At 60.1% G+C, this 56497-nt stretch carries 58 protein-coding genes and 1 tRNA gene (1 of these 59 cut by a window edge); 45 read left to right on the top strand and 14 right to left on the bottom strand.

All coding sequences use genetic code 11. The annotated features are described in order from the left end of the window. A protein-coding gene (gene adhE, locus BW09_RS01260) for a bifunctional acetaldehyde-CoA/alcohol dehydrogenase (protein ID WP_140462803.1) crosses the window boundary here: on the top strand, window positions 1–2238 show its 3' portion. The gene continues 492 nt to the left of window position 1, outside the view; the window shows 2238 of its 2730 coding nt (coding positions 493–2730); its start codon lies off the left edge, out of view; it ends in the stop codon at window positions 2236–2238. Between the two features lie 234 nt (window positions 2239–2472). Here adhE and BW09_RS01255 read toward each other — a convergent pair whose 3' ends face one another. Continuing rightward, the gene (locus tag BW09_RS01255; RefSeq protein ID WP_308810350.1) at window positions 2473–3444 is read right to left on the bottom strand and encodes a YwiC-like family protein; all 972 of its coding nucleotides are present in this window, start codon (window positions 3442–3444) and stop codon (window positions 2473–2475) included. Window positions 3445–3711: 267 nt separating this feature from the next. Further along, window positions 3712–4488: an acetolactate decarboxylase gene (budA, locus tag BW09_RS01250; protein ID WP_140462802.1), complete on the bottom strand. Its 777-nt coding sequence runs from the start codon at window positions 4486–4488 to the stop codon at window positions 3712–3714. Between the two features lie 364 nt (window positions 4489–4852). Between budA and BW09_RS01245 the strand changes: the two genes are divergently transcribed. The 30 genes from BW09_RS01245 to rplQ all read left to right on the top strand — a co-directional run bounded on the left by BW09_RS01245 (window position 4853) and on the right by rplQ (window position 21848). Then, window positions 4853–5806, top strand: coding sequence for a hypothetical protein (locus BW09_RS01245; RefSeq protein WP_140462801.1), 954 nt, complete (start codon window positions 4853–4855; stop codon window positions 5804–5806). A 963-nt stretch (window positions 5807–6769) separates the two neighbouring features. Continuing rightward, complete coding sequence (rpsJ, locus tag BW09_RS01240) at window positions 6770–7078, top strand: 30S ribosomal protein S10 (RefSeq protein ID WP_003808013.1); 309 nt, start codon at window positions 6770–6772, stop codon at window positions 7076–7078. Between the two features lie 16 nt (window positions 7079–7094). After that, window positions 7095–7736 (top strand): 50S ribosomal protein L3, encoded by a 642-nt coding sequence (gene rplC / locus BW09_RS01235; protein ID WP_044089116.1) that lies wholly within the window; start codon window positions 7095–7097, stop codon window positions 7734–7736. A gap of 6 nt (window positions 7737–7742) precedes the next feature. Next, on the top strand, window positions 7743–8402 hold the full coding sequence (gene rplD, locus BW09_RS01230) for a 50S ribosomal protein L4 (protein ID WP_044089115.1): 660 nt from the start codon (window positions 7743–7745) through the stop codon (window positions 8400–8402). A gap of 5 nt (window positions 8403–8407) precedes the next feature. Beyond that, window positions 8408–8704 (top strand): 50S ribosomal protein L23, encoded by a 297-nt coding sequence (gene rplW, locus BW09_RS01225; RefSeq protein ID WP_044089114.1) that lies wholly within the window; start codon window positions 8408–8410, stop codon window positions 8702–8704. A 36-nt stretch (window positions 8705–8740) separates the two neighbouring features. Continuing rightward, the gene (gene rplB, locus BW09_RS01220; RefSeq protein ID WP_044089113.1) at window positions 8741–9571 is read left to right on the top strand and encodes a 50S ribosomal protein L2; all 831 of its coding nucleotides are present in this window, start codon (window positions 8741–8743) and stop codon (window positions 9569–9571) included. Between the two features lie 15 nt (window positions 9572–9586). Then, entirely contained in the window at window positions 9587–9865 is a 279-nt protein-coding gene (gene rpsS, locus BW09_RS01215) for a 30S ribosomal protein S19 (RefSeq protein ID WP_003814508.1), read from the top strand. Between the two features lie 16 nt (window positions 9866–9881). Then, window positions 9882–10241 carry a 50S ribosomal protein L22 gene (rplV, locus tag BW09_RS01210; RefSeq protein ID WP_044089112.1) on the top strand — a complete coding sequence of 120 codons (360 nt, stop codon included), beginning with the start codon at window positions 9882–9884 and terminating at the stop codon, window positions 10239–10241. A 2-nt stretch (window positions 10242–10243) separates the two neighbouring features. Beyond that, a complete protein-coding gene (gene rpsC / locus BW09_RS01205; protein WP_044089110.1) occupies window positions 10244–11047 on the top strand; it encodes a 30S ribosomal protein S3 in 804 nt (267 codons plus the stop codon). A gap of 6 nt (window positions 11048–11053) precedes the next feature. Continuing rightward, complete coding sequence (gene rplP / locus BW09_RS01200; protein ID WP_044089109.1) at window positions 11054–11473, top strand: 50S ribosomal protein L16; 420 nt, start codon at window positions 11054–11056, stop codon at window positions 11471–11473. Then, window positions 11473–11724: a 50S ribosomal protein L29 gene (rpmC, locus tag BW09_RS01195; protein WP_044089107.1), complete on the top strand. Its 252-nt coding sequence runs from the start codon at window positions 11473–11475 to the stop codon at window positions 11722–11724. The genes rplP and rpmC overlap by 1 nt, the downstream gene beginning before the upstream one ends. Before the next feature lie 2 nt (window positions 11725–11726). Continuing rightward, window positions 11727–11987 carry a 30S ribosomal protein S17 gene (rpsQ, locus tag BW09_RS01190; protein WP_044089106.1) on the top strand — a complete coding sequence of 87 codons (261 nt, stop codon included), beginning with the start codon at window positions 11727–11729 and terminating at the stop codon, window positions 11985–11987. A gap of 93 nt (window positions 11988–12080) precedes the next feature. Beyond that, window positions 12081–12449, top strand: coding sequence for a 50S ribosomal protein L14 (rplN, locus tag BW09_RS01185; RefSeq protein WP_044089104.1), 369 nt, complete (start codon window positions 12081–12083; stop codon window positions 12447–12449). Window position 12450: 1 nt separating this feature from the next. After that, on the top strand, window positions 12451–12786 hold the full coding sequence (gene rplX / locus BW09_RS01180; RefSeq protein WP_044089103.1) for a 50S ribosomal protein L24: 336 nt from the start codon (window positions 12451–12453) through the stop codon (window positions 12784–12786). Continuing rightward, on the top strand, window positions 12783–13355 hold the full coding sequence (gene rplE, locus BW09_RS01175; protein ID WP_044089102.1) for a 50S ribosomal protein L5: 573 nt from the start codon (window positions 12783–12785) through the stop codon (window positions 13353–13355). The genes rplX and rplE overlap by 4 nt, the downstream gene beginning before the upstream one ends. 1 nt (window position 13356) lies before the next feature. Then, window positions 13357–13542 (top strand): type Z 30S ribosomal protein S14, encoded by a 186-nt coding sequence (locus tag BW09_RS01170; protein ID WP_003814530.1) that lies wholly within the window; start codon window positions 13357–13359, stop codon window positions 13540–13542. Window positions 13543–13630: 88 nt separating this feature from the next. Further along, entirely contained in the window at window positions 13631–14029 is a 399-nt protein-coding gene (gene rpsH, locus BW09_RS01160; protein WP_003829896.1) for a 30S ribosomal protein S8, read from the top strand. Window positions 14030–14046: 17 nt separating this feature from the next. After that, window positions 14047–14586, top strand: a complete 540-nt coding sequence (rplF, locus tag BW09_RS01155) for a 50S ribosomal protein L6 (RefSeq protein WP_140462799.1) — start codon at window positions 14047–14049, stop codon at window positions 14584–14586. A 1-nt stretch (window position 14587) separates the two neighbouring features. Continuing rightward, window positions 14588–14959, top strand: coding sequence for a 50S ribosomal protein L18 (gene rplR / locus BW09_RS01150; protein WP_044089097.1), 372 nt, complete (start codon window positions 14588–14590; stop codon window positions 14957–14959). Beyond that, window positions 14956–15684, top strand: a complete 729-nt coding sequence (gene rpsE, locus BW09_RS01145) for a 30S ribosomal protein S5 (protein ID WP_140464582.1) — start codon at window positions 14956–14958, stop codon at window positions 15682–15684. Before rplR ends, rpsE begins: the two co-directional genes overlap by 4 nt. 5 nt (window positions 15685–15689) lie before the next feature. Next, on the top strand, window positions 15690–15875 hold the full coding sequence (gene rpmD / locus BW09_RS01140) for a 50S ribosomal protein L30 (protein WP_044089160.1): 186 nt from the start codon (window positions 15690–15692) through the stop codon (window positions 15873–15875). Between the two features lie 2 nt (window positions 15876–15877). Beyond that, the gene (rplO, locus tag BW09_RS01135) at window positions 15878–16330 is read left to right on the top strand and encodes a 50S ribosomal protein L15 (RefSeq protein ID WP_140462797.1); all 453 of its coding nucleotides are present in this window, start codon (window positions 15878–15880) and stop codon (window positions 16328–16330) included. A 273-nt stretch (window positions 16331–16603) separates the two neighbouring features. Beyond that, entirely contained in the window at window positions 16604–17941 is a 1338-nt protein-coding gene (gene secY, locus BW09_RS01130) for a preprotein translocase subunit SecY (protein ID WP_140462796.1), read from the top strand. 92 nt (window positions 17942–18033) lie between these two features. After that, window positions 18034–18594 carry an adenylate kinase gene (locus BW09_RS01125; protein WP_140462795.1) on the top strand — a complete coding sequence of 187 codons (561 nt, stop codon included), beginning with the start codon at window positions 18034–18036 and terminating at the stop codon, window positions 18592–18594. A gap of 181 nt (window positions 18595–18775) precedes the next feature. Continuing rightward, window positions 18776–18994: a translation initiation factor IF-1 gene (infA, locus tag BW09_RS01120; RefSeq protein WP_003808114.1), complete on the top strand. Its 219-nt coding sequence runs from the start codon at window positions 18776–18778 to the stop codon at window positions 18992–18994. Window positions 18995–19017: 23 nt separating this feature from the next. Beyond that, window positions 19018–19131 (top strand): 50S ribosomal protein L36, encoded by a 114-nt coding sequence (rpmJ, locus tag BW09_RS01115; RefSeq protein WP_003814578.1) that lies wholly within the window; start codon window positions 19018–19020, stop codon window positions 19129–19131. Window positions 19132–19277: 146 nt separating this feature from the next. Next, window positions 19278–19655, top strand: coding sequence for a 30S ribosomal protein S13 (rpsM, locus tag BW09_RS01110; RefSeq protein ID WP_026641530.1), 378 nt, complete (start codon window positions 19278–19280; stop codon window positions 19653–19655). Window positions 19656–19741: 86 nt separating this feature from the next. After that, window positions 19742–20143 (top strand): 30S ribosomal protein S11, encoded by a 402-nt coding sequence (gene rpsK, locus BW09_RS01105; RefSeq protein ID WP_034527262.1) that lies wholly within the window; start codon window positions 19742–19744, stop codon window positions 20141–20143. A gap of 80 nt (window positions 20144–20223) precedes the next feature. Beyond that, window positions 20224–21219, top strand: coding sequence for a DNA-directed RNA polymerase subunit alpha (locus tag BW09_RS01100; RefSeq protein ID WP_140462794.1), 996 nt, complete (start codon window positions 20224–20226; stop codon window positions 21217–21219). Window positions 21220–21311: 92 nt separating this feature from the next. Then, the gene (gene rplQ, locus BW09_RS01095) at window positions 21312–21848 is read left to right on the top strand and encodes a 50S ribosomal protein L17 (protein ID WP_140462793.1); all 537 of its coding nucleotides are present in this window, start codon (window positions 21312–21314) and stop codon (window positions 21846–21848) included. Window positions 21849–22131: 283 nt separating this feature from the next. On the opposite strand, the gene truA is transcribed toward rplQ, so the two are convergent. Continuing rightward, complete coding sequence (gene truA, locus BW09_RS01090) at window positions 22132–23046, bottom strand: tRNA pseudouridine(38-40) synthase TruA (protein ID WP_140462792.1); 915 nt, start codon at window positions 23044–23046, stop codon at window positions 22132–22134. Between the two features lie 322 nt (window positions 23047–23368). On the opposite strand from truA, the gene BW09_RS01085 reads away from it, so the two are divergent. The 6 genes from BW09_RS01085 to BW09_RS01060 all read left to right on the top strand — a co-directional run bounded on the left by BW09_RS01085 (window position 23369) and on the right by BW09_RS01060 (window position 31225). Beyond that, window positions 23369–25549: a circularly permuted type 2 ATP-grasp protein gene (locus tag BW09_RS01085; protein ID WP_140462791.1), complete on the top strand. Its 2181-nt coding sequence runs from the start codon at window positions 23369–23371 to the stop codon at window positions 25547–25549. 140 nt (window positions 25550–25689) lie between these two features. Further along, window positions 25690–26490 (top strand): transglutaminase family protein, encoded by an 801-nt coding sequence (locus BW09_RS01080; protein WP_140462790.1) that lies wholly within the window; start codon window positions 25690–25692, stop codon window positions 26488–26490. 241 nt (window positions 26491–26731) lie between these two features. Beyond that, window positions 26732–28042, top strand: coding sequence for an ATP-binding protein (locus tag BW09_RS01075; RefSeq protein ID WP_140463721.1), 1311 nt, complete (start codon window positions 26732–26734; stop codon window positions 28040–28042). 152 nt (window positions 28043–28194) lie between these two features. Beyond that, window positions 28195–28279 (top strand) — tRNA-Ser (locus tag BW09_RS01070). A 314-nt stretch (window positions 28280–28593) separates the two neighbouring features. Continuing rightward, window positions 28594–30153, top strand: a complete 1560-nt coding sequence (locus BW09_RS01065; protein WP_044089083.1) for an alpha-N-arabinofuranosidase — start codon at window positions 28594–28596, stop codon at window positions 30151–30153. A 7-nt stretch (window positions 30154–30160) separates the two neighbouring features. Continuing rightward, window positions 30161–31225 carry a LacI family DNA-binding transcriptional regulator gene (locus BW09_RS01060; protein WP_140463719.1) on the top strand — a complete coding sequence of 355 codons (1065 nt, stop codon included), beginning with the start codon at window positions 30161–30163 and terminating at the stop codon, window positions 31223–31225. A 289-nt stretch (window positions 31226–31514) separates the two neighbouring features. Here BW09_RS01060 and BW09_RS01055 read toward each other — a convergent pair whose 3' ends face one another. Beyond that, window positions 31515–32264 carry a hypothetical protein gene (locus BW09_RS01055; RefSeq protein WP_044089159.1) on the bottom strand — a complete coding sequence of 250 codons (750 nt, stop codon included), beginning with the start codon at window positions 32262–32264 and terminating at the stop codon, window positions 31515–31517. A 276-nt stretch (window positions 32265–32540) separates the two neighbouring features. Here BW09_RS01055 and nusA point away from each other — a divergent pair, with 276 nt between their 5' ends. From nusA to BW09_RS01030, 5 genes are all read left to right on the top strand, one after another. Continuing rightward, window positions 32541–33614 (top strand): transcription termination factor NusA, encoded by a 1074-nt coding sequence (nusA, locus tag BW09_RS01050; protein ID WP_044089080.1) that lies wholly within the window; start codon window positions 32541–32543, stop codon window positions 33612–33614. Window positions 33615–33947: 333 nt separating this feature from the next. After that, on the top strand, window positions 33948–36902 hold the full coding sequence (gene infB / locus BW09_RS01045; protein ID WP_140464581.1) for a translation initiation factor IF-2: 2955 nt from the start codon (window positions 33948–33950) through the stop codon (window positions 36900–36902). A 188-nt stretch (window positions 36903–37090) separates the two neighbouring features. After that, the gene (gene rbfA, locus BW09_RS01040; protein ID WP_044089078.1) at window positions 37091–37633 is read left to right on the top strand and encodes a 30S ribosome-binding factor RbfA; all 543 of its coding nucleotides are present in this window, start codon (window positions 37091–37093) and stop codon (window positions 37631–37633) included. Window positions 37634–37640: 7 nt separating this feature from the next. Beyond that, on the top strand, window positions 37641–38951 hold the full coding sequence (locus BW09_RS01035; RefSeq protein WP_140463715.1) for a tRNA pseudouridine(55) synthase TruB: 1311 nt from the start codon (window positions 37641–37643) through the stop codon (window positions 38949–38951). A gap of 127 nt (window positions 38952–39078) precedes the next feature. Further along, entirely contained in the window at window positions 39079–40323 is a 1245-nt protein-coding gene (locus BW09_RS01030) for a riboflavin kinase (RefSeq protein ID WP_044089076.1), read from the top strand. A 21-nt stretch (window positions 40324–40344) separates the two neighbouring features. Here BW09_RS01030 and BW09_RS01025 read toward each other — a convergent pair whose 3' ends face one another. From BW09_RS01025 to radA, 7 genes are all read right to left on the bottom strand, one after another. Beyond that, window positions 40345–41154: an amino acid ABC transporter ATP-binding protein gene (locus BW09_RS01025; protein ID WP_044089158.1), complete on the bottom strand. Its 810-nt coding sequence runs from the start codon at window positions 41152–41154 to the stop codon at window positions 40345–40347. Window positions 41155–41205: 51 nt separating this feature from the next. Next, the gene (locus BW09_RS01020; protein WP_044089074.1) at window positions 41206–42102 is read right to left on the bottom strand and encodes an amino acid ABC transporter permease; all 897 of its coding nucleotides are present in this window, start codon (window positions 42100–42102) and stop codon (window positions 41206–41208) included. A gap of 224 nt (window positions 42103–42326) precedes the next feature. Next, a complete protein-coding gene (locus tag BW09_RS01015) occupies window positions 42327–43196 on the bottom strand; it encodes an ABC transporter substrate-binding protein (protein ID WP_044089073.1) in 870 nt (289 codons plus the stop codon). Between the two features lie 309 nt (window positions 43197–43505). Continuing rightward, a complete protein-coding gene (locus BW09_RS01010) occupies window positions 43506–44108 on the bottom strand; it encodes a cupin domain-containing protein (protein WP_044089072.1) in 603 nt (200 codons plus the stop codon). A 101-nt stretch (window positions 44109–44209) separates the two neighbouring features. Next, window positions 44210–45595, bottom strand: a complete 1386-nt coding sequence (locus BW09_RS01005; RefSeq protein ID WP_044089071.1) for an amidohydrolase family protein — start codon at window positions 45593–45595, stop codon at window positions 44210–44212. Next, complete coding sequence (locus tag BW09_RS01000) at window positions 45595–47130, bottom strand: adenosylhomocysteinase (protein WP_044089157.1); 1536 nt, start codon at window positions 47128–47130, stop codon at window positions 45595–45597. The genes BW09_RS01005 and BW09_RS01000 overlap by 1 nt, the downstream gene beginning before the upstream one ends. Before the next feature lie 208 nt (window positions 47131–47338). Then, complete coding sequence (gene radA / locus BW09_RS00995; RefSeq protein WP_044089070.1) at window positions 47339–48808, bottom strand: DNA repair protein RadA; 1470 nt, start codon at window positions 48806–48808, stop codon at window positions 47339–47341. A gap of 93 nt (window positions 48809–48901) precedes the next feature. Between radA and BW09_RS00990 the strand changes: the two genes are divergently transcribed. Beyond that, on the top strand, window positions 48902–49528 hold the full coding sequence (locus BW09_RS00990; protein ID WP_181161722.1) for a hypothetical protein: 627 nt from the start codon (window positions 48902–48904) through the stop codon (window positions 49526–49528). A 220-nt stretch (window positions 49529–49748) separates the two neighbouring features. Then, complete coding sequence (locus tag BW09_RS00985; RefSeq protein WP_004268639.1) at window positions 49749–49838, top strand: 30S ribosomal protein bS22; 90 nt, start codon at window positions 49749–49751, stop codon at window positions 49836–49838. Window positions 49839–50077: 239 nt separating this feature from the next. Here BW09_RS00985 and rpiA read toward each other — a convergent pair whose 3' ends face one another. Both rpiA and BW09_RS00975 read right to left on the bottom strand, forming a co-directional pair. Beyond that, window positions 50078–50776 (bottom strand): ribose-5-phosphate isomerase RpiA, encoded by a 699-nt coding sequence (gene rpiA, locus BW09_RS00980; protein WP_044089068.1) that lies wholly within the window; start codon window positions 50774–50776, stop codon window positions 50078–50080. A 174-nt stretch (window positions 50777–50950) separates the two neighbouring features. Continuing rightward, window positions 50951–51940 carry an RNase H family protein gene (locus BW09_RS00975; protein WP_375137535.1) on the bottom strand — a complete coding sequence of 330 codons (990 nt, stop codon included), beginning with the start codon at window positions 51938–51940 and terminating at the stop codon, window positions 50951–50953. Between the two features lie 467 nt (window positions 51941–52407). Between BW09_RS00975 and BW09_RS00970 the strand changes: the two genes are divergently transcribed. After that, a complete protein-coding gene (locus tag BW09_RS00970) occupies window positions 52408–53373 on the top strand; it encodes a hypothetical protein (protein WP_258185263.1) in 966 nt (321 codons plus the stop codon). Window positions 53374–54712: 1339 nt separating this feature from the next. Here BW09_RS00970 and pgm read toward each other — a convergent pair. Beyond that, a complete protein-coding gene (gene pgm / locus BW09_RS00965) occupies window positions 54713–56389 on the bottom strand; it encodes a phosphoglucomutase (alpha-D-glucose-1,6-bisphosphate-dependent) (protein ID WP_044088932.1) in 1677 nt (558 codons plus the stop codon). Window positions 56390–56497 lie beyond the last annotated feature (108 nt).

Below are 56497 nucleotides of genomic sequence, written 5' to 3'. Positions count from 1 at the left end.
GCCGCGCGCATCGTGCGTGACGCCGCGATTGAGGCAGGCGCCCCGGCCAACTGCATCCAGTGGATCGAACACCCGTCCATCGAGGCCACCGGCGCTTTGATGAAGCACCCGGGCGTGGCCACGATCCTGGCGACCGGCGGTCCGGGCATGGTCAAGGCCGCGTACTCGTCCGGCAAGCCCGCCCTGGGCGTGGGTGCGGGCAACGCCCCGGCCTATGTGGATTCCGATGTGGACATCGTGCGCGCCGCCAACGACCTGGTGCTGTCCAAGCACTTCGACTACGGCATGATCTGCGCCACCGAGCAGGCGATCATCGCCCACAAGGACGTGTATGATGCGCTGGTCAAGGAGCTCAAGACTCGCAAGGCCTACTTCGTGAACGCAGACGAGAAGGCCAAGCTCGAGCAGTACATGTTCGGCTGCACTGCCGGTTCCGGCCAGACCCCGAAGCTCAACTCCGTGGTTCCGGGCAAGTCCCCGCAGTTCATCGCCAAGGCCGCTGGCTTCGAGATTCCGGCCGACGCCACCATCCTCGCCGCCGAATGCAAGGAGGTCTCCGACAACGAGCCGCTGACCCACGAGAAGCTCGCCCCGGTGCAGGCCGTCCTCAAGGCCGACAACAAGGAGCAGGCTTTCGAGATGTGCGAGCAGATGCTCAAGCTGGGCGCAGGCCACACCGCCGCCATCCACACCAACAACCAGGAGCTGGTGCGTGAGTACGGCGTCCGCATGCACGCATGCCGCATCATCTGGAACCAGCCGAGCTCCCTCGGCGGCATCGGCGACATCTACAACGCCATCGCCCCGTCGCTGACCTTGGGCTGTGGCTCCTACGGCGGCAACAGCGTTTCGGGCAACGTGCAGGCCGTGAACCTCGTCAACATCAAGCGCATCGCCCGGAGGAACAACAACATGCAGTGGTTCAAGATCCCGCCGAAGACCTACTTCGAGCCGAACGCCATCAAGTACCTGCGCGACATGTACGGCATCGAGAAGGCCGTCATCGTGTGCGACAAGGTCATGGAGCAGCTCGGTGTGGTCGACAAGATCATCGACCAGCTGCGCGCCCGCTCCAACAACGTGACCTTCCGCATCATCGACTACGTGGAGCCGGAGCCCTCCGTCGAGACCGTCGAGAAGGGCGCCGAGATGATGCGCGAGGAGTTCGAGCCCGACACCATCATCGCGGTCGGCGGTGGCTCCCCGATGGACGCATCCAAGATCATGTGGCTGCTGTACGAGCACCCGGAAATCGCGTTCTCCGACGTGCGCGAGAAGTTCTTCGACATCCGCAAGCGCGCGTTCAAGATCCCGCCGCTGGGCAAGAAGGCCAAGCTGGTGTGCATCCCGACCTCCTCCGGCACCGGTTCTGAGGTCACGCCGTTCGCCGTGATCACCGACCACAAGACCGGGTACAAGTACCCGATTACCGACTACGCACTGACCCCGTCCGTGGCGATCGTCGACCCGGTGCTCGCCCGCACCCAGCCGCGTAAGCTCGCCTCCGACGCCGGCTTCGACGCGCTGACCCACAGCTTCGAGGCATACGTGTCCGTGTACGCGAACGACTTCACCGACGGCATGGCACTGCACGCGGCCAAGCTCATCTGGGACAACCTGGCCGAGTCCGTCAATGGTGAGCCGGGTCTGGCCAAGACCGAGGCACAGGAGAAGATGCACAACGCGGCCACGATGGCCGGCATGGCATTCGGCTCCGCGTTCCTCGGCATGTGCCACGGAATGGCCCACACCATCGGCGCGCTCTGTCACATCGCCCACGGCCGCACGAACTCTATCCTGCTGCCGTACGTGATCCGTTACAACGGCCAGATTCCGGAGGAACCAACCTCCTGGCCGAAGTACAGCAAGTACGTGGCTCCGGAGCGCTACCGCGACATCGCCCGTAACCTCGGCATCGACACCGGCAAGACGCCGGCCGAGGCCGTCGAGAACCTGGCCAAGGCCGTTGAGGATTACCGCGACAACAAGCTCGGCATGAACAAGAGCTTCAAGGATTGCGGTGTGGACGAGGACTACTTCTGGAGCGTCCTCGACCAGATCGGCATGCGCGCCTACGAGGACCAGTGCACCCCGGCCAACCCGCGCATCCCGCTGATCAACGACATGAAGGACATCGCCATCGCGGCCTACTACGGCGTCAGCCAGGCCGAAGGCCACCAGATTCGTGTCGACCGCGAGGGCGAGGCGGCCACCGAGGAAGCCTCTGAGCGCGTCTGAGGACGGCGGCTCTGAGAGTCCGACGGAGAATCTGATAACAAAACCATAACGGCTGAGGGGAGTCGCGGCGATTGTTCCGCGGCTCCCCTCAGCCGTTGTCGTTATGGGTCATCCCATGTTGCATCCCATGGTGTAGGGATTTCCCCATGGTGTTATAACGCAAAATGGCATCATACCGCCAATTCGCATTGTTGCATCCCTACAACGTGGGATAGTCCCTACATCGTGGGGCCATCAGATATGCGGGATATACATCAGCGCATTGCCGAGGATGCAGCCGAAAGCGATAATGCTGGCGAAACACTCCGTGATGCCGACGATCACGGGCTTTATGGTTTGTGTGCGGGCGACCAATGGCAGCGCGATTGCGCGCGCGAGCAGAACCACCCCCATAATCACCAGATAGGGACTGCGATTCGCGGGGATAAGCCAAGCCAGCAGCGCGGCATGCCACAGCCAGGAGGCGACGACATACGAGCGTTTGCCGCGTTCCCGAATCATCGTCTTCACGAACAGCACCGAGCCGAACTGGGTTGCGGCGAAATAGAGCGCGAGCACCAGCCCTGGCAGCGAGACGTGCGGAATACTGGGCGAATGCGCGGAATAGTGGAATGTGATCATTGACATCAGGCTGGCGGCAACCACCGCTGCCGCATTGGCCCAAAGCGACCGTTCACGGTGAAACCATGCGCCGGCGAATGCCACAACCGCCAATACCACATACACGGGAGCCCATACGAGCACATCGACGTGCGTGATCAGGAATGGCAACCCTACGACGGCAAGCGCAATGCCGTAGCCGAGTGCCGGGGGCAGATAGCGCGATGCGCAATGGGATTTCAGCCAGCGTGCGGTCGTGAACTCCAGGCAGTAGCACAGAGCCCAACACGCCAGAACCCACCAGCCGGCTGCAGTCACAGCGAAACCTGACTGGGCGGATGATCGTGTCACTGCCGCGGCCGTGCCGCATATTGCTCCGGCGAGTGCGGGAGCCAAGGCCATGACCCATGCGCCGGGCTGGTCGGGAATCCAATCGCGCAGTGTGGTGCGGCGTCGCCGTGAAGTGCGCTCGGCCTGCATGGCGGCACTGGAATGGGATTGGGAAGCACTGTCCGAACGTTGCAGGGGGGTATTGCGAACGGAAGCCACCGATGATTGCCTGATGACGTCGTTGGACTGCGGATGTGGGGAGGAGTGCTCGCTCATATATATAAAGGTATCAATTCAACCCCGGGTGCAACAGATTCGCCGGGTGCAACAGATTCGGTTTGCTGGAATTGCTGGATTGCTGGATTGAGCGGGTTGATTGCCGGGTTACTGGGTAATCGGCGGGTTCATAGGGGTGGTCGACGGATACATACCATCATCGACTGTGCCTTGCGGATGTTGCAGCTCGCGGATGCTGTGGCTGTGCCGACCCTCATTAGGCGGAATGGCTGGCGTGCCCGTTAGGCGGAATGGCTGGCGTGCCCGTTAGGCGGAATGATCCGCGTGCGTGTCACCTTCGGCGCTGGTGATCGCCTCGCCGATATTATCTTGGCTGAAGTCGTGATTGCGGTAATTGGGGTCGTCCACAGGAAGATGCGTCACCAGCGTGTCGAACACCTGACTGTATATCTTCCCCCTGCCGAGTACCGCGTCAAGCACATGGCCGCCGAAGGTGTGGTCATCGGAGAGGAAATGCTCATGGAATCCGGCCACGGCGGCCCCGTGGAACATCATGGGGGAGAAGTAGCCCAGCATGGTGCCGGTCACATCATGTCTGAGGAAGATGGCCTGCCGGTCCGCCACCTCGAGCAGCGTAGGATACGGTGCCTGCTGTTTGATCACGGCACGAGTCTTGACGAAGCTGAACGTCCCGTGCACAATCACAGAAAAGAACGTATTGGCTCGGCCGTTGGCCTCGACGATGCGGTCATTGAGCTCTTTGAGGCCGATGTCCTCGCGCTCGCACTGGTACTGGAATGCGGCACGATGAGAATTGGCGAACGGCATGGTGAAATCGTCCGGGACCCGTTCGGCCACGCCGGTCTGGCCTATCTTGTATGCGACACCATCGAGGATGATGAGTTCGCCGTCCAGTCCTTCGCCGGTGCCGATGCCGGTGTCGCCGTGCTCGAGCAGTTCGCCAATGGTGGTGGTGCCCTCCAGCAGGCCGGGTACGAGCAACGCGAGTGTGCCGTGCTGATACAGCACGTTTGCGCCGTGATCGGTGATAGGGCGGATGTTCTTGGCCAGTGATTGTGTCACAGCACCCACGATAATTGGCCGTGTCCTGACCCACAATCCTTGTCCCGAGATCCCTGCTGTGACATCCGCCACGTCGCTTCGTTCCCGCTCGCCCTGTTTCCGTTGTGTTTTCGTATTGTCTCCGTCCACGTGGCCTCACCTGCGTAGATTGCACCTGCGTAACCTTCGCCTGTACAGTCGCTGTGTTGCCTCACCTGCGTAGGCGAGGCAACACAAGCCTTGTCTACATAGACCCGCGTCACCCTCGCCGTGTTCCAGTCATACTGCGTCGCTTTCGCACACGAATGTGGATAACTCGGCAAGCTGGAACCACATAGGTCGGTTCGGCTGGACAGCCATATCCGTCATTGCTTAGCGTCGGTGTATGAGACGGAACAAGGATCTGGATCGGCGCCTGGATGAAGCGCAACGGCAGCGACTATGCGTATGGGGTGAATCGGATACATCGCGACGAGTGCTTCTTCGCCGCGCCAAACTCGGCGATCTGCTATGCGCCTATCCGGGTTTGTATGCGCGACCAGATTATTGGGCCCAATTGGACGCTCGAAACAGGTATCTTCATGTGGTGCGCTCGTTGGCGAGATTGCATCCGCAATGGATTTTCTGTGGGATGACCGCCGCTGCCGTGTACGGCATCAATACGGCGACACGGCATATGGATTTGATTCATATTCGCACCATTGATAATCGTCATGTTCATGATTACGGCAAAGTGCGTCATCATCACATACGTGATGACCGGTTTGAGATGGTCGACGGCGTTCGTGTCACCCCTCTGCCTCGGACAGTGTTCGATTGCGCGCGAAAGCAGTCGTTCCCCGATGCGCTCGCAGTTATTGAAGCCGTGCTGCGTGAACGGGTCATGAGCAAGGATGAACTCGAGCGGTGCTTCGAGTCCTTGCCGGGGTGGAACAAGGACGTGGCACTACGTGCGTTGGCACCGGCAACGGGCGATACAGAGAATGGTGGCGAGGCCTATGCGCTGGGTGTCATGTTGGAGGAACGATTCGCGATGCCGTTGCTGCAGGAACCAATCGTCGATCCATATAATGCGTGCACTGTCTATCGTGTCGATTTTGCTTGGCGCGACGAGCATGGCGGACTCATTGTGGCTGAGCTCGATGGACGTGTGAAATATAAGGACCGGTCGATGTTCCGCAACGGGAATCTATCGGAAACGATTATTGCGGAGAAGGAACGTGAGGAACGTATCCGACTTGTGGTGAAAGGAATGGTGCGCTTTTCGTTCCGGGAAGCTCTGGAAAGGGCGCAACTGGTGCGAAAGTTGGAGTCGATTGGCGTGCCACGCAGTATGTGAGCGGGTTTGTGTAGGTGTGCCGTGCCGTGAGAGAGATTGATGAGCGGTCGGCAATTGTGCGGTGGAGGACGGGCGGATGGACTGCACGGCTGTCGGATTGCAGTTGGGACGTAGGACTGATGCAGCTGTGGGGAGGGGCTTGCCGGGCCCATCATGGCTTTTGGGTTACTGTACTGGACATGGCTGTCGCATTGTCGGATTGTTGGCTTGGCGGACATGTGGCAATTGGTCGGTTCAGCCCGGCTTCAGGTCTTGCCATGTAGATGGTCATAGGGCTTTGTTGAGCTGAGGACAGGCTGTTGGCATGGAGGAACGGCCTGGTCGTCGGGCTGATCAGAGAGTTCTGGACATATTGCGACATTTGTAATCGGCACCAACCGGCTTCGTCGGTGCTCCAATCCCATTCTGGGCATATACCCACTAGATATTCTGGGCATGACCGTGTCATTAAGCAGATTCTGGGCATATAACTACCATCTGGCGGCAAAATCAAGGTCTACAAGATACGTATATGCCCAGAACATGGTATGGGACCTTTCTTGTAGTACGTATATGCCCAGAACGTCGGTGTGTGGGCGGGATTGATAATTCGTTTGATGGGCGTTGCAGAAGCACGGTGGGGTGAAGAGGTTGATGGGTGGTGTGGCTGAAGAACGGTGAGGTGCAAGGGGATTCGAGGCCAGATGATGGTCAGGAATCCAAGGGCGACACGCCGGAATACATGAGTTCGCAATTAGTCCTACCTCGGTGCTTAGATAAACAAGTTGCCTGATTTGGGCTCGCAAATTGGAATTAAAAAAGCGAGCGCGGACTGGAGAGCACTTTCGGGTGAAACCCAGAAGCCGCGCACTGATGTCGGATGACCGCCAGAGGACGTATGTCCAAGGGAGGCCATGCGCGCCGGTGCCCTAATGAAGCAGGTTGGTAAACACTACAACGAATCGCTAGAAAGGGCGGACGGCAATGGCGGGACAGAAAATCCGCATCAGGCTTAAGTCCTATGACCATGAGGTCATCGACCAATCGGCGAAGAAAATCGTCGAAACGGTGACGAACGCGGGCGCAACGGTTGTTGGCCCGGTTCCGCTGCCGACTGAGAAGAACGTGTTTGTCGTTATTCGTTCTCCTCACAAGTACAAGGATTCTCGCGAGCACTTCGAGATGCGCACTCACAAGCGCCTCATCGACATCGTGGACCCGACCCCCAAGGCCGTGGATTCCCTGATGCACATCGATCTGCCTGCAGACGTCAACATCGAGATCAAGCTGTAAGGGAGGAGGAAGCATTATGTCTAATCGCAAGGCTCTGCTGGGCAAGAAGCTCGGCATGTCTCAGGTCTGGGACGAGAATGGCTTCTTCGTGCCCGTCACTCTCGTCGACGTGTCCACCAACGTGGTGACCGCCGTCAAGACCGAGGAGACCGACGGCTACAAGGCCGTTCAGCTCGGTTACGGTGCCATCGACCCGACCAAGGTGACCAAGCCGCTGGCAGGTCACTTCGCCAAGGCCGGTGTCACCCCGCGTCGTCACCTCGTTGAGGTGCGCACCGACGACGTCGACCAGTTCGAGGCCGGTCAGGAACTGACCGCCGAGCTGTTCGCCGAAGGTGCTGAAGTCGACGTGACCGGTACCACCAAGGGTAAGGGCTTCGCCGGCACCATCAAGCGCTGGGGCTTCAAGTCCTACCGTCGTTCCCACGGCTCTCACAAGAACGAGCGCCGTCCTGGCTCCGTGGGCGCATGCGCTACCCCGGGCCGTATCCTCAAGGGCAAGCGTATGGCTGGTCGTATGGGTCATGTGACCTCCACCACCCAGAACTTGACCGTCATCTCCTCCGATGTCGAGAACGGCATCCTCGCCATCAAGGGCGCCATCCCGGGCCCCAAGGGCGGCATCGTTCTCGTCCGTTCGGCTGTGAAGGGAGCCTGATAAACCATGGCAAACGTTACTCTGAACGTCACTGACGCCAAGGGCCAGGCTGCTGGTACCGTTGAGGCCCCTGCTGAGATCTTCGGCGTTTCCGCCGAGGACGTGCAGGCTCACGTCCCGCTGATTCACCAGGTCGTCATTGCTCAGCTCGCTGCTGCCCGTCAGGGCACCCACGCCACCAAGACCCGTGGCATGGTTTCCGGCGGCGGCAAGAAGCCGTGGAAGCAGAAGGGCACCGGTCGTGCTCGTCAGGGCTCCATCCGCGCTCCTCAGTGGTACCACGGTGGCACTGTGTTCGGTCCTCAGCCGCGTGATTACTCGCAGCGCACCCCGAAGAAGATGAAGGCCGCAGCCCTGCGCTACGTGCTTTCCGATCGCGCCAACGCCGGTCGTATCGCCGTTGTGGACTTCGGCATCACCGATACCCCGTCCACCAAGGCCGCCGTCGCCGCGCTGAGCCCGATCACCGCCGACAAGTTCACCACGGTCGTCTTCACTCGCGACAACATCAACGAGTGGCTGTCCGTGCGTAACATCCCGACCGTTCACCCGATTTTCGTCGATCAGCTCAACACGTATGACGTGGTCACCGCGCAGTACGTGGTCTTCACCAAGGAAGCCTTCGAGGCTTTCGTGGCTGCCAAGACTGAGCCGAAGGAGGCCTGATTCCGATGGTCGCTATTCACAAGCCCGCACATGACGTGATTCTGAAGCCTATCGTCTCCGAGAAGAGCTACGCCAATTCCGATCGTGGCCAGTACACCTTCGTGGTGTCCAAGGACGCAAACAAGGTCCAGATCAAGCAGGCAATTGAAGAGATCTTCAAGGTCAAGGTGACGAACGTCAACACCCTCAACCGCGCTGGCAAGAAGCAGCGCACCCGCACCGGTTTCGGCCAGCGTGTTTCCCAGAAGCGCGCCATCGTGACCGTGGCAGAGGGCCAGACGATCGACATCTTCGGCAACTGAAGGCTAGCCGAGAAAAGTTAAAGGAAGAACTATATTATGGCTATCCGCGTTTACAAGCCGACGTCCGCAGGCCGTCGTAACGCGTCCGTCTCGGATTTCTCCGAGCTGACGCGCTCCACGCCTGAGAAGTCGCTTCTTCGCAAGAAGTCCAAGACCGGCGGTCGTAACTCCTACGGCCGTATCACCTCCCGCCACCGTGGCGGCGGTCACAAGCGTCAGTACCGTCTCATCGATTTCAAGCGTTGGGACAAGGACGGCGTGCCCGCAAAGGTCGCTGAGATCGAATACGATCCGAACCGTACCGCTCGTATCGCCCTGCTGCACTTCGCAGACGGCGAGAAGCGCTACATCATTGCGCCGAAGGGCATCAAGCAGGGTGACGTCATCGAGACCGGTGCCCAGGCCGATATCAAGCCGGGCAACAACCTGCCGCTGCACAGCATCCCGACCGGTACCGTGGTCCACGCCATCGAGCTGAAGCCGCTGGGCGGCGCCAAGATCGCCCGCTCCGCCGGTGCTTCCGTCCAGCTCGTCGCAAAGGATGGCGCTTACGCCCAGCTGCGTATGCCGTCCGGCGAAATCCGCAACGTCGACGCCCGCTGCCGTGCAACCGTCGGCGAGGTCGGCAATGAGGACCACGCCAACATCCAGCTCGGCAAGGCTGGTCGTGCTCGTTGGATGGGCAAGCGCCCGATTACCCGTGGTGAGTCCATGAACCCGGTCGACCACCCGCACGGCGGTCGTACCCGCGGTGGCAAGCCGCCGGTTTCCCCGTGGGGCAAGGGCGAGGTTCGTACTCGTCGTCCGAAGAAGGCTTCGAACAAGATGATTGTTCGTCGTCGTCCGTCTGGCAAGAACCGCAAGTAAGGGAGTATCGAGAAGATGACTCGTAGCATCAAGAAGGGCCCCTTCGTCGACGCCCACTTGCAGAAGAAAGTCGACGAGCAGAACGAGAAGGGCACCAAGAACGTCATCAAGACGTGGTCCCGTCGTTCGATGATCACTCCTGATTTCATCGGACACACCTTCGCCGTTCATGACGGTCGTAAGCATGTCCCGGTGTTCGTCACCGAGGCCATGGTTGGTCACAAGCTGGGTGAGTTCGCCCCCACGAAGACCTTCAAGGGTCACGTGAAGGACGACAAGAAGGCCCGCCGCTAAGGATAAGGAATAGAACATGGAAGCTAAAGCAATCGCTCGTCACGTCCGCGTGACGCCGCGCAAGGCTCGCCGCATGGTCGACCTCATCCGCGGCAAGAAGGCGACCGAAGCCGTCACCATTTTGAAGTTCGCCCCTCAGGCTGCGGCCCTGCCGGTCCGCAAGACCCTGGAGAGCGCCATCGCCAACGCTCGTGTGAAGGCCGACAAGGCCGGCGAGCCGTTCCGCGAGAACGACCTGGTCATCAAGGAGACCTTTGTTGATGAAGGCGTGACCCTCAAGCGCTTCCGCGCTCGTGCCCAGGGCCGTGCTGCTCGCATCAACAAGCGCACCTCTCACATCACGGTCGTTGTGGCTAACAAGGAAGGAGCCCGCTAAAGATGGGTCAGAAGATCAATCCGTTTGGCTACCGTCTGGGCATCACCGAGAACCACCGCTCCAAGTGGTTCTCCGACTCCAACAAGCCCGGCGAACGCTACCGCGACTTCGTCCTCGAGGATGATCAGATCCGCAAGGAGATGAACAAGGACCTCGAGCGCGCTGGCGTGAGCAAGATCGTGATCGAGCGCACCCGTGACCGCGTCCGCGTGGACATTCACACCGCCCGTCCGGGCATCGTGATTGGCCGTCGTGGCGCCGAGGCTGAGAAGGTCCGCGCCAAGCTCGAGAAGCTGACCGGCAAGCAGGTCCAGCTCAACATCTTCGAAGTCAAGAACGCCGCGCTGGATGCCCAGCTCGTCGCTCAGGGCATCGCAGAGCAGCTGACCAACCGCGTCACCTTCCGCCGTGCCATGCGCAAGGCTCAGCAGGACGCCATCCACGCTGGTGCCAAGGGTATCCGCATCAAGCTCTCCGGCCGCCTCGGCGGTGCGGAAATGAGCCGTTCCGAGTTCTCCCGCGAGGGTCGCGTTCCGCTGCAGACCCTCCGCGCCCTCATCGATTATGGCTTCTTCGAGGCCCGCACCACCTACGGCCGTATCGGCGTGAAGGTGTGGATCTACAAGGGCGATATGACCGAATCCGAGTTCGAAGAGCAGCAGGCTCAGCAGAACAACCGTCCTGGCCGTCGTGGCGATCGTCGTCCGCGCCGTGGCAACCGTTCCGCCGCCCAGCAGCAGTCCGCAGCCCCCAAGGCTGAAGCTCCTGCCGCCGAGGCCGCTCCTGCAGCAGAAACGAAGGAGTGAGCAAGAATGCTTATCCCCAAGAGGACTAAGTACCGCAAGCAGCACCGCCCCGTGCGTTCTGGCATGTCCAAGGGTGGCAACGAGATCAACTTTGGTGACTACGGCATCCAGGCTCTCGCCCCGGCCTACGTGACCAACCGTCAGATCGAGGCTGCACGTATCGCCATGACCCGCTACATCAAGCGCGGTGGCCGTGTGTGGATCACGATCTTCCCGGATCGTCCGCTGACCAAGCACGCTCTCGGCGCCCGAATGGGTTCCGGTAAGGGTGCTCCCGAGTTCTGGATCGCCAACATCCGCCCTGGTCGCGTGATGTTCGAGATCGGTGGCGTCTCTGACGATATCGCCAAGGAGGCCCTGCGCCGCGCCATCGATAAGCTTCCGATGAAGTGCCGCATTATCGCACGTGAAGGTGGTGACATCTGATGGCTATCGGTACCGCTGATTACTCCATCAAGAATCTGAACGAGAAGACCGACGCGGAAATCGAAGGCTTCCTCAAGAAGTCCAAGGAAGAGCTGTTCAACCTGCGCTTCCAGCACGCGACCGGTCAGCTCGACAACACTGCCCGTCTCAAGGCCGTCAAGCGCGACATCGCCCGCATGTACACCGTGCTTCGCGAGCGTCAGCTTGGCATCAGCCAGGAGCCGGCCGCTACCGAATCCAAGGAGAAGTGATTATGGCTGAAGAGCGTAACTCCCGTAAGGTTCGCCGCGGCTACGTCGTGTCCGATAAGATGGACAAGACGATTACCGTCGAGCTCGAGCATCGTTCGACCCACCCGCTCTACGGCAAGGTCGTTCGTACCACCAGCAAGGTCAAGGCCCATGATGAACACAACGACGCCCACATTGGCGACCTCGTGAGTATTATGGAAACTCGGCCTTTGAGCAAGACCAAGCGCTGGCGTCTCGAATCCATTATCGAGCGCGCTAAGTAAGTAAAGTTCGGCAAGGCTCGCCATTTACCGGGGCATCATGGACTCCACGATGCCCCGGTAAATGGGGAGAACCAGCTCGGCTAAGGAGAATCAATGATTCAGCAGGAAACGCGGCTTCATGTCGCCGACAACACGGGTGCGAAGGAACTCCTCGCCATCCGAGTGCTCGGCGGATCGAAGCGACGCTATGCCGGCATCGGCGACGTGATCGTCGCCTCCGTCAAGGACGCCATTCCTGGCGGGTCGGTCAAGAAGGGCGACGTGGTCAAGGCCGTTGTCGTCCGCACTGTCAAGGAATCCCGTCGTACGGACGGTTCCTACATCAAGTTCGACGAGAACGCCGCCGTCATTCTCGGCTCCGGCCGTGAACCGAAGGGCACTCGTATCTTCGGACCGGTTGGTCGTGAACTGCGTGAGCACAAGTTCATGAAGATCGTGTCCCTCGCTCCGGAGGTGATCTGACATGGTAGCCAAGATTAAGAGCGGCGATCTGGTCAAGGTCATCCGTGGCAAGGACCGCGGCAAGGAAGGCACCGTGAAGCGTGTGCTTCCGAACGACCGACTGATCGTTGAAGGCGTTCAGATCGTCAAGAAGCATGTTCGTGCCACCCAGCAGGGCCAGCAGGCAGGCATTGTCTCCACCGAGGCTCCGATTCATCGCTCCAACGTGATGATCATCGATCCGGAGACCAAGCAGCCTACCCGCGTGGGTGTCACCATCAAGGAAGAGGCGCGTGACGGCAAGGTGAAGACCGTGCGCGTGCGCGTCGCCAAGAAGTCCGGAAAGGAGCTGGCATGACCGATACCACTGTCGAAGCGCCGGCCACCCCGCGCTTGAAGGCCAAGTACAACGAGCAGATCATCGCTGAGCTCGAGAAGGAGTTCAAGTACTCCAACCCGATGCAGGTCGCTCGTGTCCAGAAGGTCGTCGTCTCCATGGGCGTTGGTGCCGCAGCTCGTGACTCCAAGCTCATCGAAGGTGCCGTCAAGGATCTCACTGTGATCACCGGCCAGAAGCCGAAGATCACCAAGGCCAAGAAGTCCGTCGCTCAGTTCCACCTGCGCGAAGGCCAGGCCATCGGCGCGTACGTCACCCTGCGTGGCGACCGTATGTGGGAGTTCCTGGATCGTCTGCTGACCCTGGCGCTGCCTCGTATCCGCGACTTCCGCGGTATCAACGGCCACCAGTTCGATGGCCAGGGCAACTACAACTTTGGTCTCACCGAGCAGTCCATGTTCCACGAAATCGATCCGGATGCGATCGACCACGTGCGCGGCATGGATATCACTGTGGTGACCTCCACCAAGGACGACAAGGAAGCCTACGCTCTGCTGAAGCACCTTGGCTTCCCCTTCAAGGAGAACTGATATGGCAAAAACCGCTCTTAAGAACAAGGCGGCCGGCAAGCCGAAGTTCAAGGTGCGCGCTTACACGCGCTGCCAGGTCTGCGGTCGTCCCCACTCCGTCTACCGCAAGTTCGGCCTGTGCCGCATCTGCCTTCGTGAGAAGGCCCACCGCGGCGAGCTGCCCGGAGTTACGAAGTCCAGTTGGTAAACATCGACGCTGAAGGTCCGCGGCACGTTCCGCCCATGAGGGCGGAACAGCGGCGGAAACCACGGCGAGAAAGGGCATGAAGCCCAAAATGACAATGACAGATCCGATCGCAGACATGCTGACGCGTCTGCGTAACGCGAGCGCGGCCAAGCACGAAACCGTGGATATGCCGTACTCGAAGTTCAAGGCGAACATCGCCGAGATCCTGAAGCGTGAAGGCTACATCAAGGACTTCACCGCCAAGGAAGCCAAGGTCGGCCAGACTCTTGAGGTCACCCTCAAGTACGGTCCGAACGGTGAGCGTTCCATTCAGGGCATCAAGCGCATCTCCAAGCCGGGTCTTCGCCGTTACGCGAAGTCCGACTCCCTGCCGATGCCGCTCGGTGGCCTGGGCATCGCTATCATCTCAACCTCCTCGGGACTGCTGACTCAGAAGGAATGCCTCGACCGAGGCATTGGCGGCGAGATTGTCGCCTTCGTGTGGTGAGAAAGGAGAGCTGAAACATGGCATCGCATATTGGTAAGCTCCCCGTCGCCATCCCTGCTGGCGTCGAAGTCAAGATCGACGGTCAGAACTTCTCGGCTAAGGGTGCCAAGGGTTCCGACTCCTACGTGGTTCCGGAAGGCATCTCCGCTGTCGTCGAAGGCAACGAGATCATTCTCACCCCGGCCGATGACCTGCGTCCGACCCGTGCCAAGCACGGTCTGGCTCGTTCCATCATCGCCGGCATGGTCAAGGGCGTGCACGATGGCTACTCCAAGACCCTCGAGATCGTCGGCACTGGTTACCGCGCCGTCGCCAAGGGCAAGGGCATCGAGTTCTTCCTCGGCTACTCCCACACCATCACCGTCAACCCGCCCGAAGGCATCACGCTGAAGGTCACCGATCCGACCCATGTGGTCGTTGAGGGCACTGACAAGCAGGTCGTCGGCCAGGTTGCCGCCAACATCCGCAAGCTGCGCGCTCCGGAACCTTACAAGGGCAAGGGCGTCAAGTACGCCGGCGAGCACATCCTGCGCAAGGCTGGAAAGGCTGGTAAGTGATATGAGCGTTGCAATTCTCGGAAAGGGCAAGAAGGTCGCCCTCAAGCGCCGTCATGCACGCATCCGCAAGCGCATCTCCGGCACCCCCGAGCGTCCGCGCCTGGTGGTCACCCGCTCCAACCGCCACATGGTTGCCCAGGTGGTCGACGACACCAAGGGCGTGACTCTGGTGTCCGCTTCCACTCTGCAGGCCGACTTCGCCGGCTTCCAGGGCACCAAGGTTGAGGCCGCCAAGAAGGTCGGCGAGCTGATCGCCGACAAGGCAAAGGCTGCCGGCATCACCGCAGTCGTCTTCGACCGTGGTGGCAACAAGTACACTGGTCGCGTCGCAGCTGTTGCTGAAGGCGCCCGCGAGGGAGGTCTGGCACTGTGAGCGACAACGAAGCAAAGGAAACCCAAGTGGCTGAAGAAACTCAGAACACTGTGGCGACCGAATCCAACAACGAGGACCGCAAGGGTCGTCGTGGCCAGCGCGGCGAGGGCCGTCGTGGCGAGCGTCGTAACCGTCGCGAGGAAAACCGCGGCGATGATATGCTCGATCGCGTGGTGACCATCAATCGCGTCTCCAAGACCCACAAGGGTGGTCGTACCTTCAGCTTTGCCGCACTTGTGGTGGTCGGCGATGGTAACGGCACCGTGGGTGTCGGCTACGGCAAGTCCCGTGAGGTCCCGGCCGCCATCGCCAAGGGCCAGCTCGACGCCAAGAAGCACATGTTCACTGTGCCTCGCGTCCGCGGCACCATCACCCACCCGGTTCAGGGCCACGATGCCGCAGGCACCGTGCTCCTGCTCCCGGCAGCTCCGGGTACTGGCGTAATCGCCGGTGGCTCCGTGCGCGCCGTTATGGAATGCGCCGGCATCACCGACGTGCTGTCCAAGTCCATGGGCTCCGCCACCGCCGTGAACGTCGTCCGCGCCACTGTGGCTGCCCTCAAGCAGCTCGAGGAGCCGGAAGAGATCGCAGCCCGTCGTGGCCTCGCTCTGAACGAAGTCGCTCCTGACAACCTGCTGCGTGCCCGTGCCGAAGGCATCGCCGAGGCCCGCAAGGCTCGCGAAGAGGCTGCTGCCAAGGCCGCTGAAGAGAAGGATGGTGAGTGATAATCATGGCTAAGAACCTGAAGATTACCCTGCATCACGGTCTCGTGAACCGTACTCCGGCTCAGCGCGCTACCGCCAAGACCCTCGGTCTGAACAAGATCGGTAAGACCGTCGTCCGTCCGGACACCCCGGCCAACCGTGGCTTGGCTAACGCCTTGCGCCACCTGGTCACCGTCGAGGAGGTTGACTGATTATGGCAGATAACGAAATCCTGCAGATGCACGACCTGAAGCCCGCTCCGGGTGCCAACAAGGATCGTACCCGCGTTGGCCGTGGTGAAGGCTCCAAGGGTAAGACCGCTGGCCGTGGAGCCAAGGGCCAGACCAAGCGCAATCACGTGCGTCCTGGCTTCGAAGGTGGCCAGCTGCCGCTGTACATGCGCCTGCCGAAGCTTCGTGGCTTCAAGAACCCGTTCAGGGTCGAGTTCCAGGTCATCAACATCGCCCGTCTCGTGGAGATCTTCCCCGAGGGTGGCGACGTGACCGTGGCCGACCTGATCGCCAAGGGCGTTGTGCGCAGCAACGCTCCGGTCAAGGTTCTGGGCGAAGGCGAAACCACCGTTGCTTTCAACCTCAAGGGTGTGAAGGCCTCTGCTTCCGCCAAGTCCAAGATCGAAGCGGCTGGCGGCTCCATCTCCGAGGACTGATAGTTCCTCAGATGATTTGAGCGCCTCAATATGACGAACCCCCGTTCGCTTTCCGGTGGACGGGGGTTCATCATATTCCAACGTTTTCAAGCACTGCCTACGCGGGCTAACGTCCATAGATGATTCATCGTCCTCAAATATTGGACGAGTATTTGACGTCATAACCATGCTTTTCTCGAGACATAGGTGTGGCAAGTAGGCACGTTAGACTATGCTCGTTCGTTAGTTTGTGTATTTGTGCGCTCCCAAGCGTGCCATAGGGAGGAAATCCAGGTGAGGACACTAATCCAGGCCCTGAAGACCAAGGAACTCAGGAAGAAGATCCTATTCGTCCTGTTCATCATCATCATCTACCGTATCGGGTCGTTCATTCCGACCCCGGGCGTGGATTATTCGGTGGTGCAGGAGTGCGTCGGCAAGACGCAGACCGCGTCCGAGAACTTCATCGGTCTGGTGAACCTCTTCTCCGGTGGTGCCATGCTGCAGTTGTCCATCTTCGCGTTGGGCGTCATGCCGTACATCACCGCTTCCATCGTCGTGCAGCTGCTGCGTGTGGTCATCCCGCGTTTCGAGGCGTTGCACAAGGAGGGCCAGTCCGGCGAGGCCAAGCTCACCCAGTACACGCGTTACCTGACCATCGGCTTGGCCGTCCTCCAGTCCACCACCATTCTGGTCACCGCGCGCTCCGGCGCCCTGTTCAACTATGCGTGCGACCAGGTCATCCCGGACGGCTCCGTGTGGAACCTCGTCGTTATGGTGCTGATCATGACCGGCGGCACCGGTTTCATCATGTGGATGGCCGAGCTCGTGACCGACAAGGGCATCGGCCAGGGCATGTCCATCTTGATCTTCATGTCCATCTGCTCGGGCTTCCTGCCTCAATTGTGGGAGATTGGCTGGGGCACCAACGGCACCGACGGCGACTGGGCCAAGTTCGCCATCGTGGTGTCGGTGCTCGTCGTCATCCTCATCTTCGTGGACTTCGTGGAACTGTGCCAGCGTCGTGTACCCGTCCAGTACACGCGCCGCATGATCGGCCGCAAGATGTACGGCGGCTCCTCCACCTACCTGCCGCTCAAGATCAACATGTCCGGCGTGATCCCCCCGATCTTCGCGTCCTCCATCCTCGCCATCCCGACGCTGATCGCCCAGTTCGGCAAGTCCGACCAGTCGTGGGTCAAGTGGATCAACGCGAACCTGGCGAACACCACGAGCGTGTGGTACATCGCCCTGTACGCGCTGATGATTGTGTTCTTCTGCTTCTTCTACACGTCCATCACGTTCAACCCGGACGAGACCGCCGACAACATGAAGCAGTACGGCGGCTTCATCCCCGGCATCCGTGCCGGCAACGCCACCAGCCGCTACCTGACCTACGTGATGAACAGGCTCAATACGGTGGGCGCCGTCTACCTGCTGTTCGTGGCACTGATTCCGACCGTGCTGATCATGGCGCTCGGACTGAACACGCAGCTGCCGTTCGGTGGCACCACCATCCTGATTATCGCCGGCGTGGGCCTCGATACTCTGCGTCAGGCAAGGGCCCAGACCGAGCAGTTCCAGTACACCGGCTTCCTGCTCGAAAACGTGGATCACAAGGAAGGCAAGTAAGCCTCCAATGATGTCGGCACGGTTGGCATATGGCCAGTCGTGCCGATTCCGTACCAATACAACGACAAGCACTATCAACAAGGAGATAAACCATGCGTCTGCTCATCATGGGTCCTCAGGGTGTGGGCAAGGGCACTCAGGCCGCGCTGCTCGCCGAGCATTTCAACATCCCCACCATTTCCACCGGTGATATCTTCCGCTTCAACATCAAGAACAAGACGGAACTGGGCCTGGAGGCAATGAGCTACACCGACAAGGGCGAGCTTGTGCCGGACTCCCTGACCAACAAGATCGTCAAGGATCGTCTGGCCAAGGAGGATTGCGCCAACGGTTGGATCCTTGATGGCTATCCGCGAAACGCCGCTCAGGTCGAAGCCCTCGATCAGATGCTCGAAGAGCTGGGCACCCCGCTTGACCACGTGGTGGCGCTCGAAGCCGACCGTGAAGTGTTGCTGGAGCGCATGAAGAAGCGCGCCGCGGAGCAGGGACGTGCCGATGACACTCCGGAGGCCATCGCCAAGCGTCTGGAAACGTATGAGAAGGAAACCGCCCCTCTGCTTGACATCTACAAGTCTCGCGGCCTGCTGGTGCTTGAGAACGGAGTCGGCGAGATCAGTGAAATCAGCAAGCGCATCATCAACGACTTGCACTGAGTCAGCCAACGAAAAGTTGATTCGATAGCTCCAATATCACAGATCGGATCAGGTACCCCTATGCGACACGCCGGGTGTTGCGTAGGGGTACCTCTGTATACGCCCCTGTATATATTTGAATGTCGGTGTGTCTTCGGATGCACTCGTAGTAATTCGTCCAGCGATAGGAAACCTGAGGCACATGGCAAAAGACGGTGTGATTGAAGTCGAAGGTCAGGTAGTGGAGGCACTGCCGAACGCGATGTTCCGCGTTGAGCTCGAAAACAAGCACATCGTGCTCGCCACGATCTCCGGCAAGATGCGCAAGAACTATATTCGTATTCTTCCCCAGGATCGTGTGGTGCTGGAAATGAGCCCCTACGACCTGAATCGTGGACGTATTACGTACCGCTATAAGTAAAGGTACACAAGTAAAGGATAACCATGAAGGTCAGCCCTAGTGTGAAGCGAATCTGCGAAAACTGCCGCGTGATTCGTCGTCACGGCCGCGTCATGGTGATCTGCACCAACCCCCGCCACAAGCAGCGTCAGGGCTGAGAGCAGATTCTCCAGCGGCACCATAATTAAGGCACTCACTCACAGTGCTTCCCGAAAGGGAACGACACTGAACCACGGGTACGTAGGCTCGTGCCGGATTACCGGAGGAGCGGGTGCAAGACCTACGGAAACAAGAAGGAATCGCAATGGCACGTCTTGCCGGAGTCGACATCCCCAATGAGAAGCGCATCGAGATCGCCCTCACCTACATTTTCGGTGTGGGACGCACTCGTGCCAAGGAAACGCTTGCCGCGACCGGTATCAACCCGGACACCCGCGTCAAGGATCTTACCGACGAGCAGCTGATCACGCTGCGTGACTACCTCGAGGGCAACTACAAGATCGAGGGTGATTTGCGTCGTGAAATCGATGCGGACATTCGTCGCAAGATTCAGATCAACTGCTACCAAGGCCAGCGTCACCGTAAGGGACTTCCTGTGCGCGGTCAGCGCACCAAGACCAACGCCCGCACCCGTAAGGGCCCGAAGCGCACGGTCGCCGGAAAGAAGAAGGCCACCAAGTAAGAGTGGCATGATTCGAGCCACGGGATGCTCGGCATTCCATCGTTCGAATATCAACAACATAGTTCGTTATTAGGAAACGAGGGTCAATGGCAGCTCCAAAGCAAGCCGCTCGTAAGCCCGCTCGTCGCCGCGATCGCAAGTCGATTCCGGTGGGTCAGGCTCACATCAAGTCCACTTTCAACAACACGATCATCTCGATCACCGATCCGTCCGGCGCCGTGGTGTCCTGGGCCTCCGGTGGCGACGTCGGCTTCAAGGGCTCCCGCAAGTCCACGCCGTACGCTGCTGGCATGGCCGCCGAGTCCGCCGCCCGCAAGGCGATGGAGCACGGTGTCAAGAAGGTCGACGTGTTCGTCAAGGGTCCGGGTTCCGGTCGTGAAACCGCCATCCGTTCTCTGCAGTCCGCGGGTCTCGAGGTCGGTTCCATCACCGATGTCACCCCGCAAGCCCACAACGGCGTTCGTCCTCCGAAGCGTCGTCGCGTCTGAGCACTCAGCAATACGAAATCAATCCAAAACCGCCTGACCGGTGAGTGCACCACCGAGTTCAAGCTGAAAGGATAACCACAGTGCTTATTGCACAGCGTCCGACTCTGACCGAGGAATCTCTGAATTCGCAGCGCTCCCGCTTCATCATCGAGCCGCTTGAGCCTGGCTTCGGCTATACGCTCGGCAACTCGCTGCGTCGCACGCTGCTGAGCTCCATCCCTGGTGCGGCTGTGACCTCTGTGCGTATCTCCGGTGCCCTGCATGAGTTCACCACTCTGCCGGGTGTCCAGGAGGACGTGACTGAGATCTTGCTCAACATCAAGGGCATTGTGCTCACCAGCGAGTATGACGAGCCTGTGGTCATGTACCTGCGCAAGAGCGGCAAGGGTGAGGCTACCGCAGGAGACATCACTCCGCCGGCCGGCGTCACCATCGCCAACCCGGATCAGCACATCGCCACTCTCGCCGAAGATGGCGAACTCGAAATCGAGTTCACCGTCGAGCGCGGTCGTGGCTATGTTCCGGCTCAGATGAACAAGCAGGACAATGGTGAAATCGGCCGTATCCCGGTTGATTCCATCTATTCCCCGGTGCTCAAGGTGAGCTACAAGGTCGAGGCGACCCGTGTGGAACAGCGCACGGACTTCGACAAGCTCATTCTGGACGTGGAGACCAAGCCCGCCATCTCGCCGCGCGACGCGGTGGCTTCCGCTGGTTCGACCTTGGTGGAGCTCTTCGGCCTGTGCCGTGAGCTCAACACCCAGGCTGAAGGCGTTGAAGTCGGTCCGGCCCCGGTGGCCGAGGAGACCAACCCCGAGATGGCTGTCCCGATCGAGGACCTCAACCTGACGCAGCGTTCTTACAACTGCCTCAAGCGTGAGGGCATTCACACCATCGGTGAGCTTGTCTCCCACACCGAGCAGGATCTGCTCGACATCCGCAATTTCGGTATGAAGTCGATTGACGAGGTCAAGGAGAAGCTGCAGGCCCTGGGTCTTAGCCTCAAGTCCTCGCCGATGGCCTTTGATACCAATAATCTCGAAGGTGGCACGTTCTTCTCGCCTGAAGAAGAGTGATCTGCCCCTTTTGACAAACCGTCCATAATGGCAGGCGGATGTTCGGGCATATGCCCACCTGCCTGCCGTTGCGGACAATAAGGAGTAAACCCATGCCTACACCTAAGAAGGGCCCGCGTCTGGCTTCCAGCCCTGCGCACGAGCGCCTCATGCTGGCAAACATGGCGACTAGCCTGTTCCAGAACGGTCGCATCACCACCACGCTGCCGAAGGCTAAGCGCCTTCGTCCGCTGGCAGAGCGCCTGATCACCTTTGCCAAGCGCGGTGATCTGCACTCCCGTCGTCGCGTGATGCGCGTCATCCGCAACAAGTCCGTGGTGCACGTGCTGTTCACCCAGATTGCCGAGCAGATGGAGCAGCGTGAGGGTGGCTACACCCGTATCGTCAAGATCGCTCCGCGCGTTGGCGATTCCTCTGCTGCAGCCATCATCGAGCTCGTCACCGAGCCGGTTGCCAAGAAGGCTGTCGTGAAGGAAGCCGAGGCCGCCACCAAGGTCGCCGACGAGGCTCCTGCCGCAGAAGCTACCGAGGCTCCGGCTGCTGAGGCCACCGAGGCTCCGGCTGAGGAGACCGCTGCTGCTGAAGCTGAGGCTCCGGCCGAGGAAGCCGCCGCCGAGAAGGCCGAGTGAGCTGAATAGCTTTCCGCTAAGCTAGATAGAGGGTTGGAATCCAAATGGGTTCCAACCCTCTTTCCATATCTCGCATCAGGACACTTCTGGGATTATCCTGGGGCACTTCTGGCACGATTCTGGCACGATTCCCAATCTCGAGAATTTGCGTCGCTGAGATGGTGTCAGTGATGTTTTTTCTCGGGATGGTTGTTTTCTTCGAGAATTTGCGTCACTGAGAGCCTGTCAGCGACGCAAATTCTCGGTTGTCGTGATCATACGGGGCGATACGGGCCGTCGGACATCACGGCAGGGTACGCACCGCCCGGATTGCATTGGCGCGGGCAGCCAGTTGCTCATCCGGAGGGTAGGCGATGTGCTCCAGAGTCAGTCCTTGAGGCGCAATGGGCCCGCTCGAGCCCTCCCGCACAGGGTGTGCCATCTTATCGGCGAACCAATCCAATGATTTGCGGCCCGAACCGACCTTCACACAGGATCCGACCAGAGAGCGAACCATATTGCGGGCAAACGCATCGGCGACAATCGTGAACACCAGCAAACCGGATTCCAACGACGGGGTCCGGTATGACTCGCCCATATCCGAACCTGATGGAACCAGCGGAACGGCAGGAATACGCCTCCAATAGGCGTTCTTGACCTCGCGGATTGTGGTTCCGCCCGGATTGGGCGTCGCGAACGAGCCGAAATCATGCAACCCCAATGTCATCGCCGCCGCCCGGTTCATTGCATCCACATCCAAAGCCTCGTCCACGCGCAGCACGAAACCACGTGATCTCGGGTCGACTTCGGACGAGCGGTCAGCGACGCGATACACATAGGTCCGCTCCAGCGCCGAGAAGCGCGCGTCAAAACCGTCAGGCGCAACCGTCACCTGGTGAATCACGATATCCGGGGGCAGTACGGCTTTGAGCCGGCGTGCCAAAGCATCGACGGCTGGCACCTCCATATGCCCGACGCATCGCAGCAATACCGCATCGCTCACATCGAGATGCGCCACCTGATGCGAGGCGTGCACGCCGGTATCCGTGCGTCCGGCGACGGTCAATCGCAACGGATCGTCAGCGTCATCGGCAGGCACGCGAAGCACCTTGTGCAACGCGTCCTCGATGGTACCCTGCACCGTGCGCAGCCGTGGCTGCCTAGCCCATCCGAAGAAACCGCCGCCGTCGTACGCCAGATCAATGCGAAGTCGTGTCATAACCATCCATCCTAACGAGCAGCCGCGGATTCCGGTGGGCCGGTATGTTCCACGTCTACTGCACTGTGGAAGGCATGATGTCCCGGGATTACGATGATGCAGGATTCGCTGGCGACATCATTCCGAAAGGAAGCGCCGAAGCATACGTCGAAGCGGCTGTGAAGTGACCTACCCGTAACATTCGCGCGCATTTGCCGAAACGGGCCTGTCCTAGGTTAATAACCATCACACCGGGTTGCGGTGGCGGCGTCAGCGTGCGCCAAAGCCTCCGCGATACGCAGGTGGCACCGAGCGGCCGTTTACAGCAAGGAGCAGGCACGAGATGATCGAATCAGCCGCGCATAAGTTGGCGCATGAACTAGTCAATCGCCGTGAAGCCATCAACCGGGAGCTCTCCAGAAACGGCGTGCGCTTCGGCATCTACAAGAACAACGAATACCATGACCGTCTGTTCCCCTATGACCCGGTGCCGCGCATCATCGAATCCGATGAGTTCGACGAACTGGAGAAGGGGTTGAAACAGCGTGTCAATGCGCTGAACGCCTACCTCAAGGACATCTATTCGGACAAGTCGATTGTGCATGACGGCGTCATTCCGGAAGAGTATGTATACACGTCCGCCGGGTACTTCCCGCAGGTCAATGGTGTGACGCCTCCGGGCGGCATCTTCGCCCACATCGCCGGCGAGGATCTGGTACAGGGGGAGGACGGCCGCTGGTGGGTGCTCGAAGACAATCTGCGCATCCCCTCCGGCGCCAGCTATCCGTTGTTCGTGCGAGACATCGAACGTCGCATCTCCCCGCGCCTGTTCCGTGATGTGCACATCCGCGACAACCGTGAATATCCGCGTCTGCTGCGCAAGGCCATGGATTTCGTCTCCACCGAGGGCATCGCCGTGGTATTGACGCCGGGCCGTTACAATTCCGCGTTCTTCGAACACGCCTATCTGGCCGAGAAGACCGGCGCAGCGCTCGCCTTCCCGGAGGATCTCGAAGTGGTGGACAACAAGGTGTACTTCCTTGACTACGCGGGCAAACGCCATCGCGTGGGCGTGGTGTACCGCCGTCTGTCCGACGAATACCTCGATCCGTTCGCCTTCAACCCCGATTCGGTGATCGGCGTGCCGGGCATTCTGTCCGCATACCGCGACGGCAACGTGGCCATCGTCAACGCGCCGGGCAATGGCGCGGCCGACGACAAGGCCATCTACTACTTCGTGCCGCAGATGATCAAGTATTACCTCGGCGAGGAACCGATTCTGCACAATGCGCCCACGTATATGCCGATGTTCGAGGCCGATCGCAAGGAAGTCCTGAACCGCATGGGCGAACTGGTCATCAAGGATGTCGCCGAAGCCGGCGGCTATGGCGTGGTGTTCGGCTCATCGCTGGACACCGCCGCTCGCGAGGAGCTTGCCGAACGCATCAAGGAGGATCCGCGCCGGTTCATCGCCCAAGAGGTGATTCAGTTCCGCGACATTGACGTGGTCGATGCCAAGACCGGGGAGATGTCGCCGCGCAAATGCGATCTGCGCGCGTTCGTGGTGACCGGCAAGAGCACGCACGTCTGGTACTCGGGTCTGACCAGATACTCTTCGGTGCCCGGCCAGATGATCGTCAACTCCTCGCAGGGCGGCGGATTCAAGGACACGTGGGTGCTGGCGCCTGAAACCGGTGTGGAACATGAACTGGGGGCCGAGGTGCAGGTCGCCAATCTGCTCAGCCAGTCCCGCCATCACTCGCTGTCGCTGGTCACTGCATCCAAGGCCGATAACCTGTATTGGCTCGGACGCTACACCGAGCGTGCGTTCACCACGCTGAACCAGTTCTTCCCGTTCTACGACCGTGTGATGGACACGGATGTGGACGCTTTCCGTCCGTTCGCGCACGCGCTCGATCTTCCGGAGGACTTCGAGGACTTCGACGAGTTCGTCACGAGCTTCCTCTATGACGGTACGAACCCTGATTCTGTCCGTTCGGCGGTCACCGCCGCATTCAACAACGCGGTGATCCTGCGTCCGGAACTGAGCTCCCGTCTGCTGCAGTATGTGGAACTGGCCATGACCAACATCACCGATGCGGCACGCAAGGCGGCCGATGCCGACGATATCTACAATCAGCGCGATATCGCCGACGACATGCTCGCCTTCTGGGGCGGCATCGAGAACTCGCCTGTCGATCCCACGTTGAAGGCGTTCGTGTTCATCGGCAAATATCTGGAGCGCATCGATCTGTATACGCGTTTCGGGCTGTCGATGGAGCAGATGGATGCGCCGTTGCGCAAGCTTGCGTCATATTCCATGGTGCTTGACGGCATGCCGTTGCCCAGCTGCTTTGCTGATGGGCTGAGCTGGCTGGTGGGTCAGTTGCCGGCCCGCGGGTACGATCAGGTGGCGGCGCTGCTCAAGAAGTATCTGGATGATTATTCCGGCCGCATCAGCGCGTTGGCCATCAAGGACATGGGGTCGTTGAGCTCCATGAACATGGACGCCAAGCGCATCTGACGTGTTGCAATGCTAAGGTGATATCAACATACAGCCGGTAATGCGGTCTTGTTGGCCTGTCATGCGGTAGGGCGATATGACGCCTGTACCTGCGGGCGGGCCTCATGCCGTGGAACACGAAGACAATCGCAGGAGCAGTATTGAAGAAACTCGTATTCGACTATGAGATGAAGCTTTCGTTCAGTGCTCCCGTGACCGACCATCGGTTCCAGCTCCGCTGCATCCCCGCGACGGGTCCGCGTCAGCAGGTCATCGATGTGGAGGTCAAGATCCGACCTGATACCGAGCTGGGTACCACCATCGATTCCTTCGATTCCGTGGTGATGACCGGTTTCATTCCCGAACCGCATGACGTGTTCAGCTATTCGGTGACCGGCATCGCCTTCGTGGACAATGCGCACATCAAGAAGGAGATCTACAAGCCGCTCTACCGCTTCAACTCCGCATTGACCATTCCCGGACCATGCATCGAAGCGATGGTGGACCTATGCCAGAGGCGTCTTGCGAAGCTGCCGGAGCATGCCACGCCGGTCGAGCGTGCCACCGAAGTGATGGATGAGGTATACCACGCCTTCGTGTATACCCCGGGGTCCACCACGATTCGCACCACCGCCGAACAGGCGCTCGCCCAGCGCAAGGGCGTATGCCAGGATTATGCGCATGTGATGCTCTCGGTATGCCGCCACGTCGGATTGACCGCGCGATACATCGCCGGACTGCTCGGTGGGGAAGGTGCCACGCATGCCTGGGTGGAGGTGTATCAGGACGGTCGCTGGGTTGGCCTTGACCCCACGCATAACCGTCTGGTCGATGACAATTACATCACCATCGCGCACGGTCGCGATTATCGCGACTGCATGCTCGACATCGGCATCTTCTCCGGCTACAACGTCGAGCAGACCCAATGGGTCAACGCCTCCGTGCACGAGCAGCAGTCCTGATTGGCCCATCGTCTGCTGATACGGCTGTGATGCTGCACTAGCTAATGAGGCAGTGCACTGGCCTATGCGAAGGTGCGTAGGTATCGCAGCCGGTTCACTTATTCGGATTTTCGCGGTTGAGAAATTCGGATTTTGGTAGTTGTGATATTCGGATTATTGTAGTTGTATAGTTCGGATTTTCGCGGTTGAGAAATTCGGATTATTGCAGGCGAGATGGCGATGATGATGGGAGATGGATTCGATGAGTGAAGCAACGACGCATGGCATAAAGCCTGAGACCTACCGTCCTCGTATCGTGGACTCGCAGATCGCTCGGTATCTGCGCATCTTTGGTGCAGTTGAAATCGCCGGTACCAAATGGTGCGGTAAGACTTGGTCCGCCCGTGCACATGCGAGCAGCATCACGTATGTGGATCGCAATAACAATCTGACCGTTGCCAAAGCAGACCCATCGTTGATGCTGCTGGGGGACAGGCCGCATGTGATTGACGAATGGCAGTTGGCGCCCGCTATCTGGGATGAGGTGCGCCATCATGTCGATGATGAGCCAGCGAACAAAGGTCAGTGGTTGTTGACCGGGTCATCCACGCCGCTTCGCAGCGAGCTTCCGAATCACAGTGGCGCCGGAAGAATCGGACGGATTCGCATGAATCCCATGACATTGTATGAATCAGGGCTTTCCAGCGGCGAAGTCAGCCTGTCGGGGCTGTTCGGGCATAGGTTTTCTGCGGCGAGGTCCGGGTTGGATACCAAGGGGCTGATGGACGCAGTGTGCCGTGGAGGGTGGCCGGAGGCCGTGGATATGACCGTGTCTGATGCCCAAATTCTGATTAGGGAATACGTGAGACTTACCTTGGCTGAAAGTGTCCCTCGTCAAGGCAAGGACTCGGACGTGGCAAGGCGCTTGCTGGATTCGTTGGCACGTAACATCAGTCAGGCTGTCACATTCAAAACGCTTCGCAAAGATATGTACGGTGCGGAAGAGAATCTGGATGATTTCATTTCAGAACGCACAGTAGCGGAGTATGTCTCCATGTTCGAAGGCATGTTCGTCATCGATCCTGTGAAGGGTTGGGTGCCGCCCGCCCGTGATCCGAAGCGATTGCAGACCAAGGCGCGTCGATATTTCGCAGACCCTTCAATCGCTGCCGCGGCGCTGGGCATGAATCCTGATGCGCTGATTCGTGATTGGCAGACCTTCGGTTTCCTGTTCGAAAACCTCTGCATTCGCGACTTGCTCGTATATGCGCGGGCGTTGCCGGACGTCGGCATGGAGCCGGTCCGCTATTATCACGATGATTCCGGGCTTGAATGCGATGCGATCATCGAATTGGCTGATGGGCGTTGGGCGGGTATAGAGATCAAGACCAGCGAAGACAAGGTCCCCGAGGCGGCGGCGAACCTGCGCCGACTGAAGAATAAATTGCTGAGGAATCCGAGCGCCCGCACTCGTGAACCGGAATTCCTGGCAGTGCTGGTAGGCATTGGGGAGTTCGCATATCGTCGAGATGACGGCATATATGTCATTCCGGTGGGAACGTTGGGGGTGTGACGTGGGATTGGGGGAGCTGAGGAAGGTGCATAGCAGCGTGATGCGCATTGTGCTTCTCCGCAGCGCGTCCTTGACGCCTGAGTTGTCGCGAAACTCCGATTTGCCAGGTCGGCGGGATGTGGCATAATGAACAAGTTGCCTTTTGGCGACATGGATGAATGTCCGAGCGGTCTAAGGAGCACGCCTCGAAAGCGTGTGAGGTGGAAGCCTCCGCGAGTTCGAATCTCGCTTCATCCGCCCATAGGGTTCCGGGTTGTTCCGGGACCCTTTTTCTATTTCGTGGTCACGTTGGCGTTCCGTACCCTTTCTACGGCGTGTTGGTCGGAAGGACGCCAAAAGAACATCGTTGTACTCGCCGTTTTTGCGATCGGAGAGTAATCGTTGTATTATGTAAAACATCAAAGGTACAAGGTTGTATTAAATATCTGAAGTAATCAGTGATTGAAGTTGATTGGATGTGAGTTCTCCGATTTTCAAATTCGAGGTTCTGGCCGACGATATTAAGTACAACGTTGCTCTACCGAAAAGGCGGCATCGAAAAAGGAGCGATTATGCCTGAACAGTCCCCAAATGCAGCGCCTGATACGTCAAGGCTCGTTGTTGATAATGATTTCGAAGTCGCCCCGGTGAACGATCGGCTGTTCGGCTCGTTCGTTGAGCATCTGGGCCGTTGCGTGTATGACGGCATCTATGAGCCGGGGCATCCGCAGGCCGACGAAGATGGCTTCCGCAAAGATGTCATCGAGCTGGTCAGGGAGCTTGGAGCCACCACCATTCGTTACCCGGGCGGCAATTTCGTATCGGGCTATCGCTGGGAGGATGGTGTCGGTCCGAAGGAGGAACGCCCCCGTCGCCTTGATCTGGCCTGGCATTCCACCGAAACCAATCAGTTCGGCCTGCATGAAATAGCCAGGTGGTTGGACAAGGTCGGCGGCAATGAGTTGATGGAGGCCGTGAACTTGGGCACCCGAGGCCTGGAAGAGGCGCTTGACCTGTTGGAATATGCGAATATCCCGGGTGGTACCAAGCTGTCCGAAGAGCGTAGGGCCAATGGGGCCGATCAGCCGTTCGGCATCAGGATGTGGTGCCTGGGCAATGAGATGGATGGTCCATGGCAGACCGGTCACAAGTCCGCGGAGGATTATGGCACACTGGCGGCTTCGGTCGCGGCGGGCATGCGCATGATCGATCCGGATGTCGAACTGGTGGTATGCGGCTCATCCAGCCATGGAATGGACACGTTCGGGGCGTGGGAAGAGCAGGTGCTCGAAAAGACATACGAAAGCGTCGATTTTATCTCCTGCCATGCGTATTACCACCCTGAGCTGCAGCCGGATGGCACTCGTGACATGAAGAGCTTCCTCGCTTCCGGCGTGGATATGGAAGGCTTCATCAAGGATGTGGCCGCCGCCGTCGATGCCACCAAAGCAAGGCTGAAGAGCAAGCATGACGTGTTCATATCATTCGATGAATGGAACGTGTGGTACATCAACGATGAGCCGAGCAAAAATCCTGAGGGCATCGATAACTGGCCTGTCGCGCCGCGTCTGCTGGAGGATGTGTACAGTGCGGCGGACGCCGTCGTTTTCGGCGATCTGCTGATCACCCTGTTGAAGAACGCCGACCGTGTGCATGCCGCGAGCCTCGCCCAGCTGGTCAATGTGATTGCGCCCATCATGACCGAGCCTGGTGGCCCGGCTTGGCGGCAGTCCACGTTCTATCCGTTCTCGCTGACCGCGAAACTGGCCAAGAGCGGCACGGTGCTTGAGCCGAAGCTCACATCCGGGACCTATGAGACCCAGAAGTACGGTGAAGTGCCCACCGTCGATTCGGTGGCGGTACGAGGCAAGGACGGGTCGGTGAGCGTGTTCGTGGTCAATCGTTCCATGGACACGGCCAACGATTTCGAAATCAAGCTGCCGGAAGGTTTCATGTTCTCCTCTGCCAAGGCCGATACCCTGCACGAGGACGACCTTTTGGCGAAAAACACATTGGAGGACCAGAACCGTGTCGTTCTGCATTCCAATGACACCATCACCTCCGACGCCGAATCAGGCATGGTGCGTGTGACCCTGCCCCCGGTCTCCTGGACCGCCGTGCATGTGAAGTGAATTTGAAATGAAAGATGACGGGATGAAACGGGTCACAATCACAGATGTCGCCAAAGAGGCGCATGTCTCTATCAAGACGGTATCGAACGTCATCAACGATTCCGGAAGCATGCGCCCCGAAACCCGCCAACGCGTCAAGCAGGTCATTGAGCGTTTGGGGTATACCATCAATTATTCGGCCAGATCGTTGAAAACCGGCACGACGAGGATTATCGGCCTGGCGATTATGGCATTTGACCAGCCTTGGACGGCGATGTACGCAGGCGAGCTGATCAAAGCCGCACGACGGCATGGATACAGTCTCGTCATAGACACCTATGACGACGGTGGCTTATCCAGCATCATCGATGAGACCTACCGTGTCAATGCGGATGGATGGATATTCTATGCCGATCAGCCGTTGGCTGATTGCAAAGACATACTGAAACAGCGGTACCCGGTCGTCTTGACGGGGGATTCGCTGGCATACGGTCTGGTCGACAGTGTCACCATGCCCAATGTCCAACCAATCTACGACATAACGTCTACCTTGATTGCGGAGGGCGTCGGTTGTGTCGGGCTCATAGGGGCACCGGATGATTTGGTGGCAGAGCGGCGTCTCGACGATGTGAATGCTCTGCGGGAAGGAACGCGAGCGCTGCGTACACAGGGGTATTGTCGGGCGTTTACCGATGCCGGCATCGAAGTGAACGAAAACGTGGTTATCGAAGGCGGACGCTGGGACATGAATTGGGGTGCTCGCGGTGCCCGGCACCTGCTGAGTGTCCCGGCATTTCGTGACGCCCGATCTCGTGCCGTAGTGTGTCTGAATGACGCTTTGGCGCTTGGCGCGTTGCATGTGTTCAAGGAGCACGGTTGGAATGTTCCCGAGGATGTGCAGGTCAGCGGATTTGACGATATCGAGGAATCCCGCCATTGCAATCCTGCGCTTACCACGGTGAACTCCCATTTGGATCAATATGCCGATTCCGCAATCAGCATGCTGATTGAGCGCATTGAGGGTGCTGATTCTCCAGTTCGTGCGATATCGACGGATTTTGTGATAGAGCGTCGCGCATCGACGGCATTCTGAGATGTATGCCGGAACCACGTGTGTATTGTTCCGCAGGAAAGGACAGCATAATGGATACTGCGGCATCCGGCGAACATCCAGGTCGTGGCAGGCACGATGAACCCGGAGCGGCTCGAACGGATCTGCGAAGGCGCGGATATCGCGCTCAGCCGGCAGGACTGGTTGGACCTCTACCGTGCGGCGGGCAACCTCATGCCGTGATGCACGATCACAGTGGTGTGTGGCCTCGCAATAACCCGTACAGGGTAAAGGTCGAGGGAGTTGCTCAGTTCTGCCCGATTCATGCACCTTACTCGAACAGCGCGGCGTCGGTGGCGGGGTAGCCGAGCTGCATGGCGGTGTAGGCGTGCTTGGCCGCCAAGGCGGACAGGATCATTAGCGTATCGGCATCCGGCTTCGATTCGGTGTCCGCAACCGCTGCGATTTCGGTGCGGGCGCAATCCATTTCGATGGCCGCTGCAGTGGGGACGGTCAGTCCGCTGGCCTTATCTGGAATGGTCACGGGATTCGCCAGCAACGCATCGACCGCATACACCTTCTGTCTGGGGTCGGCATGCGATTGGCCTGTACTTGACGTCGATGAGGCTGATGAGGTTGATGAAGTCGATGACGCACCCTTCTCGGCCAACGACACCAATTGCTGCGACGCCGTCTTGTGCATGTCGCCGAGCCGCAAAGTCGCCCCTGCGGTTTTGCCTTGCGCTGCCAGTACCTCCATGGCGAATCCCGCACGGTCCTCGGCCACGGCCATAGCGTCCAACGCTGAGGTCTGGATATCCAGGGATGTGACGCCGTCCAATCGGGCGGCGGTTACCTCGGGAGCCGACTGGCCGAATTTCCCGGCTAACGTCGCCAAGGCCTGCTTGGTCTGGGCATTGCGCAATGTTCCTTCGGCGAATCGATCCGAGCACTGGGCCGCCACATCGATCCAGGCCAGCGGTACCGAGCGCAATGTCATGTAATACCGCAATTGCGGTGTGCCGTCAGGAAGCGCGTCGGCGGCCGTCGATGTGACAAGCGCCTGCTCGCACGGGCTCATTGTGCGTTCGGCCTCGGCCCGTCCCTCCAGCCGTGGCATCGAGCAGGCGGTCAGCGAGCACAGCAACGCCGTGGCACAGACGGCGGCGAACAATCGCGAGGCCGGACCATGATTGCCATGAGGATGTCGGCTGATAGGGGAGTGCACGCCATTGCCGGTGCTAGGAGGACGAAACTCAGTCATTGGCGAGCGTGTCTGCATGGAAAACTAGACTAATAGCAAACTGTGACCAATCAAAGGCCATGCGCCACATAACTTCATAGGAGGTACGGATCGATGGAACTGGACCTGACAGGAATGCACAAGCTCGCAGCCGAGCAAGGAATCGAACCGGAGACTCTTGATGAGGCGCTGGCTGAAGCGCTTCGCCTCGCCTACCTCAAGACCCCGCACGCGGCCAAGCATGCGCGCGTCGAATTGGACGAGCGTTCCGGCAGCTTCACGGTATGGGCCGCCGACGAGATCCCGGTGGAGCCCACCGAGGATGATCCGCATCCCGCGCCGAAGCTGGGCGAGGAATATGACGACACCCCGCATGATTTCGGTCGACTCGCTGCCGCCACGGCCCGTCAGGTCATCACGCAGCTGTTCCGCAAGGCCGAGGACGAGAAGATCTTTGGTGCCTTCTCCGGTCAGAAGGGCAAGCTGATTACCGGCATCGTCCAGCAGGATGCCTCCGATTCCTCCAATGTGCATGTGGCCATGGGCGATGTCGAGGCGCTGCTGCCTCGCCGCGAGCAGGTGCCGGGGGAACGTTACCGGCATGGCGAGCGTATCCGCGTGTATGTGGTCAACGTGGCGCGCGGCATCCGCGGCCCGGAGATCGTGGTGTCCCGCTCCCACCCGGAGCTGGTGCGCAAGTTGTTCGAGCGCGAGGTGCCGGAGCTGGTGTCCGGCGCCGTGTCCATTATGGCCATCGCGCGTGAGGCCGGCGCCCGCACGAAGATCGCCGTCAAGGCCAACACCGACGGCGTCAACCCGAAGGGCGCGTTGATCGGACCCGGCGGCTCCCGTGTGCGTGCGGTGATGGAGAACCTCGGCCCGGAGAAGATCGACATCGTGGATTACTCCGACGATCCGGCGAAGTTCGTTGCAGCGGCGCTCTCCCCGGCTGTGGCCACCGGTGTGCAGGTGATCAGCGAGAAGAACAAGACGGCCATCGCCTACATCCACGATGATCAGCTGTCTCTGGCCATCGGCAAGGAAGGCCAGAACGCGCGTCTTGCCGCCAAGCTGACCGGCTGGAAGATCGGCATCGAATCCGCTGAGGCCCATGCCAAGAAGGTGGCGGCGCAGAAGGCGGCTCAGGAGGCCGCTCAGGCTGCCGCGCCGGCTGACGACGCCCGGTGACGCCAGGAATACGCAGTAATCGAGGTAAGCGCGATTTGCGACTGCGTGATTCCCTGTATTGATTCGCGTATCGAGCGTGTCCCGGTTCACCGCATTCCGGACAGTGAAGAAGCCGCGAGCCGTACCGTCAATGGTGCGGCTCGCGGCTTTTCCATACTATCCAGCGCTATGAGTATGCTGGTGTGGCGTATGTGGGTAGTCGCAGTGTGCGTAAAATCGCCCGCACAAAAGCGAGGTAACACGAACATGGTCGAACGATGAGACAGGGTAGGCTTGCCGTCATCACCAACTGACCACGCTCTTGCACGCGTGGTCACAGAATAGGAGTAATTAGTGGGGAAACCACGCGTATATGAATTGGCCAAGGACTTGAACGTCGACAGCAAGACCGTCCTTGAGAAGCTCAAGGATATGGGAGAATTCGTCAAGTCCGCATCTTCCACCATCGAGCCGCCGGTGGCTCGTCGTCTCAAGGCGGCATTCGCCAAGGACTCGGACAAGGGCGGCGACAGGGGCGGAGCCAAGCCGTCGGCCGCAATGCCGCATAAGCCGGTCGCACCGAATATGAACCCGTCAGCTGCCGCACGTGGCGCAAAGAATGCGCAGAACGCACAGAACGCGGGTGCCACGCCGTCGCATCACGCACAGCCTGCTCAGCCTGGCCAGCCGGGTCAACAGGGGCAGTCCTCTTCGCATAACCAGCGTGTGCAGGCCACGCCGGGTGCTCGTCCTGCACGTCTGCAGGGGGGTGCTCGTCCGGCGGCACCGTCTCCGGCACGTCATGGCGGCCAGCATGAGAACCGTGAGGGAGGCCGTCCGGCACGCCCGGGACAGGGGCGTCCGAACGGCGGTCAGCCGGGGCAGCATCAGAACAACGGGCAGCGTCAGAACAATCGCAACGCTTCCGCCCGTCCGGCTCCGCATGGCAGCGCCAATGGCAACAACAATGGCGGGAATGCATCCAACGCCATCCCGCGCCCGCACGCGCAGGGTCCGCGTCCGGGGAACAACCCGTTCTCCCGCAAGCAGGGCATGCATGCGCCGACGCCGAACGATATCCCAAGGCCTCATCCGATGGCCCGTCCGACCGCTGAAGGCGGACGCAACGGTCGTCCCGGCCGTCCAGGTCAGGGACAGGGACAAGGTCGTGGGTTCCGGGGCGGTCGTCCGGGCCAGGGCGGCGCTCGTCCCGGCCAGTGGGGACACAACCGTCCGGGTCAGGGCGGCGGCACCCAGGGCGCTGCACAGTCCGGTGCACGCGGTGGATTCCGCGGTGGTGCCGGTGCCGGCAACAACTTCCAGGGCGGCGGCGCACCGAGTAACGGTCCCGCACGCGGCGGTCGTGGTGGCCGCGGCGGTGCCGCAGGCGCATTCGGACGTCAGGGCGGCAAGTCTTCGAAGGCGCGTAAGAACCGTTTGGCGAAGCGTCACGAATATGAGGAGCTGAAAGCACCGACTATCGGCGGCGTGCGCATTCCGAACGGCAACGGTCAGGTCATCCGCCTGCGTCAGGGCGCATCTTTGGCGGATCTGGCAGAGAAGATCAACGTCAACCAGGCCGCACTGGTCACCGTGCTCTTCCACCTGGGACAGATGGCTACGGCCACGCAGTCCCTGGATGAGGAGACCTTCCAGATCCTGGGTGAGGAGATCGGCTGGAACATCCAGCTCGTCTCCGCCGAAGAGGAAGACAAGGAACTGCTGCAGCAGTTCGACATCAACCTTGATGAGGAAGAGCTGCAGGACGACGAGGATCTGAAGCCCCGTCCTCCGGTCGTCACCGTTATGGGCCATGTCGATCACGGTAAGACCCGACTGCTCGACACCATCCGCAAGACCAACGTCATCGCACGTGAGGCCGGCGGCATCACCCAGCGCATCGGTGCATACCAGGTCACCGTCACGCTGGAAGGTGAGAAGCGCAAGATCACCTTCCTCGATACCCCTGGCCATGAGGCGTTCACCGCCATGCGTGCCCGCGGTGCCGAGCTCACCGACGTCGCCATCCTTGTGGTGGCCGCCGATGATGGTGTCATGCCCCAGACCGTCGAGGCCATCAACCACGCCCAGGCCGCCAAGGTGCCGATCGTCGTGGCCGTCAACAAGATCGATGTCCCCGGTGCCAACCCGGAGAAGGTCCGTGGCCAGCTCACCGAGTACGGTCTGGTCGCTGAGGAATACGGTGGCGACACGATGTTCGTCGACATCTCCGCCAAGCAGAACATCAACGTGGACAAGCTCCTCGAAGCGGTGCTGCTGACCGCGGACGCCGAGCTCGACCTGAGGGCCAATCCGAATATGGATGCCCGTGGCGCCACCATCGAAGCCCGACTCGACAAGGGTCGTGGTGCCGTGGCCACCGTGCTGGTGCAGCAGGGCACCCTGCATGTCGGCGACGCCATTGTCGCCGGAACATCATACGGCCGCGTCCGCGCCATGCTTGACGAGAACGGCCAGGCGATGAAGGAAGCCGGTCCGTCCACTCCTGTCCAGGTGCTGGGTCTGACCTCCGTGCCTACCGCAGGCGACCTGTTCCTCGTGGCCGCCGACGATCGCGCGGCCCGCCAGATTGCCGAGAAGCGTCAGGCCACCGAGCGTGCCGCCCAGCTGGCCAAGCGCCGCAAGGTCGTCTCCCTCGAGGACTTCAAGAAGAAGTTCGCCGAGTCCGAGATCGATATGCTCAACATCGTCATCAAGGGCGATTCCTCCGGCTCCGTCGAGGCGCTCGAGGACTCCCTGATGAAGATCGAGGTCTCCGACGAGGTCGGCATCCAGGTCATCCACCGCGGTGTCGGTGCCATCACGCAGAACGATGTCAATCTGGCCACGGTCGACAAGGCCGTCATCATCGGCTTCAACGTGCGTCCGAACCGTCAGGTCGCTGACCTCGCCGAACGCGAGGGCGTGGAGATCAAGTACTACTCGGTCATCTACAAGGCCATCGAGGATATCGAGGCCGCGTTGAAGGGCATGCTCAAGCCGGAATACGAAGAGGTCGTCACCTCCCACTCCGAAATCCGCGAGATCTTCCGCTCCTCCAAGTTCGGCAACATCGCCGGCGTCATGGTGCAGGACGGCGAAGTCAAGCGCGGTACGAAGTGCCGTATTCTGCGCAACGGCGTCGCCACGGTCAACGATCTCGAGATCTCCTCGCTGCGTCGTTTCAAGGACGACGTCCAGTCCGTCAAGGAAGGCTACGAGGCCGGTATCAACCTCGGTTCCTTCAACGACATCGAGATCGGCGACATCATCGAGACCTTCGAAATGCGAGAGGTCGAGCGCAAGTAGTCCACGAAGTCGATGTCCCCGGTTCCCATCGAAATGAATCGGGGCATCGCCCACCGGCCCCACGATGCACTGCGGGGCCGACTGCAGGAAATTACTGAGGGGGTCCACGGCATTCGCCGATGAGCCCCCTCAGTCGTCTACGATGATACTTTTTGGCGAGCAGCCAACAACTACAGAAGGAAATACCAATGGCAGGAACCAATCCCCGTGCTGCACGTATCGCTGCGCTGATCCAGCGCGTCGTCGCCTCCTCCATCGAGCGCGAACTGCACGACAAGCGTCTGTCCAATATCACCATCACCGAAGTCCGTGTCACCAACGATCTGCAGATTGCGAAGATCTACTGGACGCAGCTCGGGCACGAAGGCAAGGAATCCGGTGAGCGCAAGCGCGCCCAGCAGGCCCTTGATCAGGCCAAGGGCCACCTGCGTACGCTGGTGGGGCGCAAGGCCGGACTGCGCTTGACCCCTCAGCTGCAGTTCGTGTTCGACGAGGTGCCCGGTGAGGCCCACGAGATCGAAGACATCCTGATGCTGGCCAGAAAGCGCGATGAAGAACTTGCGAAGGCCCGTGCCAACGCCCAGTACGCCGGCGACGCCGACCCCTACAAGCATGACGACGAGCCGGACGAAGACGAATTCGACGATGACGACGCCGACGATTCCGGCGACGCCGATGCCGTCGATGACGAGAACCGCGACGATGTCGATAACGAGAATCACAAAGCCTGAATCCCATATGGCACAGGCTCAACCAAGCGGACTGCTCATCGTCGACAAACCTCAAGGAGTCACCAGTTTCGACGCGGTCGCTGCAGTGCGCGGCGCGCTGCATATCAAAAAGGTCGGGCACGCCGGCACGCTCGATCCGATGGCCACCGGCGCATTGGTCATCGCGTTCGGCCACGCCACACGATTGCTCAATGCCATCGTGGCGCATGACAAGACCTATGAGGCCACGATTCGGCTAGGCCTCACCACCGACACCGATGACGCCGAAGGCGCGGTGCATGTGGACGAGTCGATACACTCCCGGTGGAAGGAGCTCACCAAGCGTCATGGGGAACAGGGGTCCTGGCAGACGGGAACATTCTGGCATGACCTGCTTGCCGACACCATCGCCTCGCACTTCACCGGGAACATCGAACAGGTTCCCAACACTTTCTCCGCCATCAAGATCAACGGCCAACGCGCCTACGATCTGGCCAGGGAAGGCAAGGACGTGGAACTCAAAGCCCGTCCGGTCACCGTCAGCGAGTTCTCCGTGCTGGATGTACGCGCGGGCGTCGTGACGGGGAAGAACGCCGGCGAGCCGTTGCTGGAGAAGGATATCGCATCGTTCCCGTTCGATTCGGCTGCGGGTCCGGACCAATCCTTTTGTTCCTCTCTGAATGACCATTCCGTCACCTCTGGCGATGGCGAGTCGGATCCGCGAGGCGTTGATACTGTTATTTCAGTTGCGAGCACCGGTCTGATACCGGTTCTCGACGTGAATGTCCGCATCAGTTGCTCGTCCGGAACCTACATACGCGCCTTGGCTCGTGATCTGGGCATGACGCTGGGCGTCGGTGGTTATCTGACCCGCTTGCGGCGCACTCGCGTCGGGCGGTTCGCGCTGCCGGATGATGCCAGCGGGCTCATTGCCGCCGACGCCATGCAGCAGACATCCGCGCATACCATCACCGCCCATACGGAAGCCAAGACATTCGTCAACCGCGAAGGGGAGCGCGTCACCCGCAACACATGTGTGTTGGACACTCCGGCAGGGCTTGCCGGCGAGGAGCGTCGCGCATGGGTGCTGGGTCGCGCACTGACCATGAAACAGGCGACTCGCGGCGCCATGCCCGCTGTGGATATCACAGCCGAAGAGGCTGCGGAGCTGCGATTCGGCAGGCGTATCGAACGGGTGGTTCCCCGGGATACGCAGGTCGCTGCCATCGCTCCCGCGCCGGATGACGTATCGGATGATGCGCCAGCCGATGTGGTGGCCATTCTCGAACGTGCGAACGCGCATCAGGCCAAACCGGTCACGGTATTCCCCCTCGCGTAAAGTGGTCACGGCTGGTGTGATTCCTCTGGACACCTCTCATACAGAGTCGCCAGGCATTATGTGACCGAAAGGAATCTCCGGGTTGCGCATTGATGCAACCCAATGTGGATAAAGGAAATCCTAGGATATGGAAATCACCTACTTGACTCCCGATGAACACGGCGAAGTCGAATGGCCCTCGTTCGACAACGACAGAAAAGCCGTGGTGACGTTAGGCGCTTTCGATGGCATGCATCGTGGCCATCAGGCCGTCATCCGCCGTACGGTGGAGCTCGCGCGCCAACATGGGGCGTTCTCGGTGGTGATCCTCTTCAATCCACGTCCGGCGTTTGTGCATGGTTGGGCCGCCAAGCATGACGGCACAGAGCCTACGGCGGCGAATGTCGATGCCGAGGCGTTGACCAGCGCGCACGAACGTCTCCGCCGCATGGAGCAGCTTGGTGTCGATCACGTGCTGGTGGTGCGGTATACGTTGGCGTTCGCATCCAAGTCCTACATCTTCTTCCTCGGTCGGCTGACCGGCAAATTGGGCATGCGCACGCTGGTGCTCGGCCAGGATGCCGCCATGGGCAAAGGAAGGGAGGGCGATGTCGCGCATATCGCGAACCTCGCCGCAGCCACCGGCGTCTTCGAGCTTGATGTAGTGGATGATCGGGGTCCCGGGGAGGTGCGTATTCCGCGCGATTTCAAGCCCGAAATGCCCGAACAGTGGGGTGAGCCGCACGATCCCTTGGCCGGTGCCACCAAAGCCGAGAGGCGCGCCTGGAGCAAGAAGCATCAGGCTAGGGCGATGCGCGCATGGAGCTCCACGAATGTGCGCTATTTGCTGGCTCATGGACGCATCCAGGATGCCAACGCCATTCTGGGGGAGCCTCATGGCATCGAAGGTGTGGTGGTGCATGGCGAAGAACGCGGCCGCACCATCGGATTCCCGACCGCCAATCTCGGCACGGATGTCGAAGGCTACATTCCTGTGGACGGCGTATATGCCGGCTGGCTGGTTGATCTAGGGCCCGCATCGGCACAGGACGGGCAGGGGAGCATGTCCAGCGAGGTGCAATCTGAGTCGCAGTCCAACATGCCGGCCGGGCGGGAGGAGTCGGCTGATTGCGATGCCGCATTGCGTAAGCCGCTCCGTTGGCCGGCCGCCATCTCCATCGGCACCAAGCCCACGTTCAGCGAGAAGACCGGACTCCATGAACGTGTGGTGGAATCCTATTGCATCACCGATGATTGGCTGGAACTATACGGGCACAAGGTACGTGTGGAATTCACCGGTTTCCTGCGTCCGCAGGTCAAGTTCGACGGTCCTGACGCGCTGGTCGACGAGCTCAAGCGCAATGTCGAGGAGACCAAGCGTCTGACGGCGTGACGACAGACGCTTGGTGAGCGTCTAGTGGCGGAAGTGGGCGAAGAATTCGCGGGTTTCCGGATTGGTGGATTCGTCCATGACTTCGCGTGGCGTGCCGTTTTCCGCGATGACGCCATTGCGCAGCAGCACGATGCGATCGGCCGCCTCATGCGCGAAACTCATCTCGTGGGTCGCCATCAGAATCGTGGTCCCCTGCGACTTCAGCTCTGCGACCATGTGAAGCACTTCGCCGACCAGCATCGGATCCAATGCCGAGGTGATCTCGTCCAGCAACAGCAGTTCGGGATCGGTCATCAGCGCTCGAGCGATCGCTACGCGCTGCTGCTGGCCACCGGAAAGCTGATCGGGGTAGGCGTCCGCCTTGTTGCGCATGCCGATGCGGTCGAGCAGCTCAAGCGCCCGCGTCCGCGCGCGGTCCTTATCCCAGTGGTGTACTTTGATGGCAGCCAGCGTCACGTTCTTCAACACCGACATGTGCGGGAACAGGTTGAATTGCTGGAAGACCACGCCGATACGGGAGCGGATCTGGTCCTGATTCGCGCGCGGGTCGGTGATGTCGGTGTCACCGAGCCAGATCTGCCCGTCATCTACTTGTTCGAGCAGGTTGACGCATTTCATCAGTGTCGACTTGCCTGAGCCGGAGGGGCCGAGGAGCGCGACCACCTCATGGGGGTTGATATCGAACGAGATGCCCTTCAGCACTTGGGTGGAACCGAAGGATTTGCGTACATCGTCCAAGCGCAGCACCGGTTTGGAGGTGGTGGTGTTGGAAGTCTGCTGTGCATGGGAGTCGTTCACTGTGGTCTCCTTCTTCGTCAGTGCCTCACTCATGGTCATATTCATGTTCGTGTCGGGTTCATGCTCACGGTCGGCGGCTCATGCTCATACTGTGCCCGCGCTCAGCTCGCGCTTGCGCAGGCGTGCCGTGTACCAGTCGTTGAGCAGGATGAACGGTACGCTCAGGAGGATGAAGAGCAGGCTGGCCACTACATATGGGGTGAAATTGTATGTGCTGGCCACATCGATCTGCGCGGCGCGCACGGCATCCACGGCACCCAGCACGGAAATCAGGCCGACATCCTTCTGCATGGAGATGAAGTCGTTCATGAGCGCCGGCGCGACTTTGCGCAACGCCTGGGGAATGACCACCAATCGGGTGGTCTGCCCGGCAGTCAGACCCAGTGAACGGGCTGATGCGCGCTGTGATGGATGCACGTCGTTGAATCCGGCGCGCAGAACCTCGGAGACATACGCGCTGTAGCCCATGATCACGGCGATGGTGCCGAGAATCGAGGGGTCGATGCGCCCGAACAGACCCAGACCCGGGATGCCGAAGCCGATGAGATACAGCACCACGATGATCGGCACACCACGCATCACGGTCGTATAGATCAGCGCCAGAATCCTGACGGGGAAGAGGATGGGGGATCGACTGGTGCGAACCAGCGCGATCAGGGTGCTGAGTATCGCCACGCCGACGAGCGCGACGAGCAGAACCTTGATATTCAGCCACAGGCCTTTGAGCACGTCAGGAAATGACTGGACGAAATACTCGCCGGAGAAGAATGTCTCCTTGACCCGAGGCCAGCCGGGGGAGAGCTTCAGTCCGACGACGATGATCACCACGAACACCACCGTGCTGATCAGGCTGGTGATCACCGATTTGATCTGCTGCTGGAGCCGGTATTGACGACGGTCCAACTCGACTTGACTGGTGGCATGCGCTGCGGGCTGAGCGCTGCGGTAATCGCCTTCCGGCGCGGTGAATGATCCGGTCATAGCTGAACCTCGTTTGCTTGTCTGAAGAACCATTGTTGCCGTATTCGGGTGATGATGTGCATCATACCCATGGATACGGCTCTGATATCACCGTGTCTTCCACAATGAGGTCTTCCACAATGAGGTCTTCCACAATGAGGTCTTCCACAATGAGGAGGAACGGTGGCATCAGAGCCGTGCAATCATGGCGATAGTCGCCATCAACGATGTGCGACAGGCCGCTGTCACTTCAATTCGGTCAGGTCGGTGGTGTACTCGGCCAGCCACTTGTCCTGCAGCTGCTTCAACGTGCCATCCGAATTCAGCTCGTCCACGGCCTTGGTGGTGGCGGCGGTGAGTTTGGAATCCTTCGGCAGCACAATGCCCATGCCGTTCTTGTCTTCGGAGCCGGCGATACGGCCAAGAACGGTGGCGTCCTTCACCTGTTCGGACTGCACCATGTACACGCACTCCACAGTGCTGGTCACCAGGGCGTCGATCTGACCTGCATCAAGCGCCTGGGCCAGAGCGGCATCATCGTTGAAGGTCTGGATGTCCTCCTTGATGGACTTCTTGACGTAGTCGTAAGCCAGGGTGCCCACCATCACGCCGATGGTCGCGTCCTTGAGGTCGGCCAGCGATTTGGCGTTGGCGAACTTTCCGTCCTTCTTGACGATGACGGCCTGGCTGTCGTTGTAGTAGCTGGAGGAGAAGTCGACTGCCTTCTTGCGGGCGTCCGTGATGCCGAACTGCTGGATGTTCATATCCCAGTCCTTGGCGCCCGGGGCGATGGCGGAGTCGAAGGTGGTGCGGACCCACACCACGTCGCTCTTCTTGAAGCCGAGCTTTTCGGCCACGTCGTAAGCGACGGCGGCCTCATAGCCTTCGCCGGATTCCGGCTTGTCGTTCATGACCCACGGCTCGTACGCGGGCTCGCCGGTGGCGATGGTGAGTTTGCCGGGCGTGACGGTCTGCTGGGTGATATCGCTGGAATCCGCGGTGTCGGAGCCTGTGGATTGGTTGGAGCTGGAGCCGCAGGCGGCGGTGAAGATTAGGGCCATGGCGCTGACGGTCGCAGCTGCGACGCGGATAAGCCCCTTCGTGTTGTTGAACATGATGGTTCCTCTCTCTTGTGCCTTATTGGGATAATGATTATTGATGTGGCACTCGGCGCGCTATGGCGATACCGTGAGACCGACATCCCGCGCCTGATTCGCCTGTTTGGCGCTGTGCGCCAATTGTAGGATAGTCATATTGCCGGTGTTGCCGCTGCCGTCATATTGGGATATCGGCGTTGGTTATGGCGGGTTATCGCAACATGTATCCGGTGCGTTTGCGGTTCGTGTGCGAACCGCGTCCTTACCTATTCGAATGTGAACTCGGCCGATTGCCGCTGATTTCGACGGTTGTTGCCATGTCGCCTCCTATTCGAGGGTGAACCCCTCGAATACGAAGCCTGGACTGACCACGCAAGAGACCAGTGCATCTCCTTCGCCGGGCAGTGTGCGCTGCCACACGCCGGCTGGGACCACAGCATGGCCGATGACCGGTTTGCTGGCGCTGTGCGCGGCCTCCTCGAAATCGACTGCGCGCAGGGGTTCCTGCGTGTTGTCCTGTGCGCTGCTCTGTGTATCGACACGGGCATCACCGTAGTAGGCATCACCGTAGTAGGCATCACCGTCGTGGAACTGGTCGTGCCGTGGCGTGATTCCCGACCCCAATATGATGCGGGTGCGCTCGCTATTCGCATCGGCGGGTGCTTCTCCACTGCCTCCAAGCTCCAGAGTCACCGGAGCTGGCCCGTGCCAGAGCCACAGCTCGTCGGCATCCACCTTGTGCCAGGCGCTGGCGTCGCCTTCGGGCAGCAGAAAATAGATAAGCGAGGCGAGTGGCCGTCCGCTGGCCCTGTCCTCACATGGGCTTTGCCAATCGCGCGTATACCAGCCACCTTCAGGATGTGCTTCGAGACCAAGCCGGTCGACTATCGACCGCGCCCATGCGCTCATGTTCTCTATCGCGACACTCATGGTTGTTCTCCTCCTTACTCGTCCGACCGTTGCGGATTCACTGGGGCTTTACTGCAGGAATGCGGTGCTGCAAGCCGGAAAACTGCGGTGCGAGAGCCCGGTCACCAAGCATGGTCGTTGTAGGTCTCATGGCCTGCGATCACGGTGGCGCGATTGGTTCCCGCGCCGTGCCGTACCAGTGTCTCCAGTGTCGCTTCGATTCCTGCCGGCGATGACGTGTCCACCGGAATGTCGAAGAACGCCAGGTCGGCGAGCGCTCCCGCGTTGATCTGGCCGATGCGGTTCATGCCCACGTGCATGCCCATGGATGCGGCGCCGCCCAACGTCATCATGCGAATCAGACGATGGGTCAGGTCGTCGTTCGTGTATCCCTGTTCTCGTGCCAGGTCATAGAGCATCGACACATCATCGAGCAGGTCGAGGCTCGGCGTGCTGGAGAGCGAATCGGTGCCCACCGCCACCAGATTGCCTTCCTCGAGATATTCGCGGATGGGTGCGTCCTTGCCGGTGTTGGTGATGCGGTTCGATCGGGGGCATAAGGCCACGCCGACGCCACGCTGTCTGAGGATGCGTCGATCTTCCTTGTCCGCCCACACGCCGTGGGCGATATGCACATCAGGTCCCAAGGATCCGAGCTGGTCGACGAATTGAATGGCTGAGGCTCCCTTGCCGACCTCTTTGAGCTGTTTGTAGCTCACCCAGTCATGATCGCGCCAATCGGCGGCCGAATACGTGGTGAGCACGGGCGGATAGGTGCCCGCTTCAAGCGGGGTTTCCGCAAGATGGATGTGCAGTCGCATATTGAGTCGGCGTGCAATATCCGGCAGATCCACGAACGGTTCGGATTCCAGCGTATACGGCGCATGCGGACTGATGCCCAGATTGGGGAGGCGCTCCTGGCTCATCTTGCGTAGCTGACGGCTCAGCTCGGTGCGTCCCTTCTCGAGCCATTCATCATTATGCCAGCCCATGACCTCCCAGTAGGCTATGCCGTGCATACCTTGGGAGGCCAGGGCACCTGCGGCATCCAGATCGGTGACGATATCGGCTGCCGCAGTCGTCCCCGATTCGACCATCTGACGCGCGCCGTCTTCGGCCCATTGCTTCCATGGCCGTGTGCGTTGCGCTTCGGCGTATACCGCGTTGAAGGCCAGCTCCCAGGCGCGGAACCGGTCATAGGTGCCACGTCCTACTTCTGCCATGCCGCTGTATTGCAGATGGGTGTGTGCGTTGATCAGCCCCGGTGTCAGCACGCCATCCCAATGACGCTCGACGATGGTGGCGTTCTGCGTGATCTCCTGCTTGAGCGCTTCCAGCACCCAATGACGCTTGCCGACATGCATGACGCGGTCGCCCTGCACCGCCACCGCGCCATCGATGATGACCGGGCCGGTCACCGGGATCACCAATCGTGCCGAATATAGCGTCACATGGTCCACCAGCTCCGGGTCGGTGTCTGACCAGACATGTACTGCAGAATGGTTCATCAGGCCTCCTTGGTCGCCGGGGTATCCGCTTCGGGTTGTGTGGCAGAGTGACGCGCGTTCTCTTCGAACCTCGTCAATCGCCAGTCATAGCCATTATCGGCCACCGCGTGGCTGGCCCGATAACCGCGCGCCTTCAATGCCGCGTCGGCTATGCGACGGTCGGTCGCGGCATCAAGCCGGATCAGATGGTGGGGGAGTTCCCCGCGGTGATCGAGCAGGTAGGCCACCGCGCTGGCCTGCACGGCGAAGCTCAGATCCATGATTTCAATCGGATTGCCGCCGCCGACCGTGTAGTTCACCCCGTCACCATCCGCGAGCAGCGTCACCGTAGGCCCATCCGGAACATGCAGCTCGACGCTGTCCCGGTTCACCTCCGGCATGAAATGGGGGATCTCATCCAGCGCGATTTCATTCGCGATACCACCGATGACGGCCACGACCGCGCCTTCATGCATCAGACGCAGATGGTCGAGCGTGATCGTATGACGCACCCCGGTGGCGGAGACCACGATGTTCGCTTCGGCGAGCGCATCGTCGATGTCTTGCGCTGCGAATCCATCGAATACCGCTTGCAGGGCTGCCACTGCATCGATGTCGCATACCGTCACTGTGGCGCCGAGCGCGCGGACCCGGCGGGCGAACCCACGGCCCACAGGCCCATAGCCGATCACGGTGACCCGTGCGTTCTCGAATGCATGATCGCCGAGAATCCGCTGCATCGTGGTCACGCAGGTCTCTCCAGTGCCGTGGGCGTTATCAAAGCCGGTCTTCAGTATGCTGTCATTCACTGCGACCACGGGGTATGTAAGCGCTCCGGCGGCCTCCATGCCGGCGAAGGCGCGCACGCCGCTGGTCGTCTCCTCGGCCACGCCGATGAGATTCGCTACAAGGTCCGGACGCTCCAGCGAGGCGAGACGGGCGAAACTCGCGCCATCGTCGATGATGATATCCGGTTCGATGATGTCGAGCAGTCGCAACGCGGCGTCGTGCGCCTGTTCCGGGGTCCAATCGCGACTGGACTCCACGATGACGCCCTCTCGTCTGAGCTGTTCGGCCACACGCGGGTCGGTCGAGTCCGGTCCGCAATAGACACCGACAATCGCGCCTGCGGCTTTCAGTTTGCGCAACAGGATCGCCGTCTTCGGCTCGAGGATAAGGCATACGGCGATGCGGACGCCGGTGAAATCGGTGCCTTCCCGCTGCAGTTCTGACAACACGTTGTGCAATACAGGCATATGCGCTTCGGCATAGGCCATTGCCTCCAGGCCGGTGGCGTCGCGCATGTCGGGAATCTCGTCGATTGGCGTGTCCGCGTCAAAGCGGAATGATGTGGCAGCCATACCTGTCCTGCCGCAGGTGGTCTCGACCGCCATGCCCCATTCCTGTGCCGCGCGCCGCGAGTCTGGGGTCATCCCGGAAGGGGCGGCAACGAGGCGTGCGCCTGCCAGTGAACGGTTCGTGCGCTGTGACATGGCTTCGGCCCAGGAGGCGAAGTCGTGAGGCGATGAATGGTCTGGCGTCATCCCTGTTGCCATGCCTGTCTGTGCTTCCGTGTCCATTGCTGACCCCTTGTCGCGGATTGTCCCTGTTGTAGATTGTCCATATGCCTGCGGTGTTTGGCACCTGTGCTGTTTGGCGTCCGTCCGTCGGATGGTGAGCACCATCCTAAAGCATGTCCTTCATTCGCCCGATGCCGCCATGCTCGGCTGGTGTGCCGTGACATCGTGCCGGCCTATCGATTGGTCACTTCATGAGCGCCTCCAATGCATCCTTGAGATGAATGACCTCGATGATGTCGAGCCCCGGCACGGTAAAGCGCTTGCGCATGGACGGCACCACGGCCGCGGTGAATCCCAGTCTTGCCGCTTCGCGCAGGCGATGCTCCAAACGTGGCACTGGACGAATCTGCCCGGTGAGGGATATCTCTCCGATGGCGCATGTCGTGCGCGATATCGGCCGGTTCTTCGCGGCGCTCGCCAATGCGCCCACAATGGAGAGGTCGCAGGAGGGCTCCTTGGCGTTCCCGCCCGCAATCGTGGAAACGTACAGGTCGTTGGCGAGCAGATTGATGCCGCCGTGACGGTACAGTACGGCCGTCAACATGGCGATGCGGCTTGGATCCACGCCGTTGACCGCGCGCCGTGGTGTCGGCAGCACCGATTTCGTGACCAGCGCCTGCACCTCGATGGGCAGGCTGCGGTGCCCGTCCAGAGTGAAGGTGATGCATGTGCCGTCCACCGAACCGGTGTCGGAGTCCCGGCCTGCGCCGGTGGACAGGAACAGTCCTGTAGGATCGGTGACTTCCTCGATGCCTTCGCCGCTCATATCGAAGCAACCGACCTCGTCGGTCGGTCCGAATCGGTTCTTGATCGCTCTGAGCATGCGCAGCGCCGTCTCGCTGTCTCCCTCGAACTGGCAGACCACATCCACCAGATGTTCCAGGGTTCTGGGGCCGGCGATCGAGCCGTCCTTGGTGACATGGCCAACGAGGAACACCGGGATGTCCAGTGTTTTGGCGGTGTCGATCAATGCGCTTGCCACTTCGCGGACCTGCGTGGAACCGCCTGAGATGCCATCGACCTCCTGGGAGACGATGGTCTGCGCGGAATCCACAATCGCCAGCGCAGGCCTATGCTGTTCGATCAGGCCGAGCACTGTGGACAGGTCGGTCGTCGAAGCCAGCAGCAGATTCTGTTCGACGGCGTTGATTCGTGTGGCTCGCAGTCGAACCTGCGCCTGCGATTCCTCGCCGGAAATATACAGCACGGTGCCTGATTGCGCCTGTCCGCCATTGCTTTCCCGGGAACGGGACGCATCGGGATGCGCAACGGCGCGAGCCACATTGCCTGCGGTCTGCAGCAGCAGTGTCGACTTGCCGATGCCAGGCTCGCCTGCGATAAGCGTCACCGATCCGGGCACCACGCCGCCGCCCAGCACGCGGTCGAATTCGCTGAATCCGGTCGAAAGCCGCAACACCGTCTCCGTGCCGATCTCGGTGATGGGCCTGGCGGCTGCACGGGCGGTGCTTGGAACCGCTACAGATGGCGTGCGTGATGTACGGCCCGGTGCCGCTGTTCGCGAACCGGAGGCCGCTTTCGCTTCATGGAACTCCTCCACGGTGCCCCACTGCCCGCATTCGGGGCATTTGCCGTACCATTTCGAACCGCTCCACCCGCATTCGGAACATACGTAATGCACAATTGACTTCGCCATGGTTCCACACTAACGCCGGATTTCGGTAGCGGTAAATTTTTTCCCTGTCTGATGGTACGGAAAAGCGTCACGCGGCTGTGAGAGAATTTGGCCATGACCAACTCCGAGACTGTTTCGACGACGCAATCCCACGGCAAATTGATCGCCGTGGTGATTGCCGCCGCTGTAGTGATTATTCTGGCAGTGCTTTCCGCGTTCGTATGGCCGGGCTGGGCCATCAAGAAAGATGATGCCAGCGCTCCTCAGACGACGCAGCAGCAGGCCGCTGCGGAGGAGCCCACCAAACCGACCATCGATTCCACGGCCCTGCCGGATGACGCCAGCGAGCTGTTGAAGGCGATGCCGGACAGCGTGCTGAATTTCGCCCGCACGAAGGCCGAGGCGACGACTTCTTGGAGCAGTGCTTCTCCGCTTGAGGAATACACGGTTACCTATTCCACCGGAGACAGCGCAAAGGACGTTACTCTGGTGGTCGCCCAATGGTCCACCGCGGATAACGCCAAGACGCAGTATGACGCTCTGGCGGCGGCGCAGACCGGTGAGGAGCTCGCTTCGGGCAATGTGAAGGTCTCCGGCGACACCACCGGTTCATACACCGTCAAGGCGAATCCTTCAGATGCCAAGAAGGCCGTCGCCACGTGGCAGAACGATACGGTGGTGTTCCAGGCGAGCGGTGACAAGCAGGCGCTGGAACGGTTCTATCAGAAGTTCCCGCTGTGACGCACCTCCTGTGAATGGACATGCGATTGCGTTGACAAGGCTGCCACGATGGCGGCCTTGTTCCGTATCTGTGGATGCTTGGCATGTCCTGTGAGTTTGCGTGAACGCGGAATGAACAGGTGATGAAGCGCCGTGCGGCACACGAGTTCCCTCTGTCTTGCAACACGTGTACTATAGTGCGAGTTGCAACTTTTACGATTAATCGAAATGGAGGCTTCAGATGGGTTCTGTCATCAAGAAGCGCCGCAAGCGGATGAGCAAGAAGAAGCACCGCAAACTGCTGCGTAAGACCCGCCACCAGCGTAAGTAGTCTTACCTGCAATCAAGGCATGAAAACCCCGCAATCGCAACGAATGCGGGGTTTTTCGTATTCCTTTGCGCTTCACGGTTTTCCCTGGCATATGGACGCCGATATGCAAAGCCGCTTTCGCGGGCGCGTCTGCGCTGCGAAAGCGGCTTGTCTTGGGATGGCGATGTGGGGTGGCGCCGAATCCGGTTGGTGCAATCGGCTGATGATTACACCAACCGATCACTTAGAGGCCGGAAAGGTCACTTGTTGGCGTTGGTCAGCACACGCGGGCCGTTCGGATCGCCCACGATGACCTTGTCCACCATGTTGAGGAACAGTCCGTGCTCCACCACGCCGACCGTGGTGATGAGGTCTTCGGCCAGCTCCTGCGGATGGTCGATGCGCTCGAGATGCAGGTCGACCACGAAGTTGTTCTCGTCGGTGCGCACCTCCTTGCCGTCGGCGTCAAGACGAAGCACCGGCTTGTAGCCCTTGGCCTCGAACTTCTTGATCACGTGGCCGGCGCCGAACGGAATCACCTCGACAGGCAGCGGGAACTTGCCGATGGTGTCCACCACCTTGGACTCGTCGACGATCCATACGATCTGGTTGGAGTTGGTGGCCACGATCTTCTCCCACAGCAGGGCGGCGCCGCCACCCTTGATGCCGTTGAAGTTCTTGTCCACTTCGTCGGCGCCGTCGATGGTGATGTCGATGTGATCGACGTCGTCGATGTCCACGATCTTGATGCCGTAGCTTTCGGCCTGGGCCTGGGTGCGGCGGGAGGTGGTCACGCCGGTGAACTCGAGGCCTTCCTCCTGATGGCGGCGGCCGAGTTCGTCGACCAGGAACTTCACGGTGGAGCCGGTGCCGAGACCGGCGATCATGCCGTCCTGGATGAGCTTGGCGGCCTCGATGCCAGCCGCCTTCTTCAGCGCGTCCTGCTGAGCCTTGTCCATGGGATTTCTCCTTTGTTTCCTTGGTTCAACCGTATAGGTATAACGGTGCACAGCTTGCTCTCTTATCCTAACGCGCATGAGCGAATTTGTGCCGTCGTGTCCGTTTCCATGCGTATTTGTGCGGATTGCGTGATGTGAGATAGCCCTTATCGTGCAATCCGTGATGCATATGCGCTATTGGCGGAAGAACGGCGCATTGGTGATGGTCAGCTTGCCGTCGCCGTCCACGTAGCCCTCGATGGCGATCGTGCCGGAGATCGGCATCGGTTGGCCGTTGAAATACGGGCTGGTCTTGGGGGCGGGGGAGAAGGTCAATGTTCCGGACACCGTCAGTCCGCTGGGAGTGGCGCTGCGCTGCCCTGACTGGACGGTGGATGGACGAGGCTGCGCTGGTTGCGCGGATGGTCGTGCATCTGTATCCGGTTGTGCCGCAGAGTCGAGCGAATGATCTTCGGCATGCTGGATATCGTGCGAATCGTCGGCATGCTCGCCGAAATCGAAATCGGGCACGCCTTCCGGCTCCGCCAGCATATCAGCAAGCGATTGTCCGGATGCCTTACCCATGCCGGCACGAGATTCGTGCGATTGCGGATGCGTTTCGGATGGTTCGGGCTTGCGCAACGCCGAGGCATCGGCCTTGCCGTCCAATACCAGCTGCACATCCGGTGGTACATCGGTGCCGTGCGCATATTCGGAATTCAGCAACGACTGCCACCCCTCGATCGGCAGATAGCCATCCCGTGCGCCGGAGCGGCAGTCGCCGGCATAGGTGCGGGCCAGCTCGTCCACCAATTCGTTGCCCGCGTTGCCGGCGTGGCCTTTGACCCACTTGAAGTTCACCAGCCCCGGACGCTTGGAGATCTCGGCGTCGATGGCCTTGATGAGCTCCACATTCTTCACTGGCTTCTTCTGCGAGTTCTTCCAGCCGTTGCGCTTCCACCCTTTGACCCAGGTGGTGGAGCAGTTGATGGCATATTGCGAATCGGACTCGATGAGCAGTGGTTCCTCGCCGGGGTGCGCGCGCAGCGCCTCCAGCACCGCGCACAGTTCGCCGATTTGATTGGTGCCGTTCGTGGCACCGCCCGCGTCATAGCCATGCTCATCGTGTTCATGGCCGGGTGCACCGCCCGCATTCTTGTCGTGATCGGCCCAGGCCCAGCCCATGGGGCCATTCGGATTGCCTAGTGCGGATCCGTCCGTCGATACTGTGATGGTCACGTTTCGCTCACTTTCCGGTCGGTGCGAACAGCCCCTCCGTGGGGCACGACTGCGCTCGCTCACCTTTCCTGTGGATTATCCGCTCGACTGTCCACATGACGGCGCTGCTTCGGATTATCCGGCGCATCGCCGTCCATCGGCGCGACAGTCGCTCTGCGCTCCCACCCTAACGTACGCCATGCGCAACGATTACTGTGCCGTTAGATGGTCGCTGAGTCATCGAAGTTATCCACATTTACTCTGTATAACGGAAGCTGGAACCACATACCCTGTTTTGGCTTCCCTTTTTTCGGCCGGTTCGTTACGGTGAGCCCATGAGTACCGCAATCAATGATGATGCCTATGCCGCACCTCACTATTCACTTGCTGCCGCGGAACCTCCACCGGAGGAGTCGGAAGTGACTTGCGCCCCTATGCGCGCCGCTGAGTCCGTGAGTGAGAACGGCCCAGTCCCTGCGATGGGCGAAAGCATCGCGCAGCGCAAACGCGATACTGCGCAACGCTGCACTGAAGTCGCCAAACGATTGGACCGTAGGCTGCTGTTCGGTATGACCACGTCCCTTGCGCTGCAATCCGTGCCGTTGCCGGCCGACTGCGATCTCAACCAGTTGGCATTGCATGCCGTGTGCAGCACACGGGACAAGCGCATTCGTGCTCGAAACGAAGAAGTACGCACCCATATATGGAGATACGTCACCAATGAGAACGTGGTACGGATCAATCGGCATGTCTTTGCATTGGACCTGTTCCATGTGTGGGCGCAGATGGCGGTGCATGTTCCGTTCGAATCGTTGGTTGTGCTTGGCGACGCCATCGTCACCGCCACGGCGAAGCAGTCGTCATTGGCCAACAATCGTGACATCTTGGCAGTGCATCGCGATTTCGCTGCGTGCATCAACGGACTTGTGGGATTCAAGGGCCGGTCTCGGTGTCTGCGCGCATTGGAGCTGGTCGTGCCCGGAGCGGATTCGCCGAAGGAAACCGAGGAACGAATCTCGCTGTTATCACATGGCATTCCTCAGCCTGCGGTGAACTATACGGTTCCCGATGCACTGTTCGACTCGGGTTTCCCAATGACGTTGGACATGGCCTGGCCGGAATACAAAGTCGCGGTCGAATATGATGGCGATCATCATCGTACAAGCAAGACGCAGTGGCGGCGTGATCGGGAGAAACGGGCCCGGCTGATCGGCCGGCGGTGGACCGTGTTCGTCGCCACCGCCGCGAGCCTTGCCGATGAGGATGCGCGTGCCGAGTTCGCCTTCAATGTGGCGCGCGAGCTTGCCCGTCGCGGCGCTGTATTCGAGTTTCGGGTGATCGCGATGACGATCGAGCAGCTGGCCGAGCGCCGATTGAAGGAGTCTCGCCGAAGAAGTTGAGGTCGACTCAGAGGAGTGGGGGTATTGGCGGCAAGGCGGGAAACCATGTCTGCTGACGACCTGAATTCAGTCAATGAGGTTCTCCGAAGGTGGGCGGAGATGCTTGGGATGGGGATGCGGCGCAATCTTTCCTGCATTCGCGGTGTATGGAAGCGATTCCGAGGGCAGTCAACTATTCATTGGCGCCCTGCACGTATGCCTGCCTTGTTGTGCCGTCCTGTTCTTGGGAATCTGCCTAAGAAAACGATGAATGTGCCTAGTGGTCCGTCTCGCAATTGTTTGAGTGGTGTTGGCCCCCTCTGACGAGGGGATGGCAGCGAAGCTGACTGGGGGAGAGACAGAAGCTGGTCCCCTCAATTATTAGTGAGACAGACCACTAGGTTTTGTCCCATACGGAATCACTTATAGTGTGGTGCAGCGCTGTACGATGTGGCCTGTGACTGCGGTGGGTGATGCTCGTGATGGGTGCGTGGCATATGACTGCGGTACGAAATCCTCAGAAAGCTCTTTTTAGCGTGTTGTGCACAAGAAGACGCGGTACGATGTGCGAAATCGCGTGTTTTTCGTGTATCGTACCGCAGGGTTGAGGGTGGTCGATTTTCGCTCATGCGCCAGAAACGGCTTGTTTCCGCGGTTTTTGAAACAGGCGTATTGTCTCGATACGGATTGAAAACGTTTGCTTCGGCTGTCGGGACACACTGCTGCGGTACAACAGCTCGAAAAACGTTGAATCGGCGCATCGTACCGCAAATGGCGTGTTGCGCGCGCGGCCGAGTGCGGAGAAAGGGGTGTGCGTCGCGTGCGTGGGGTGCTGTGCGTCGAGCGTTACGCGGTACGTATGGTGATGAGTTGTCGGCGGCTGTCGCCCGTCACGGTGAAATGGTCCGTGAAGGTGTTGGCGGGTTTCGGCGGAGGGACGACATCACCGATGCGTTGCGTGACGATCGGCTCAGTCAGGCCAAAACAAAAGGTTTGGCTCTGTTGAGCCAGAATCGACATGGGTTAATCAGCGAAAGTTCTGAATGGATTGATTTCCTGGGAAACCCCGCCCCACCAATTCGCCTCTTATGCCAAAGCTGGTTTAACAGAGCAAAGAGGTTTCCCGCGAGGAAGGCTTTGCTGGCACCCTCGCGAATCGCGCCGACGACGGCGCGCATGAACTCATCGACATAATGACGACTGTGATCCCTACATATGAGAAACCGCACCTCCAATCATTGAATCTGAATTACTTCAGTCCAACAATCGGGGTGCGGTTCAGGGTATCCGCAGGAAACCTTGCGGGACGAGGGGCGCGGACCGTGCATGACGCGCCATACGCGCTAGGCGCGCGTTACCATCACTCGCTCAGGGCCTTGTCGACCACGAGCTTGGCCTCGTCGAGCACCTTGTCCAGAGCCTCGGGGCTCTCGAAAGACTCGGCGTACACCTTGTAGATGTTCTCGGTGCCGGAAGGACGGGCGGCGAACCAGTTGTCCTTGGTGGTGACCTTCAGGCCGCCGATCTTGGCGTGGTTGCCCGGAGCCTCGGTCAGCTTGGCGGTGATGTCCTCGCCGGCGAGCTGGGTGGCGGTCACGTCGTCGCCGGTGAGCTTGGCGAACTTCTGCTTCTGCTCAAGGGTGGTCGGGGTGTCCACACGCTTGTACCAGGACTCGCCGAAGCGTGCCACCTGGTCCTTGTGCAGCTCGGCCGGGTTCTTGCCGGTCTTGGCGGTGATTTCCGCGGCCAGCAGGTCGGGGATCAGACCATCCTTGTCGGTGGTCCACACGCGGCCGTCCTTGCGCAGGAAGCTCATGCCGGAGCTTTCCTCGCCGCCGAACGCCACCTCGCCGGTGAACAGCGGGTCGACGAACCACTTGAAGCCGACCGGAACCTCGACCAGCTTGGCGTTGATGGAAGCGGCCACGCGGTCGATCAGGGAGGAGGAGACCAGCGTCTTGCCGATGCCGGCACCCTTCGGCCAATCCGGACGGTTGCCGCCGAACAGGTACTCAACGACCACGGCGATGTAATGGTTCGGGTTCATCACGCCCCAGTTCGGGCAGACGATGCCGTGACGGTCGGCGTCCGGGTCGGTGCCGCCGACCAGATCGTACTTGTCCCAAGCGCCGGCGTTGAGCTGGTCGACCAGGCCCTTCATCGCGTACGGGGAGGAGGGGTCCATGCGGATCTTGCCGTCGTGGTCGATGGTCATGAAGCGCCAGGTCGGGTCGACCTCAGGACGCACCACGCCGATGTTCAGGCCGTACTTCTCGTTGATGAGCGGCCAGTAGTTCACGGAGGCACCGCCCAGCGGGTCGATGCCCAGACGCACGCCGGAGTTGCGGATCACGTCGAAGTCGATGACGTTCGCCAGATCGTCGACGTAGTGCTCGCGGAAGTCGAAGCCCTCGACGTACTCGGACTTGATGGCCTCCTCGTAGGGCACGCGCTTGACCGACTTGTAATCGCCGAGCAGCTCGTTGGCGCGGGCGGCGATGGCGTTGGTGGTTTCGGCCGGGGCCGGGCCGCCGGTGACGGGGTCGTACTTGAAGCCACCGTCAGTGGGCGGGTTGTGGGACGGGGTGACGACGATGCCGTCGGCCAGGCCTTCGCCCTCGAAGCGCTGGGTGCCGTCAGCCGCGCGGTTGTGGGTCAGGATGGCCTGGGAGACCACAGGCGTGGGCACGAAGTCGTCGCGGGAGTCGATGCGCACGTGCACGCCGTTGGCGACCAGTACCTCGATGGCGGTCTTCTTCGCCGGGCCGGAGAGCGCATGAGTGTCGGAGCCGAGGTACAGCGGGCCGGTCACGCCGGCCTTCTTGCGGTATTCGGCGATGGCCTGGGAGATGGCGATGATGTGGGCCTCGTTGAACGAGGTCTTCAGGGACGATCCACGGTGGCCGGAGGTGCCGAAGATGACACGCTGCTCGGGAACGGAGGGATCGGGGACGAGGTCATAGTACTTGCCGATGACCTCATCGACGTCAATCAGATCTGCTGGGGTGGCGGGAAGACCCGCATTTGTTGCTACCATGCCTCTTATTCTGCCACGTTTTCCGCATTTTTGCGTGGATTAATGTTAAGAGTTGTCAACTTTTGTGAGAAAAAGGAAGAATCTTGCCTGCTGTTTGGCCAAAATTGG

The sequence above is a fragment of the Bifidobacterium sp. UTCIF-1 genome, from assembly GCF_006408915.1.
In the GTDB taxonomy this organism is placed as follows: domain Bacteria; phylum Actinomycetota; class Actinomycetes; order Actinomycetales; family Bifidobacteriaceae; genus Bifidobacterium; species Bifidobacterium reuteri.
The sequence above is the reverse complement of the archived record's forward strand: the minus strand, read 5'-3'. Positions and strand labels throughout refer to the sequence as shown.

Bases quoted from the DNA above. Each gene is read 5' to 3' on its own strand.
- BW09_RS01255 (WP_308810350.1), bottom strand. From the start codon at position 3,444: ATGAGCGAGCACTCCTCCCCACATCCGCAGTCCAACGACGTCATCAGG.
- BW09_RS01245 (WP_140462801.1), top strand. From the start codon at position 4,853: ATGAGACGGAACAAGGATCTGGATCGGCGCCTGGATGAAGCGCAACGG.
- rpsJ (WP_003808013.1), top strand. From the start codon at position 6,770: ATGGCGGGACAGAAAATCCGCATCAGGCTTAAGTCCTATGACCATGAG.
- rplC (WP_044089116.1), top strand. From the start codon at position 7,095: ATGTCTAATCGCAAGGCTCTGCTGGGCAAGAAGCTCGGCATGTCTCAG.
- rplD (WP_044089115.1), top strand. From the start codon at position 7,743: ATGGCAAACGTTACTCTGAACGTCACTGACGCCAAGGGCCAGGCTGCT.
- rplW (WP_044089114.1), top strand. From the start codon at position 8,408: ATGGTCGCTATTCACAAGCCCGCACATGACGTGATTCTGAAGCCTATC.
- rplB (WP_044089113.1), top strand. From the start codon at position 8,741: ATGGCTATCCGCGTTTACAAGCCGACGTCCGCAGGCCGTCGTAACGCG.
- rpsS (WP_003814508.1), top strand. From the start codon at position 9,587: ATGACTCGTAGCATCAAGAAGGGCCCCTTCGTCGACGCCCACTTGCAG.
- rplV (WP_044089112.1), top strand. From the start codon at position 9,882: ATGGAAGCTAAAGCAATCGCTCGTCACGTCCGCGTGACGCCGCGCAAG.
- rpsC (WP_044089110.1), top strand. From the start codon at position 10,244: ATGGGTCAGAAGATCAATCCGTTTGGCTACCGTCTGGGCATCACCGAG.
- rplP (WP_044089109.1), top strand. From the start codon at position 11,054: ATGCTTATCCCCAAGAGGACTAAGTACCGCAAGCAGCACCGCCCCGTG.
- rpmC (WP_044089107.1), top strand. From the start codon at position 11,473: ATGGCTATCGGTACCGCTGATTACTCCATCAAGAATCTGAACGAGAAG.
- rpsQ (WP_044089106.1), top strand. From the start codon at position 11,727: ATGGCTGAAGAGCGTAACTCCCGTAAGGTTCGCCGCGGCTACGTCGTG.
- rplN (WP_044089104.1), top strand. From the start codon at position 12,081: ATGATTCAGCAGGAAACGCGGCTTCATGTCGCCGACAACACGGGTGCG.
- rplX (WP_044089103.1), top strand. From the start codon at position 12,451: ATGGTAGCCAAGATTAAGAGCGGCGATCTGGTCAAGGTCATCCGTGGC.
- rplE (WP_044089102.1), top strand. From the start codon at position 12,783: ATGACCGATACCACTGTCGAAGCGCCGGCCACCCCGCGCTTGAAGGCC.
- BW09_RS01170 (WP_003814530.1), top strand. From the start codon at position 13,357: ATGGCAAAAACCGCTCTTAAGAACAAGGCGGCCGGCAAGCCGAAGTTC.
- rpsH (WP_003829896.1), top strand. From the start codon at position 13,631: ATGACAATGACAGATCCGATCGCAGACATGCTGACGCGTCTGCGTAAC.
- rplF (WP_140462799.1), top strand. From the start codon at position 14,047: ATGGCATCGCATATTGGTAAGCTCCCCGTCGCCATCCCTGCTGGCGTC.
- rplR (WP_044089097.1), top strand. From the start codon at position 14,588: ATGAGCGTTGCAATTCTCGGAAAGGGCAAGAAGGTCGCCCTCAAGCGC.
- rpmD (WP_044089160.1), top strand. From the start codon at position 15,690: ATGGCTAAGAACCTGAAGATTACCCTGCATCACGGTCTCGTGAACCGT.
- rplO (WP_140462797.1), top strand. From the start codon at position 15,878: ATGGCAGATAACGAAATCCTGCAGATGCACGACCTGAAGCCCGCTCCG.
- BW09_RS01125 (WP_140462795.1), top strand. From the start codon at position 18,034: ATGCGTCTGCTCATCATGGGTCCTCAGGGTGTGGGCAAGGGCACTCAG.
- infA (WP_003808114.1), top strand. From the start codon at position 18,776: ATGGCAAAAGACGGTGTGATTGAAGTCGAAGGTCAGGTAGTGGAGGCA.
- rpmJ (WP_003814578.1), top strand. From the start codon at position 19,018: ATGAAGGTCAGCCCTAGTGTGAAGCGAATCTGCGAAAACTGCCGCGTG.
- rpsM (WP_026641530.1), top strand. From the start codon at position 19,278: ATGGCACGTCTTGCCGGAGTCGACATCCCCAATGAGAAGCGCATCGAG.
- rpsK (WP_034527262.1), top strand. From the start codon at position 19,742: ATGGCAGCTCCAAAGCAAGCCGCTCGTAAGCCCGCTCGTCGCCGCGAT.
- rplQ (WP_140462793.1), top strand. From the start codon at position 21,312: ATGCCTACACCTAAGAAGGGCCCGCGTCTGGCTTCCAGCCCTGCGCAC.
- truA (WP_140462792.1), bottom strand. From the start codon at position 23,046: ATGACACGACTTCGCATTGATCTGGCGTACGACGGCGGCGGTTTCTTC.
- BW09_RS01085 (WP_140462791.1), top strand. From the start codon at position 23,369: ATGATCGAATCAGCCGCGCATAAGTTGGCGCATGAACTAGTCAATCGC.
- BW09_RS01075 (WP_140463721.1), top strand. From the start codon at position 26,732: ATGAGTGAAGCAACGACGCATGGCATAAAGCCTGAGACCTACCGTCCT.
- BW09_RS01065 (WP_044089083.1), top strand. From the start codon at position 28,594: ATGCCTGAACAGTCCCCAAATGCAGCGCCTGATACGTCAAGGCTCGTT.
- BW09_RS01060 (WP_140463719.1), top strand. From the start codon at position 30,161: ATGAAAGATGACGGGATGAAACGGGTCACAATCACAGATGTCGCCAAA.
- BW09_RS01055 (WP_044089159.1), bottom strand. From the start codon at position 32,264: ATGAGCCCGTGCGAGCAGGCGCTTGTCACATCGACGGCCGCCGACGCG.
- nusA (WP_044089080.1), top strand. From the start codon at position 32,541: ATGGAACTGGACCTGACAGGAATGCACAAGCTCGCAGCCGAGCAAGGA.
- rbfA (WP_044089078.1), top strand. From the start codon at position 37,091: ATGGCAGGAACCAATCCCCGTGCTGCACGTATCGCTGCGCTGATCCAG.
- BW09_RS01035 (WP_140463715.1), top strand. From the start codon at position 37,641: ATGGCACAGGCTCAACCAAGCGGACTGCTCATCGTCGACAAACCTCAA.
- BW09_RS01030 (WP_044089076.1), top strand. From the start codon at position 39,079: ATGGAAATCACCTACTTGACTCCCGATGAACACGGCGAAGTCGAATGG.
- BW09_RS01025 (WP_044089158.1), bottom strand. From the start codon at position 41,154: ATGAGTGAGGCACTGACGAAGAAGGAGACCACAGTGAACGACTCCCAT.
- BW09_RS01020 (WP_044089074.1), bottom strand. From the start codon at position 42,102: ATGACCGGATCATTCACCGCGCCGGAAGGCGATTACCGCAGCGCTCAG.
- BW09_RS01015 (WP_044089073.1), bottom strand. From the start codon at position 43,196: ATGTTCAACAACACGAAGGGGCTTATCCGCGTCGCAGCTGCGACCGTC.
- BW09_RS01010 (WP_044089072.1), bottom strand. From the start codon at position 44,108: ATGAGTGTCGCGATAGAGAACATGAGCGCATGGGCGCGGTCGATAGTC.
- BW09_RS01005 (WP_044089071.1), bottom strand. From the start codon at position 45,595: ATGAACCATTCTGCAGTACATGTCTGGTCAGACACCGACCCGGAGCTG.
- BW09_RS01000 (WP_044089157.1), bottom strand. From the start codon at position 47,130: ATGGCAACAGGGATGACGCCAGACCATTCATCGCCTCACGACTTCGCC.
- radA (WP_044089070.1), bottom strand. From the start codon at position 48,808: ATGGCGAAGTCAATTGTGCATTACGTATGTTCCGAATGCGGGTGGAGC.
- BW09_RS00990 (WP_181161722.1), top strand. From the start codon at position 48,902: ATGACCAACTCCGAGACTGTTTCGACGACGCAATCCCACGGCAAATTG.
- BW09_RS00985 (WP_004268639.1), top strand. From the start codon at position 49,749: ATGGGTTCTGTCATCAAGAAGCGCCGCAAGCGGATGAGCAAGAAGAAG.
- rpiA (WP_044089068.1), bottom strand. From the start codon at position 50,776: ATGGACAAGGCTCAGCAGGACGCGCTGAAGAAGGCGGCTGGCATCGAG.
- BW09_RS00975 (WP_375137535.1), bottom strand. From the start codon at position 51,940: ATGGGCTGGGCCTGGGCCGATCACGACAAGAATGCGGGCGGTGCACCC.
- BW09_RS00970 (WP_258185263.1), top strand. From the start codon at position 52,408: ATGCGCGCCGCTGAGTCCGTGAGTGAGAACGGCCCAGTCCCTGCGATG.
- pgm (WP_044088932.1), bottom strand. From the start codon at position 56,389: ATGGTAGCAACAAATGCGGGTCTTCCCGCCACCCCAGCAGATCTGATT.